Raw genomic sequence first — 57,671 nt, 5'->3', positions numbered from 1 at the left:
CAAAAAATGAGGATTTAATTGGGAACGAATGGAGTTAAGCTGTAGCTTTATCATGCTTCCTTCCTGCTCCTTTTCTGCCAGCTTTTTTTTGTTACTTTTTTTGGTGAGATAGAGGATAACAAGAAACACGAATCCAATGGAAAATGTTACAATTGCCGCATAAGTAAAAAGCTCTAATTTGGTATAACTTTCTTCATCTATCGTTATAGAAAGCGTATGCCGGGTCACATATTTTTCTATTTCTTCTGATGAAATATCAAAATCCGAGTATCTATCCCATTTGATCAATGGCTGAATGATAATTTCATAATCTCCCGATTTTTTGAAAATGCTTTTATCAATCTTTATATAAGGTGAAAGTTTATAGGCTTCATCAAGGTAGCCCCCATATTGCCAAGCTGTTGATTCGAAGATGATCTTATTTGTTTGTTTATCTTTTATGGAGGTATAGTAGAGATAATCAATATCCGACCTGTCTTTTACGATCGTTAATTCATCGTCCTTGCGGGTAAAAATAATGCTTGTTCTTTCTTTCGGATCTGTGATATAGCTGTAATCAACACCTTCTTTAGTAGCGAAGCGTTTTGCAAAAGTTTTAATTCTCGCTTTCGGAATAGGTTTACCGTAAAACACATTTTTGTAAATATCTTGCGGTCTTTGGATGTCATAGGTGAGTATTGTAATGATTTTATCTTTTATAGAGAAGGTACCCAGCGTAGCAGAGCGTCGTATTTCCTCGTCCCCTCGATCAATATTTTTCAGCCGTGCAGTGTCGATCAACTTATTTACCGCTATAGGTTTGTTATCCGCTAAGATTGTATACCGATAATCCTGTACACGTTCTGTCTTTCTAAAATAGATTTGGACACTTACATTGTTGACTTCCGGTAAATAATTAAAGAAGGTCTGAGGTTGATTTGGAAATATATTTTCATAATAAACATTTTTGGCTGCACTATCAACACACATGGCTAATCTTCCGCCAGCAGCGTATGAGTGATACAAGTTAATACCATTTTGTGCATCTGCAGCGGATAGCATAATAACGACGTTTAGCAATGCAAGGATTATCTTTTTCATTTTGTCTGGTTTAATTTTCATCAAACTTGCCACAATGATAGCAAAACTAAAACCATCAAATAGCAAAGGCAGTGTTTGAATTAGTAAATGTATAATTTTGCACAGTATTTGAATGTTGTCAAAAAAGTTGCTTTTAATCATTAAATCACACACAGCATTAGTCCATAGTGAGTAAAAAATTTATATGGTTTTTTTTAAAGATTCGAATTTCGTTCCGGTCAACACAAGAACAGCCAATCTTTCGATTAGCTGTTCTTGTTATTAAACCTAGATAGATTTAAACAAAGGATCGACAGATGCTTACCGATCTCAATACAAATTATTCGGGCAGCAATATGACTTCCAAAAACTTCACCATTTCTGCCCCCGCTATAGTATGGGCACTTAATTCAATCACTTGCTTGCCTTTTGGCAATACCACCGTACCCAATTCAAGTTGATTGTCATGCAAACTGACAGCAGACGACGGATCTATTGTAAAATCAATCTTCTTCCCCCCTAAATTTAAGCCGAGTTTCCCTCCCGTACCTGCAACATCTTTCACATACCGTATAGCCACCTTGAAGCGTCCGCCATTTAACACATTCGTTTCCCATCTCAAACCCTGACTTAAACTAGTCCAACCCGTCACATAGTAGCGATTCCTTTTACCATCCCCAAACTTCATCGGACTACCTATCTGTTTTGCATAAAAGGTCAGTAGCCGGTTTTTATTGATATTATGATCCACATACATTAAATCAGGATTTATTGGCTGAGTTATCGTATCCTTCAATTGCACCACCACAACCAGGTCATCATCCTGAGACGTAATTTGATCTATAGGAATATGTAGTCCATCTTTTTCGGATCTATATTTTCTGATCGTTTCTCCCGACAATAACGAAACAGAATTAACCTTAGCAATCAGTCCGCCGACAATAAGATCATTCCGTAGAGGGCGTTCGAAAACGTGTAAATACAGGGTATTTTTACGCTGTGTAATGACGCCCCAGGGCTGACGAGGTAAACGAGATGGTCCAACAGCAATGACACTTTCACTATTCCCCCGCATCCAGTGACCTAAGCCCTTTAAAATAGCGACATCAGCGCTGTCGATACTTCCGTCACCCTTGGGGCCAATATTCATTAGAATATTCCCACCCATGGCCCTAGCCTTCGCTAAGAGTTTGATAAAATGAGCGGTCGGTTTATGGCTCTTATCGGTCGACGAATAGCCATAGGATTCATTTGTAGTTGGTATGGCCTCCCAATAAGCGCCAGAAGCAACTGGATAATACTCCTCTGGTCGATCTGCCGTATTCAGATAATCGCCATAATTCTTTTCCTCGGTACGCGCCAATCGACCATTGACTATGATATTCGGATCTGCTGTTCGAATAGCTTTTAAAATTCTCAGGTTTTCAGATAGCGGCAACTTATGAGGTGTATCAAACCACAACAAATCCGGATGATAGCGCTGAATAAGCTCCTCAATCTGTGGAATCGCCTTTTGATCTACATAATGCCTGGCCTTTGTCAACCATTCGGGATGTTTGTCAAACCAATTTGTACCACCCAACAATTTATCCCCACCTGGATTACTGTAATCCCAGTCATTGCCCGGAGCATCCGGATGCTCCCAATCAAAAGCATGCGAGTAATAGAATCCAAACAAAAGCCCATGTTTATGGCAGGCTGCAGCTAACTCCGCCAAGGGGTCCCTTTTAAATGCGGTGCTTGACAATGAATAGTCACTTGAAAATGCAGAAGGGTACATCGCAAAGCCATCATGATGCTTAGCCGTGATGATAAAATATCTCATCCCTGCATTTTTTGCCAACAATACCCATTCCTCTGCATCAAACTTTAAAGGATTAAATCTACGTGCAGAATCAAGATACTCAGTACGTGGGATTTTCATCACACGCATCAGATGCTCCGCATAGCCCCCTCCCGGCCTCCCCTTCCAAATATTTCCATATTGAGAATAAACACCCCAATGAACAAACATACCAAATGAGGCTACCTTCCATTTTTCTAGGCGTTGTTCACGAGTTAATGTAGCTTGTTTCCACCAACCAGTTTCTGCTTCAACAATCGCATTTTTATCACGTGCTGTCGCATCATTAAACATATTTGAAGCCTCATTGCCCTCATTTACATTTTTAATCTGTGCGCTCGAAAACAATATTCCCGAAGAAAGCATAAGAAGAAAAAAACACTTGATTTTAAGCATAACTTTGGTTTTACGAAGACAGCAAATCGAACCTGAAAGATTTCAGGCAGACACCCTTTCTAAATTTATTGAATTATCGTTCCTGGCGACCTAATGGAAGGAATACAGGATCGATTTTAACTATAATCAAAAATAATCTAAAACTACACTTTATAAGTGTACAATTCGTTCGTTTTAGGGGAAATATTGATCCGAGTCCCAAAAAAGAAAACCTATTCTTTAATAGGATGTTTATATCGTATATACATCTTAAAATAAATAAACAGTGATCTAAGCAATAGATTGCTCCATGGTCACCAAAAGATCTTTTAAATATTTTTAACATAATCAGATACAAGCTATCTGTATTTATTGAATATTTGTCTAAAACTTTAAATTAATATGGAAAAACTAACCGCCAAAGCCAGCATCCAAATTCAGAGACCAATCAACGAAGTTTTTGAGGCTATTGTAGATCCTAATAGAATGAATCACTATTTTATAAAATCTTCAACTGGACGTCTAGAGACAGATAAAACGGTAGAATGGACATTTCCAGAATTTCCCGACAGTTTTCCCGTGACAGGAAAAACCATCAGCCCCAATTCTTATATCTCTTTTGACTGGAGCGGGGGACTTCCCAATCAACTGGTAGAAATCACACTATCCACATTCGGAGAAAGCGCGACGGTCATAAAGATTACAGAACACGAAATGAACAACGATGCAGATGGAATTCTGATTATGATGCGACAAACAGAAGGTTGGGCCAACTTTTTAGCGTGTATGAAAGCCTATCTAGAATACGATATCAATCTGAGAACTGGAGCTTTCGATTTTATGTTCCAAAAATAGTGCTATCTAAAAATAGCTGCTCATCAAATTACTTCAAACACAATATATTCAATTAAAGATATTCAATTAAAGTTATCCGAATATCCGGCAAAAGACTTCAACTAATACATGGCAAAAAATAAAACGGCATATACCGAAGCATCTGTCCAAGACTTTATAAAAACAGTTGACGACCCACAAAAACAAATCGATAGTGCAACACTGATACAACTTATGGAAACCACAACGGGTGAGCCGGCTAAAATGTACGGACCAACTATCATCGGATTTGGAAACTATCATTATACCTATGCAAGTGGGCATGAAGGCTATGCTCCTTTGATCGGATTTAGTCCCCGAAAATCAGCAATCTCCCTTTATGTATTTACCGGTGCCGATGAGCACCGACATTTGGTCGATCAGCTAGGGAAATTCAAAATAGGCAAAGCTTGCATATACATCAAGAAATTAAGCGACATCAATATAGAGATACTCCATCAGCTTATGTCCGAAACGATACAGTTTATTGAGAATAAGTATACGAGAATCAAAGAATAGCACAAATTATGGCAACGAGCATCGCAACAATAGACGAATATATCAATCAATTTGAAGAGGAGAAAAAAGAATATCTGATCAAGGTGAGACAGCTTATTGCTGGCCTAGTCCCTCCTTCTGCAGATGAAACGATCTCCTATCAAATGCCGACCTTCAGATACAAGGGTAATATCATCCATTTTGCGATGAACAAAAACCATTTGGGCCTCTATCCAGGACCAGCTGCTATTGCGCACTTCGCTACAGAACTCAAAAATTTTAAAACCACAAAAGGTGCGATACAAATCCCTTTGGATCAACCGATTCCAATACCAATAATTACCGATATTGTCAATTTTAATATTGATAAGCTTAAAGACAAACAAGGCCCTAATTGGTACCAAAGCCGAGGGAACTGGCAGGAGGCCGAAGAACTCATGCAGCAAATCATTCTGCAAACTTCCTTAAAAAAGGAATTCAAATGGGGGAGTTATATCTATACTCATAAAGGAAAAAATGTCATCGGTTGGGGCGGCTTTAAAAATTTCTTTTCCCTCTGGTTTTATAATGGTGTATTCTTAGCCGATCCGGATAAACATCTCATCAGTGCCTCCGAAGGAAAAACGAAAGCATTACGACAATGGCGCTTTGAAGACGTTATGGATATGGATGTCGAAAAAATAGCCGCCTATATCCAAGAATCCATCCAAACCATTGACGAGGGAAAAGAGCTCAAACCAACGAAATCTCCAGCGAAGCCCCCCACTGGCCTATTATTAGAAGCGCTACAGGCAGATCCGACCTTCGGGGAAAGTTTTCGGGCTTTAACACCAGGAAAACAGAAAGAATACATCGAGTACATCGATGAGGCCAAGCAAGAAAAAACGAAAGAATCCCGTCTTGAAAAAATTAAGCCGTTGGTCCTCGCTAAAAAGGGCTTGAACGACAAATACAAATAGATGAACGCTAAAACAAAAAGAAAATGATGAATAATTCAATTATCCCATCCATTTGGTTTGATCAAAACGCGCAGGAAGCCTTTGATCTTTACTGTCGCATCTTCCCAGAAAGCCATATTGGCAATAGCTCTCCCATCGTTGTTGAAGCTGTCCTAAACGGTGTAAAATTTATTGGAATAAATGGAGGCCCCATATTCAAACCCAACCCCTCCATATCATTTATGGCCATTTGCGAAAGCAAAGAGGAAATTGATCGTATCTGGAATTCACTTTCTGTGGGCGGCAATACCTTAATGCCACTAAACTCCTACCCTTGGAGCCCTTACTACGGCTGGCTGGCCGACAAGTTTGGTGTCAATTGGCAATTATACCTCGGTAAACTAAGCGACACCAACCAACAGGCAATTGTACCAACCTTAATGTATTGCGGAGAGCAACAGGGAAATTGCGAACAAGCTTTAGCATTTTATGCAGAATTATTTCATGATTTTCGAAGCAATGGTATCATGAAATACACAGCAGGTGAATATATCGGATCAATCCAACATACCCAATTTTTAGTCCGGGATTTTACGCTCATGGCAATGGATAGCGGAGTTCCTCAAACTTTCACGTTTAACGAAGGTATTTCACTCACTATCCTCTGTAAAGATCAGCAGGAAATTGATTATTTCTGGAATAATATCACGAAAAAAGGTAAAGAGAGCATGTGTGGCTGGTGTAAAGACGAATTCGGCGTAAGCTGGCAGATCGTACCCGAACAAATTGCAACATTACTACAGCGACCGGGGGCGAATGAAGCGCTCATGAAAATGAAAAAAATCATTATTCAGGAGCTCATAGGATAATTTCAAGAGGAACCTCAAGCTGAGGATAAGAGCTATGTAAAATAGTATTAAGAAAAGGGGATAAATAATCCCCCTTTAAGCTTTCACTTGCAATGCCAATGCGTACAATTTCATCTGTTTAATCATGGATAGCAAGCCATTTGCCCTTGTCGGTGACAAATGTTCTTTTAACCCAATTTTATCTACAAAATATAAATCGGCATCAACGATCTCCTTGGCGCTGTGTCCAGATAGCACTTTGACCATTAAGCTCACCAAGCCTTTTGTGATAATCGCATCGCTATCTGCCGTAAAATACACTTTTCCATCTTTTATTTCCGGGAAAAGCCATACTTTGGACTGACATCCTTTGATGATATATTCATCTGTTTTGTATTGTTCATCAATTAGAGGCACTTCTTTTCCCAGCTGGATGATGTACTCATATTTTTCCATCCAATCCGTAAAGAAAGCAAAATCCTCAATTAATTCATCCTGTATTTCATTAATGGTCATACCTATTTTTTATTAAACCAACATATTGACCGCGCGTTGGATACCAGCGACCAAAATATCTATTTCCTCTTTTGTATTATATACGGCTAAAGAAGCACGAATAGTTCCCGGGATGCCAAACCTATCCATGACAGGTTGGGCACAATGGTGGCCTGTACGCACAGCGATTCCTAATTTATCCAAGATCACACCAACGTCATAAGGATGCGTGCCGTCGATTACAAATGAAATAACGGAACATTTCTTCTCGGCCGTTCCAATAAACCGCATACCTGGAATTTCAGCCAACTTCTCCGTAGCGTACTGCAACAAATCGTGCTCGTAGGCCTCGATATTTTCCAGACCTATTGAATTGATATAATCGATAGCCTCGTTCAGACAGATACCGGCCTCAATATTGGGCGTACCCGCCTCAAATTTAAAGGGCAGTTCGTTATAGGTCGTTTTTTCAAAAGTAACCTCTTTAATCATATCTCCACCACCTTGATAAGGCGGCATCGCGTTCAATAAGTCCTCTTTACCGTATAACACCCCAACTCCAGTAGGGCCGTACATTTTATGCCCGGAGAATACCAGAAAATCTACATCAAGCTTTTGAACATCAATCTGTATATGTTGAACCGCTTGTGCAGCATCAACTAATACAACTGCACCATGTCGGTGAGCAATTGAAATCATCTCGCTCACAGGATTGATTGTCCCGAGGGAGTTTGAAACATAGGTTACAGCAACTAATTTGGTTTTCTCATTAAACAAATTGCTATAGGCATCCATATCGAGCTCACCATTATCATTCATCGGAATAACCCGAATTTTACAGCCCTTTTCATCACAAAGCATCTGCCAAGGCACAATATTAGAATGGTGTTCCATCGCTGAGATAATAATCTCATCACCTTCGTGGATAAAAGCTCTGCCATAACAAGTTGCGATCAGATTAATTCCATCTGTTGTTCCTTTGGTGATAATGATTTCCTTATCTTCAGCAGCATTGATGAAAGCCTGAACTTTTTTTCGAGTCACCTCAAAAGCGTCCGTCGATATCTGACTAAGATAATGTACGCCCCGATGCACATTACTATTCATATCTGTATAATAATGTACAATCGAATTGATAACAGAACTCGGCTTCTGTGTTGTCGCGCCGTTATCCAAATAAACCAATGGTTTACCATTGACCTCTCTCTTCAGAATCGGAAAATCGGCACGTATTTTATCTATATTAAATTTTTCCAACGTCGTCTAAATAATTTATACAAAGTTAATAGTATTTTATCGAATACAGGCTGGCCAATCTGTTTTTTATGTCATTATCAATGTCGGTTTTACAAGGTGTCCTCAGCCAAAAAGGGATTTTCTGGCATTTTAAACAATTATAGTTCGCTTTTATAATTTATTGATGCTATTTAGTTACCTTTGTAATGATATGCAAGAATTACCTCTAAATTTACCAGAAGGCTCACGTAAAGAAGTGATGGCCTATTTGGAACCGTTCATGCTCAATGAGATGAGCGAATACCTGAAGCCTGTTGAAGACATGTGGCAACCTGCCGATTTTCTTCCAGATTCTTCTAGGGACACTTTTTTTGAGGAAGTAAAAGAGTTGCAGGAAAGTGCAAAAGAACTCTCTTATGATTTGGTCGCAGTATTAGTTGGAGACACCATCACCGAAGAGGCCCTTCCAACGTACGAATCATGGTTGACCATGGTAGAAGATGTTGACAAAAACGAACAAGGTGGTTGGATGAAATGGGTACGCGCTTGGACGGCTGAAGAAAACCGCCACGGTGACCTGTTGAACAAATACCTTTATTTGTCAGGTAGAATAGACATGCGTCAATTTGAAATGTCTACGCAATATCTTATTCAAGACGGTTTTGATATCGGTACTGGTGCAGACCCTTACCGGAATTTTATTTATACTTCATTCCAGGAATTGGCAACCAACGTTTCCCACCGTCGTGTATCTGGGCTTTCTAAAAAAAGCGGTGATAAACTTTTGGCAAAAATGTGTGGTGTCATCGCATCTGATGAAGCACGCCATGCCAAAGCCTATATGTCTTTTATTTCAAAAGCAATCACAGTAGACCCGAGTGAAGTCATGATTGCATTTGAGGATATGATGCGTAAAAAAATCGTTATGCCAGCCCAGTTCTTAAGAGAAGCAGGCGAGCCCCAAGGGGAAGCATTTGCACATTTCTCGGACGCGGCACAACGATTGGGAGTATATACTGCTTTGGACTACGTGGATATCTTGAAAGAGCTGAATAGTGAGTGGAAAATAGATCAAGTTACTGGCCTGAATGATAAAGGCGAGAAAGCGAGAGATTATCTACTAAAACTACCCGATCGTTTGGCTAGACTGGCTGATCGGATGAAGGTTCCAGAAAAAGATTATAAATTCAAATGGATTTATTGATATAAAAAAAGCTTGATTTAATAATCAAGCTTTTTTTATGTTGAACGAATAACTTTATTGTGTTAAAATTGTTAACACTTATTTCACGTTACCCATCAATTTACGCACAACAGGCGACAAGGCTATAAGCACCACACCAGCAATCAAAGAATATAAGCCTAATTGTTTATAACTCTCCGTATAAGTCACCAGTTTATCCGCCAATGAACTTCCTTCCTTAGCTTCGGCCATACTAGCACCGATCAAACCTGCTACATACTGACCGTAAGCACTCGCCAAGAACCACATTCCCATCATGATACCTTGCAATCTCGCCGGAGACAATTTCGTCATAATGGAAAGACCAATTGGTGATAGACAAAGCTCCCCAACGGTAATCACAAGCAGCGCAAGGGTAAAGACATCCAATGAAGTCATACCGTCGTGAGCGAATAAACGCGTAGCAAATAGAACATAATAACCTAATCCCAAGAAAACAAAACCAAGACCAAACTTAATAATGGTATTTGGCTCAAGTTTACGTTTGCCCAGCCAAATCCAAAAAAGGCCAAAAAGAGGTGCTAATGCAATAATAAATAATGCTCCGCCTGAATTGTTAACACCATTTGGATCGAGCGTCATAACGCCCAATAAAGAATCATTCAAATGCTTAGCAGCAAAGATGCTTAAGGAACCGCCACTTTGCTCATATATTCCCCAAAAGATAATCGAGAAAAGAATAAACACCAGGGCAGCAATTAATTTCTTCCGCTCTTCAGCAGTCACTTTAGACATTTCATAGAAAAGATACAACAGCGTCAATGGGCCAATTGTGTACATAAAATAGTCTGTATACTGCGTTTTTGACACCATGATCTGAATAATAGGAATAAAAATCAACGTGGCAATATATACAGCATATTCTACCCATTTCGGTAATGCCTTCGTCTTTACTATGGCCTCAGGATCCCCTGGTTGAAGTCCTATTGGTCCTAAATGCCTTTTGGTAAAGTGAAAATTCACTAAACTAACCAACATTCCTACCGCCGCCAAGCCAAAAGCAACATTCCAACGATGTCCCTCAGAAATAATTGACGTCAACATATATCCTTTACCAATCGCAACACAGATATATCCGCCTAAGAATGCACCTAAATTTATTCCCGCATAAAACAACGAAAAACCACCATCACGACGAACATCACCTTTTTTATACAGCTCGCCTACCATCGTCGATATGTTGGGTTTAAAAAAACCGGTACCTATAATGATAAATGATAAACCAAAAAAGAAATACTTATGCGGATCTGCTGCAAGAAATAAGCTCCCTACGATCATCAATAAGCCACCCCAGAATAAAGACTTTCTAAAACCAAGAATTTTGTCTGCAAACAGCCCACCTATGAATGTAAATGCATAAACAAATGCCTGTGTTGCTCCATACTGTAAATTGGCATCCTTTTCAGCAAAGTTTAGTTGTGTGATCATAAAGAACACCAACATACCGCGCATACCATAGAAACAGAATCTTTCCCACATCTCGGAAAAAAACAAACTCCAGATTTGCTTTGGGTACTTTCCGTCAAAATTTTGAATCTCTTCTAGCGATTCCCTTGTACTAACCTCCATACTAATTTATATTAATCAAAAAAGCTTCTTTCGTAAAAGAAGCTTATATATTTGTTATTTAATTCCGTGCATCAATCGTTTAATCAATGGATTAAACAGCATTACTAACAGGCCTGCTAAGGCAGGAATTGCTGTAAATAAGAAGAAGAAGTAACTCAAGGAGTGTTCCTCTTGAATGGTCTCCACTTGTCCCCCCAATACCGCTGCAACCTTCTGTGCTATAGCAATCGCTAAATACCAGATTCCAAACATAAATGCGAGCATGCGAGCCGGCACCAATTTCGATACGTAAGAGAGGCCTACCGGTGAAATAAATAATTCACCCAATGTATGGAACAAATAGGTCAGCACCAAAAATACCATAGAGATTTTAGCCCCCTGACTTATTCCTATTGATCCTAATCCAATAATGAAAAATCCTATCGCAACCAAGATCAGACCAAAGCCATATTTAAAGGCTGCTGATGGATTATACTTCGACTCCCAAATTTTGGATACCGAAGAGGCAAGTGCAATAATAAAAAATGAGTTTAAGATAGAGAACCAAGAAACTTTGATTTCTGATGCTTCTTTATTGAACTCATTGTACAACATCCAGATTACTGCTCCCCAAATCAACCCAAAACAGATAAACAATACGATATTTGAAATGGCAATTTTGTTCCAGGTTACTTTCGCCAATTTAATCAGAACCCAAGAGATAATCGAAAGCGGTACAATCGTCAATAAACCATTTACCACATTAAAAGTTGTCAATGCTGCACCAGTAAGTGATCTATCAATATTATCTCTAGCCACAAGAACTAATGAAGTTGCCCCCTGCTCAAAGCTCATAAAAAAGAAGACCAAGAAAAAAGCCAACAGCACAACTGCGAACATCCGATCCCTTACAACCTTATCATAACGCATAATCCGTGTAACAATAAGATATATGAAGAGAATTAACGCCACAATGACCATTATATACTGCCCTCTTAGAAACGGCGTATCCAAACGAGAAAACACATCAACAATACCATTCTTAGATAAAGGGTCATTAAAAGCGTATACAAAACCAATAATAGAAACTATCGCGATCAATACATAATCCCGTATGGTAAATGGATTTCTTGTATCCGTATCCTCAGCGATAACTTTATGCTCCCCAGAGGTGGACTTATTTAAAACACCAAGATTTCCCATGAGTGGTTTTGCGAAAACAAACTGCAGTGTTCCCAAAAGCATAAAGATACCAGCCAAACCGAATCCCCAATGCCAGCCGTAAGTTTCGGCAATATATCCACATAGCATCATACCAAAGAAAGCGCCGGCATTGACCCCCATATAAAATATGGTATAAGCGCCGTCCTTTTTTTCTGGCAAATCTTTATACATCTCACCTAAGATAGATGGCATATTAGGCTTGAAGAAACCCGTTCCGATAACTAGACACACTAAACCAAGGAAAAACATAATCGAAGTATCAAAGGCCATGGCAGCATGGCCTAGCGTCATAATCGCCGAACCGATGATCACAGCTTTACGTGATCCAATATATTTATCCGCTATAATCCCTCCTATAATAGGAGTTAAATAGAGCATCATGGCATAGGTCCCATAAAGTGCTCCAGCTTGTTGTGCAGTCCAGGACCATCCCGAGAAAGGACTACCTTGAATAACTGCAGCAGTTAAAAACTGCATTAAGAGTACACGCATCCCGTAGAACGAAAAACGTTCCCACATTTCCGTAAAGAAAAGGACAAAGAGCCCTGAACGCTGTCCCAATACATTTGACTTAAAAAAATCAGTCGACGGGCTAGTCGTAATATCCCCGTTTAATCTCCCCATAAATAATCAACCTTTATTTTTTTGATAAAATACTTACAAAGAAACAAAAACAAAATCACTTTTGACCAAAATAAAGTTGCATAAACAAAAAAAGGCAACCCTTTGGATTGCCTTTTCGGTAACAATTTTAATATGCCTTATCTTTTGTGCAATTGCTCATAAAGATCAATAACCTTTTTCTGCAATTCAATTACTTCGCTATCGCGTTGTTGTAATTTTTGCGTCAAAGCATTTACCTCATTTACATACTCTTTGTCTTCTTCAGAATCAGAAGTAGATAAAAGTTGAACAACTGTCAAATTGAATAATTTTGAGATTTGATTCAGGCGAGACAAATTCACATCTGTAATCCCTGTTTCAATTTTAGAAAATGCTGGGATTGAGATATCCAATCGTTTTGCAACATCCTCTTGACTCCACCCCTTTTGGTGTCTAAGTAATCTGATTTTTTTTCCTAATGCATTCATCTGGTAGATATTTTAAACAAAAATAATAAATTACAATTTAATTTACATTAAATTATAATTTTTTCTCTAAAAATCTCTAAAAAACCGATCAGCCAGCACGGACAAATTAACCCCATTATAATTATTTAAACTCATAAGAAGTAAATTGTAGCCCTTTGATTTGACACCATCTAAAAATGAATAGAGTCCGTCCAAACTTACAACAACCTCTAAATCAGGATTATTAAAATTATCCTTAATATTATTGGGGACACTTTCGATATCTTTATTAAGTTCTTTACAAGAATTTATATTCACGTAGACCACAGAGACATCCGACTCTTTCATCGAGTTTGCATATTGTAACAAAAAGGAAGAATCTAAACTATCATACGAGTTTAATTCGATAATTGTGACCAATTTCTGATTAGGAAATTGCTCTTTCACGGCGTGAATACTTGACTTCACTTTATCCGCATTACAGGCATAATCCTGATAAACCACCGATCCTTCCGAGCTTGCAACAAACTCCAAATAACGAATCGAAGTATTAAAACTTTTTATAGCCTCAAAGAACTCTTTCTTTTTGATCCCCAACCATTCGCAGATCGTATAGGCTCCAGCAATATTAGATAGGTTGTGCTTACCAAACACTTGCAAAGGAACATCTCCATCCGGAGTATTGATATAGGTTACCCCCTTATTAATTGTATAATCAGGAATCTTATAGCCATGTCTATTGATCTTACAATCTTTCGTATCTTGGAGAACCTTCTGTAACACAACATCTTCCTTATTATAAATTAAGGTACCTTTAGGCGGAATTGAGTCAATAAAATCTTCAAATTGTTTAATATATTCCTCTTGTGATATTTTCGAGTTAAACTCATTCCATACAATACCCGAAATTAAGGCTATATTCGGTTTATAATACAAAAACTTAGACTTCGGATCAATCTTGGATGAAACATATTCATCTCCTTCGATAATAATAATCTTATTATGCTTAGTAATATCGACCAACTTATCAAAGCCTCTTAATTGAGCCCCTACCAAATAGTCAAATTCTTTTCCTAGAAATCGCATAACGTGCATCACCATGCTCGTTATGGTTGTCTTACCGTAACTTCCAGCAATAACCACCCGGATTTTATCCTGTGAAAGCTCTTGTATAAATTCTGGAAAAGAATAAATTTTAAGACCTAATTCCTGCGCCCGCCTTAATTCAGGATTATCTACCTGGGCATGAGCACCCAAGATCACAGCATCAATATCCTCCGTCACTTTTTCCTCAAACCAGCCCAATTGATTAGGAAGCAAGCCTGCTTCAATCAAATGGGAACGAGAAGGCTCTACGATCTGATCGTCAGAACCTGTCACTTGATGCCCTTGTTTTGCCAATGAAATAGCAAGGTTATGCATCACACTACCACCTATTGCTATAAAATGAATCCGCATAGCTAAATTATCGCTTCACAAACTTGGCTGCACACCAATTATTTAAAACTTTATTGGAGATAAACTCAAAACCTAATGACGTCGCCGCATCGCTTAAGATTGCTAAATCTTCCTGCTCATAGAAACCACTTAGGTACAGCTCACCCCCTGTACGAATGCTCAATGCATACTGAGGTAATTGTTCTAAAAGAATGTTACGATTAATATTTGCCAAAATCACATCAAAGACCCGACCTGTTAATACTTCGTAAGATCCACAGAGCGCCTCAATATGCTCAACATGATTGAGTGCCCTATTTTCGATCACACTTTCGACACATATTTCATCATAATCCACAGCCAACACAGAATTAGCACCTTTTTTTGATGCCAAAATGGCTAGAATCCCTGTACCGCAGCCCATGTCTAAAACCTGCTTGCCATTAAAATCATTCTCCAAAATATACTGAAGCATCATCGAAGTTGTTTGATGATGGCCCGTGCCAAAAGACATCTTCGGATCTATAATGATTTCATAGGGAAACTCAGGTTTTGCCTCATGAAAAGTTGCACGCACATAGCATTGCCCCCCTACCTCAATTGGGTTGAAATTACTTTCCCACAATTTATTCCAATTCTGGTTTTCTATTTCCTGTATCTTATAATCGACCTCTAGGCCTTCATAAGGTTGAAGCATCAAAGTTTCTAATGCTTGCAAGTCAAGATTTGCAGCTGAAATATAAGCTGCAAATCCAGATTCGGTATCCTCAAAAGTATCAAAGCCAATATCAGCCAAATCAGATATCAACAAATCCTTCTGCCATTCTTCACCTGATCGCATTTGAAAGATAACCTCTACGTATTTCATTTCTAAAAATTAGCCGTTAAATACTTTAGCGATATCAATAAAATCTCTCGATTTTAAAGAAGCCCCTCCTATCAAACCACCATCGATGTCGGCTTGAGCAAACAAATCTTTTGCATTACCTGGATTACAAGACCCTCCATAGAGAATACTTGTATTATCAGCAATCTCCTGACCATATTGATCAGCTAGCACCTCGCGGATAAATTTATGAACCTCCTGTGCTTGCTCAGGGCTAGCTGTCAAGCCAGTACCAATTGCCCAAACTGGCTCATATGCCAATACCACAGATGCAAAAGCTTCTTTAGACAAGTGGAACAATCCATCTGTCAATTGTGTTTTGATCACATCAAAGAAAGCTCCAGATTCGCGTTCTTCTCTTGTTTCTCCAATACAGAATATTGGTGTTAAATCATGTTTTAATGCAATATCCACTTTAGATGCCAACAATGCATCAGTCTCCCCAAAATAAGCACGTCTTTCAGAGTGCCCCAAAATAACATGTGAAGCGCCTACTGATTTTACCTGTGAAGCCGAAATCTCACCTGTATAGGCTCCGGACTCAGCTTGGTGAATATTCTGTGCACCGATATTTACATTTGCAACATTTTTCGACAATTGCCCAAGGCTTGACAAATGAATAAATGGGCTACAAACAACCAATTCTTGGTTTCCAATCACTTCATCTTTGGCCATATTGATAATTTCAGAAAACAAGCTCAATCCTGATTGATAGTCTAAATTCATTTTCCAATTACCAGCTACGATTTTTTTACGCATGATTTTACGATTTAATTATATTTTGTGTTAAGTTGATTCAATTTATCTCTAATCTGCTCCGTGAGCTCTTCCCCTTTTGATACATACAGCGTCTCCAAATATGCCATAAACTTATCAAATTCATAAGTTTGCGCACCTCCGTCAAACACCCAAGCAAATGACGGTACAAATTTAGCATAAAAACTTGTATCTGCTAGCATGCTTGCAATTCCAATTACCGTCCCTGTATTTAAAGCCGAATTGATACCAAGGCGCGTATAGTCCCCAATAAAGGCTCCGCATTTTAACAGACCTGTATCCCGAACACCATCCAATGCATAATCGTAAATTGAAACGGTCTTTAAGTTATTCTTCAAATTGGAGTTAGAGGTACCAGCCCCTAAGTTACACCAATCCCCTATCACTGAACACCCTAGATAACCATGATGCCCCTTGGCCGAAAAATCACCAATGACCGAATTTCCGATCTCTCCCCCAATGACACTCTGCTTGCCTATCGAAACATTGCCATAAATCGTGGCGCCCATTTTCACAACGGCACCCTTACCAAGGTATAATGGACCACGCAAATGCGCTCCCTCCATAATTGTAACATCTTCATCGATATATATGGGGCCTTGTAGAGTATTGAGCGTAGCACATTCCACGCTAACACGAGCGCCTACATAAAGGTCATTTCCTAACAATTGATTCGTCACAGATATACTGGACGACTGAACATCTTGTACCAGAAGATTGAAATCACGTGTTATTTCAGCTCCTGTAAGCAAAAACAGATCTTCTACCCCCTTTAGTAGATCCACTGACGTATCAATCTCTTGTACACGATAAGAGCCCATACGCGCATAACAACAAGCGATAACATATCCGCCCTGTACAAGGACCTCTCCTACACCCAAGCGCTGTATAGCCTGCAATAATACTACTGACGGGATAACGTTCTCAGACAACCAAATAATCCCCTCCTCGTTCGAATGAGCGGCAATATAGTGTACATCAAATGCTAAAGCTAATTTTTGCCATTTCTCCCGTAAAGTCAGTATACCAACCCGAAGGTCCAAGCAAGATTTCACGAAAGTAAATGGATAAAGACTCTTTCTATCAAAAGTAGTTAATGGGGAGCTAAGCTTATCCAACAATTGGATCGAATCAAAGCAATCTGTAAAGAAGATTTTCACAAATTAAAAATAACAAAAAAAACTCGACAAATTATATTTATCGAGTTCTTAATATTGTAATATACAGATCTGCTACAATTATTTTTTGTTGTAACGGTTACGGAATTTGTCGATACGACCAGCAGTATCAACCAATTTCATTTTACCTGTATAGAAAGGGTGTGATGTATGAGAGATCTCTAGTTTTACAACTGGATACTCATTACCATCTTCCCATGTGATAGTTTCTTTAGTATCAACACAAGATTTTGTAATAAAAGCATAGTCATTTGACATATCTTTAAATACAACTAATCTGTAATTTGAAGGATGCAAATCTTTTTTCATTATTATTATGATTACGTATATTCAATTATTGAGGTGCAAAGATAACTTATAAAAATGTAACTTACAACAATTACGAAGAATAATTAGTTGAAATTTTCCACATTTTAGTTAACAGCACTTATCAAGGGTACAAATGTAACAATCTTTATCCTAACCCAAAGAATAATTTTGTTTATCGACTTTTTTACCTAACTTAACTAACTACAATTAAATCACTTACATAATTATGAGCAAATTAGATGAAAAAATTGCTGCATATGTTGCAGAATCAAAAAAGCTAGGCTTATCATTAGATGAAGCATTTATTGCAAAAGTAACAAAAGGAATAGGACCTTCCATTTACAATGCAGACTCCGAAACCGTCGCTGCATCAGATCCCGAAGAATTGAACCGTGTCAAACAAAATTTTTTGATCAAAAAATTAGGCCTAAAAGATGGGCCCGATTTAGACAAGGCACTAGAGGAAGTGATTACCGCTATTGGCAAATCCAATAAAAATAAATACCGTGTATTAGTATATGCTTTATTGGCAAAGAAATTCAAAAAAGAATCTGTTTACCAATAAGCATCAACTTTTTTACTCAACTCCTAACCAAAGACCATTTCTCCAAAAAACTCGGGGAGATGGAAGTTAGGAGTTGGGTTTTCTATTTTATTCCAAGATATAAAATGTGGTTGTTTGAGATGATCACCGCATTTATAAAAATTCCCATGTATCAGTTTACCCTTCAGCTCTATAAGATCGTCAAACTGAAATACAGCAAATGGAATTACCTCAATCATACTCCATCGCTTATCTGAACCATTACGCTCAATTAAAGAGTAAGTACGCACCTGTTCTATCGTTGTACTATCCAACCGATTTCGACTCGCCTTTTCGGCAGGGCCATAACCGATCAAGCCTGTTCCAATTAGATTAAATTCAAGGTTATAATAATGTTTGCGTCCATCAAATGAAATAAAGAACTCCACACAACTATCTTCCCATACATTTTGATTTGTATCGGAATAATTACCCCGAAGTTGTTCTTCGACGACATCGTACTGCAACACTAGATACTCCCGGGTGTAGCCAATCTTAAATTGTACCTCAGGTTTATACGGGAAAGATTCGCTCCAATTATTAAACTCCAAAGAATGCGATTCAAGATTACTCAAGAGCTTCGACAAAGTATGATAATCTAGTGTATTGGTCAGCTCCGCTGCGATAGGCAAAATGGTTAGTTTTTTCATTCGAATATTTTTTTTACAGAAAAAAGAAGCTTCATCTACGCGATGGAAGCTTCTCAATATGATTAAAGGTATAAAATTGTTAAATGCAATCAAAAACTACCTTCCGCATAAATGCTTCATTCTTTTCCATCTCTTCAACCAATTTCAGTTGCGTATTTGTACGCACCAGATTATGGTCCTCATATTTAGTCTTGTAGTAATGATCTCCTTCCAAATAGTCCGTTAAGAAACGTACTCCTTGCATATAGGGCAATAAGAAGGCCCCATCTACTAATGTTTCTTTCTCCAAAGTTGTCAAGAAGTCATTAGCTTCCTCCAAATAACCTTCGGCATATGCCTTATATAAAGCAAGATTTAGCAGAATTTTCGAAACATCCTTCTCATCCTCAGCAACGGGGTTAATAATCGTCCGAATAGCATCCCCAAAGTCATATGCCACATAGCCCGGCATGACAGTATCTAAATCGATGACACATTGCATCTTATCGTGGCGATCTAAGAGCACATTATTAAACTTTGTATCATTATGTGTAATACGCAGCGGAAGCTCACCCTTACTACCAAGTTCAAGAATGGTTTTCATTCGATCTTCACGACTAAAGATAAAATCCAATTTGTCTTTCACCGACGCTACGCGTTGACAGATATCTTTAGCGATCGCTTTTCGAAGATTTTCGAGTCTAAACTCTATATTATGAAAGTTAGGAAGTACCTCAACGATCGATGAAGCATCTAAATCTGAGAGCTGCTTTTGAAACAAACCAAAAGCACGACCACCCTCAGCTGCCTGTACCTCAGTCTCTACAATATCATAGCTTTTGGTATCCTCTATGAGGATAAACATGCGCCAATAATTATCCTGACTATCTTTTATATATAATTTCCCATCTTTTGTGGGAACAATTGTCAATACATGATCGCTGATTCTTTTTCCTTCAGCGACTTTAACTTTCTTACTAAGATGCTTGGTGACAATCTCAATATTATGCATTAATCCATCCACGTTCGGAAAAACATGGTGGTTAATACGTTGTAATAAATGCGATATACCGCTATCTACAGTAGTAACTACACGATAAGTATCATTGATATGACCAGAACCAAACGGTTGCACTGAAATGATATCTCCTTCTAATGTGAATTGTTTTGCTGCGCTCTCTACTACTAATTGGTTAAAATCAGACATTAAACTATGTTTTTTAAATCATCAATGTGCTTGCAATATCACAAATTGAATTAATAAATGATAATTTTTATTTCAATCAAACGTTTGCATGAAATTTAATAAAATTAAGCAAACGTTTGCACTTTCATTTATCCCAAATGAAATAATATATTTGTTAATAGTAGCCAGTCTTAAGGACTGTTTTCAAACAAGTAAATAACTAATATACAAACTCCTTATATCTCAAAACAATGGATAGAAGAAATTTCATAAAATCGACTGCCATCACTACAGCTGGAATCGGTGTCCTTTCAAGTACAGAATTATTTGCTCAAACAAATGGGAAAATAAAAATCGGTTTTATTGGCGTAGGCCTTAGAGGACGTAATCACGTTCAAATTGCCCTAAACAGAGATGATCTAGAAATTGTGGCTGTCTGTGACACCCAGGAAGAATCTCTAGCACAATGCCGTAAACAATTCAATGCAAAAGGCACCAAACTTCCAAAAGAGTATACTGGTGGAGTTGATGCTTACAAAAAGATGTTAAGCAATGAAAAATTAGATGCTGTCATTATTGCAACGCCTTGGCAATTCCACAAAAACCAAGCTATTGATGCAATGAAAGCTGGTCTATACGTGGGTTGCGAGGTTATTGCAGGTTTAACGCTACAAGATCACTGGGACATTGTGAAAGCATCCGAAGAAACTGGAAAACCTTACATGACCCTAGAAAATGTTGCATTCCGTCGTGATGTACTTGCTGTATTGAATATGCACAGACAAGGATTATTTGGTGAATTGTTGCACCTGGAAGGCGGTTATCAACACGATTTACGCGAAGTATTATTCAATGACGGAAAAGCCTATTATGGCCATGGCGTTGAATATGGTCCGAAAGCGATTTCTGAGGCACAGTGGCGTACACAATTCAATATCGACCAAGATGGTGATTTATACCCTACACACGGTTTAGGTCCAATTATGCAATTCGCAGATATCAACAAGGGGAACAGATTCACTCATATCACTTCGTACTCAAGTAAAGCCCGTGGATTGGCAGCCTATGTCAATAAAGTTTCCCCGGGACATCCTAACGGTAAGATCAATTACAAAAATGGTGATATTACACAAACGATGTTACAATGTGCGAATGGAGAAACCATGTTATTAACGCATGATACACACTTACCAAGACCTTACTCTATCGGTTTCCGCGTACAGGGAACAGACGGTATTTGGATGGATGTTGCCAAAGGTATTCACATCGAGGGTAAATCCAAACCACACACCTGGGATTCTGCAGACGAATGGGTAAAGAAATACGATCACCCAATCTGGCAAAAATATGAAGAGGTAGCAAACGGTTCTGGTCATGGCGGCATGGACTGGTTTGTATTCAATGCGTTCATTCAGGCTGTAAAACAAAAGGTACAGACTCCAATTGACGTGTATGATTCGGTAACCATGAGTGCCGTATTCCCATTATCTACCGAGTCTATTGCAAAAGGAAATAAAACGTTGGAATTCCCTGATTTCACAAAAGGAAAATGGAAAACCAAGAAAAATACCTTTATGTTAGATGATAGTGGAATGTAATTGAAAAAACATGCTTATTATCATAAAAGCCGTATTGAAAGATATACGGCTTTTTTATGGATGCCTGACATAATCATAATAATCCTACTATTTGGCCGGTCTTTTCCGTAAATTAGCCTAGCAAACAACTTTTTCAACTCATTATGCTTACCGAAGCAATTATTATTTTAGTCCTGATTATTCTAAACGGAATACTGTCGGCATCAGAAATATCCATCGTGTCCAGCAGAAAGGCAAGGCTACAGGCTGAAAGCGATAAAAACAATGCCGCTGCAAAAATAGCGCTAAACCTAAAAGAATCGCCCAACAGCTTTCTATCCACTGTACAAATAGGCATTACCCTTATTGGCATCCTAACCGGATTCTTTTCTGGCGGCAGTATTTCATCTTACCTGGTAGAGATCTTTAATAAATCTAGTATCATAGCCCCCTATAGCGAACAGCTCGCCGTCATCATTGTCGTCTTTATCATCACCTACTTTTCGTTGGTGCTTGGTGAACTGGTCCCCAAACGTATCGGTATGGCTATTCCGGAGAAGTACGCCATGCTGATTGCTTACCCGATGAACCTGCTTAGCAAAATCGTTCGGCCATTTGTATGGCTACTCAGTATGTCGACGGAGTTTATTGTCAAAATACTCAATATCAAGAGCAGCGGCAATAGTGTCACAGAAGAAGAAATTAAGGCATTAGTAGACGAAGGTGTTGACAGTGGCGTCATCGAAGGTATTGAGCACGATATCGTCGACCGTTTGTTGAGTTTAGGGGACAAAAAAGCGGTCAACCTAATGACTCACCGCAAAAACATTGTTTTTTTGGATCTGGAAGATTCCTTTGAAGAAAACAGAAAGATCATTTTGGACAACGATCATTCCATCTACCCAGTTTGTGAAGGTGGTCTCGACAATATCAAAGGTGTTGTTCATGTAAAATCATTACTCCGTCAATGCCTCCAGAACGAAGCATTTGATCTCAGAACACTTATGTTACCGATCAAATTTGTTAATGAATTCAGTTCATCGTATAGCATTATGAATACCTTGCGTACCTCCAGTATACATCAGGCGGTTGTCATTGATGAGTATGGCTCACCACAGGGAATTATTACGTTACGGGATATCGTTGGCGATTTGGTCGGCAACATCACAGAAAGCGACCTAAGTGCCCGTCCGACAATACGTCAATTGGAAAACGGCGATTATGTTGTCGACGGACAATATCAGATCGAGGACCTTTTGGATGAATTTGAAATCGGTCTTTCTGAAGAAGACGAAGATGAGATCAATAACGTAACCACCGTAGGAGGCCTCGTGTTCCTAAGATTAGATCACGTGCCCGAAGAAGGTGAACGCGTGCGATTTAAAAACCTAATTTTTGAGGTGCTCGATATGGATGGACACCGCATCGATAAATTGCTTTTAAAAGTGGAAGAATAAACATAAATAAGCATCAACAGAAAAGTAAAAAGAGATAAAAAAGGGCCAATCAGTGTATTGATTAGCCCTTTTTTTATGATGCTATCGATCCTGATTAGTTGATCCCATGCATCATTTTTTTCAATATTGGATTGAAGACAATTAATAGCAATGCCGTAACCCCAGGAACTATTGCAAATATCATAAAGAAATAGGACATCGAATGTTCTTCTGTAATGCGATCAATGTATGAGCCTAAAAATCCACCGATAAAATTGGCAATTGCCGAAGCACAGAACCAGCAACCGAAAAGAAGTCCTAAAAATTTCTTTGGGGAAAGCTTACTAACATAAGACAAGCCAACAGGTGAAAGACAAAGCTCCCCTGCTGAATGAAAGAAATAGGCGATCACCAACCAAATCATACTCACAGACGCTGTCTTTGCTCCTTGAGGAATCTCACTCGCTCCATAAGCTAATGCTGCAAATCCAATTCCCACCAATATTAAACCTAGCGCAAACTTAACTGGTCCCGAAGGATTCCAGACCTTCTCCCAGAATTTGCTAAATGACGATGCAAGTGAAATAATAAAAAATGCATTCAATATTTGAAACCATGAGGCTCCAACTTCCGATCCGGTTATTCCAATTTCTCGAAATACTTTCCATAAGCCCAAGCACCAAATGATACCAAATGAGACAGCGGTAAATAAAATAGTCAATGGATACTGTTTATATATTTTTCTAGCCAATGCTGTTAAAACGATCGTCACAATAACGATAGGCACAATAGTCAAAATAGTATCAATCCATTTAAATGTCACTGCTGAACTTCCAGACAGGACCCTTTGTGTATAATCCTTTGCAAAGATAGACATGGATCCGCCCGCCTGTTCAAAAGACAGAAAGAAAACCACACTAGCCAACATAAATATGGTGACAACGATTAACCTATCACGGACAACATGTGCAGGAATGACCTCTTCCTCCTCTTCGTGATTTTTGATCTTTTTTTCATGGTAAGCCTGAAGTGCTTTGGGTGAATCTCCGATAATTCCAAAAATCTTTTGTCCAAAATAGAATTGCAACATACCAAAGAACATAAATACTCCGGCAAGCCCGAAACCATAATGCCAACCAATTTTTTCGCCGATATACCCACATAGAAGCATTCCCAAAAATGACCCGGCATTGATGCCCATGTAGAATATGGTATACCCTGCATCTTTTTTAGGACTTTGATCTGGATAAAGATTTCCCACCATAGAAGAAATATTAGGCTTAAACATCCCGTTACCCAAAATCATTAACACAAGACCCAGATAAAAGAAATTGGAATTCACACCCTCAAATGCCATAGACAGGTGCCCCAATGTCATTACCAAAGCGCCTATCAAAATCGCCTTCTTAAAACCGGTTAGCTTATCCGCAATCATTCCACCGATCAATGGTGTTAAATAGACAAAACCAGTATACAAACCGTAAAGTTTCATAGCACGTTCGTTACTCCATTCCCATCCCCCATCAGCAAGGGAACTTATTAAAAATAAGGTCAACAATGCCCGCATACCGTAGTAACTAAACCGCTCCCACATCTCTGTAAAGAATAGCACAAATAATCCGGCAGGATGCCCATTTACCATCTTGTCATCGATCCCCTGCTTAGCAAGATGTGCTACAAGAACTTGATCTTTTTCTTGATTCATATAATTTCAATAATTGTTTTATAACTCAGGTTTTGTTTTTATTTTGATAAAAATCGCTTGAAGATACACTATTTTTCTATGAATTAATCAATTCCATGCATCATCTTTTTTATTTTTTTGTTGGCCAGAATAAGAAATACTGCAGCCACCATAGGAATTACTGTAAATACAGCAAAGAAATATGACATGGAATGAGATTCTGTAATCTTATCAATATATGACCCAATAAAGCCCCCTATAAAATTAGCTATGGCATTGGCACAAAACCAAAAACCAAACAATAACCCCAGGAATTTTTTTGGCGATAGTTTACTGACATAAGAAAGTCCGACTGGACCAATACATAATTCGCCCACTGTATGAAAAAAGTACGCCAATACCAGCCAGATCATACTAACAGAGGCCGTCTTTGCACCGGTAGGAATCTCAGAGCTTCCAATAGATAAAGCTGCAAAACCAACTCCAACCAATGTCAGTCCCATTGCAAACTTAATCGGACCAGAAGGATTCCATATTTTTTCCCATATCTTACTGAATGATGTGGCCAGCGTAATGATAAAGAAAGAATTTAACATCGGAAACCAGGATACAGTAACTTCGGAATTCATACCATAATATTCCCGATAAACTTTCCAAAGACACAAAGACCAAATGATCACAAAAGAAATACTCGAAAAAAGTATGATCATAGGGTATTTACGTACGATTTTCTTTGCTAAAACAAACAGTACTCCGGTAATTACCACAATCGGCAAAACCGTCAATGCAGCATCCAACCATTTAAATAAAACCGCCACTTCACCACTCAATACCCGTTGTGTATAATTTTTCGCAAAGATCGTCATCGAACCACCTGCTTGCTCAAAAGCTAAATGGAAAACAATACTTGACAACATAAAAATGGCTATTACCAGCAAACGATCACGAACAATATGCTTTGGATTTTCTTCTTGACCACCCGCAATATCGGTTAACTCGTCTTGTTTCTCGGGTGTATTTCCAATTTTTCCGAAAATGGGTTGTGCAAAATAGAACTGCAACATTCCCAAAAACATAAATACTCCGGCTAGCCCAAAGCCATAATGCCAGCCGATCTTCTCACCAATATAACCGCATAGCATCATTCCTAAAAACGCTCCCCCGTTGATGCCCATATAAAAGATGGTATAACCCGCATCTTTTTTACCTCCTTTATCCGGATATAATTTCCCTACCATCGAAGAAATATTGGGTTTGAACAATCCATTTCCCAAAACAATCAGCACCAAACCCGCCAAAAAGAAGCTTTTATTAAATCCCTCTAAAGCCATAGCGATATGTCCCAGCGTCATAATTATAGCTCCGACCATAATGGATTTTTTATATCCTGTCAGGCGATCGGCTATAATCCCACCGAACAGTGGCGTTAAAAACACCATCCCGGTGTACAAACCATAAAGCTTCATGGCCTCGGAGTTGGTCCAACCCCATCCTTGTTGGGCAATGGTAGAAACCAGAAAATTTACCAACAGCGCCCGCATACCATAATAGCTAAAACGCTCCCACATCTCTGTGAAGAATAATACAAACAAGCCGGCAGGATGCCCTTGTACCAATACATGTTCAGCCCCTACTTTTTGCAAATGGGTTTCAAGAACAGCATTTTTTTCAAAATTCATGTTTTTTTTTAGTCGTTATTTTTCAAAATAAGGTAGTGCGATTTCCATTTATAAAATATACCATCGGTAAACGGAAAAATCCGATGATCCTCTACACAAAGAAAGAGGTTGTTCACCCGTCTTCATATACTCAAGCAAGATAGTGAAGATTTTAATAGGTTTCTAACGAATGGACTGCAGTTTTTTTCGTTGTTGCATCCGAGCAATACTTCAATTAAAACCTATTTAACTAGTCGAGTTCCTTCCATTTCCTGAAAAGAACTCGACTAGTTAAATATTAGATCAAAGGGCGCAAACGTTCCAGTAATTTTTTAGTAGCAAAAATACCCTCTTCTTCGCTCAACTTACTTCCCTCATATTCAATCCCCACATAACCTTTGAATTTTGCTTTCTTAACAATCTTCAACATACGCTCATAGTCAATTTGCGTTTCATTTCCATTAGCATCAAAATCATGTGTTTTGGCACTCACACCATGTGCATAAGGCATTAGATCCGTCACACCTTGATAACGATCATACTCATAGAAATTACCAAGATCAGGTAAACTTCCACAATATTTACTACCCACTGCTTTTAATGTATTAGCCAACCAGTCACCATGTGAAGAGATACCACCATGGTTTTCTACAATAATGCTAATCCCCGCTTTTTTACCAATATCAGATAGCGTTGTTAAACTTTCAACAACACGTTTACTCACTTCCTCAGGAGTCCCTTTTCCAGCCGCATTGACACGGATTGCATGACAACCTAAGAAATTAGCTGCAGAAATCCACTTATAATGGTTTTGCACGGCTTGTTTTCTCTTTGTTTCATCTTCATCACCGAGATTTCCCTCACCATCAATCATAATGAGTACATTACGTACACCATTATCTTTTGCACGCATATTTAGCTCAGTAAGGTAGTTATTATCATTAGCCTTATCCTTAAAAAACTGATTCACATATTCCACCCCATAGATACCGTATTTTTTGGCAGCTAATACCGGAAAATCCAAATTGTTCAAATCTCCCTTGAACAAGGATTTATGCAATGACCATTCAGCCAAGGAAATGTCAAACCAATCTTTCTTTGCTGCCGCAAAACTCTCCAAAGAGGGAGCTAATGCTATACCAGCAGACGCTAGTGCAAGGTTTTTAAGAAAATCTCTTCTTGAATTCATGTGTTTAGATTTAATGTGTTATTTAAATATTTCCCCAGCCAGTAGTCAACACATCAACGAGGTGCATCGTCTGAATGGGTAATTTATGTTTATCGATATAAGATTGAAGCTGTAGCAAACAAGATGAATCCGTGGAAATAATATAATCCGCATTCAGATCAAGTGCATTGCGCACTTTTTGCTCAGCCATTGCCGCGGATATTCCTTCGAATTTAACGGCAAAACTACCCCCAAACCCACAACATGTCTCGCTATCTTTCACCTCCACCATCTCCAAACCTAAGACCTTACTCAATAATTTCCGGGGTTCCTCTTTTATCTTGCACTCCCGCAAAGCCGAACAAGAATCGTGGTACACCGCAACACCCTCCAGCTCAGCTCCAAAATACTCTTTTTTTAGCACGTTTACTAAAAAATCAGAGATTTCCATAACCTGTTGCTGTATTTTATGGCATTGATGGGAATCTGCCGAATTTGCGAATAAATCATTATAAGCATGTCGTACCATACCAGTACAAGACGCAGAAGGAGAAATAATCACATGATCTCCCGAGAAATCACCTAAAAACTTCCGTCCGACCTGTTTTGCATCATCCCAAAATCCAGCATTATAGGCAGGCTGGCCACAGCATGTCTGCTCAGGATTATAGACAACCTCGCAGCCGACCTTTTCTAATAAACGAACCGTATTAAAAGCGGTCTCAGGGTAAAGCTGATCTATAAAACAAGGAACAAAAAGTTCTACTTTCATATGCAATTCAATCAATAAAATTAAGATTTATTGGATACTAATATCCGGATCAAAAGTAACAATCCAATTACAAAAAATAAAGAAAGAACCAATGCCGAATATCGAATATTATGTGTAACCTGTTCTATAAACCCGAATGAGAATAATCCAATGACAATGGCAACTTTTTCTGTGACGTCATAAAAAGAGAAGAAAGCAGTCGTATCTTTGATATCCGTCGGAATTAATTTAGAATAGGTTGAACGCGATAAGGACTGAATCCCGCCCATAACTAAACCGACCAATGCAGCAATGATATAAAACTGAAGAGGGGTAGATAAATAAAAGGCCGAAATACAGATGCCGATCCAGATCATCACCACAACGATCAACACCTTGATATTCCCAAAAAGCGTAGATAAATAAGACATTAAAAATGCACCTAAGATAGCTACAAGTTGAATGAGAAGAATGGTAGCTATCAACCTTTCTGCGCCTAAATGCAAAATTTTCTCCCCAAAAGAAGAGGCGACAATCATCAAAGTCTGAACACCAATTGCATAAAAGAAAAAAGCCGGCAAAAACTGTTTTATTTCAGGAATACCTTTGATCTTTTGGATAACATGGCCGAATTCATCCCGTACATTCTGAACAAAACTCTTACCTGTGTTATTCTCGGTTGCATCGATTTTAGGCAGGTATTTAAAAGGAATCATTGAAAACCCAAGCCACCACAATCCGACCATTAGAAACGATATACGGGCCGGTAGTGAAGCATCTGTAATACCAAACCATTCAGGTTTAAGCACCACTATAAAACAAAGAATCTGTAAAGTAACACAGCCAATATAACCATAAGCAAAACCTTGCGCACTCACCTTATCTTGCTGATCGACTGTCGCCAAAAGCGGCAAATAGGAATTATTAAACAAAACACCGCCAATATACCCCATCGCTGCAAGCACAAAACAGATGATACCAATTTCCAAAGTTTCAAGCTTGAAGAAAAATAAGCACATACATGCAACTGCTCCAACATAAGTGAAGAATTTCATAATCTGTTTCTTTTTTCCTTTTGCATCAGCGTACGAAGAAATAAAGGGCAAAGAAAAAGACATCAACAGATAGGCAAAGGCCAAAGAAAAATTGGAAAGTGCGGTATTGACAACTTCAATCCCAAAGAAACGAACAACATCACCATGCTCTTTTGTTGTAGTAATTGCGGTATAGTAAACAGGGAATATCGTGGAAGTAATAACAAGGTTGTAAGCAGAATTGGCCCAATCGAACATGGCCCAAGAACGAATCAATTTTTTATTGTTTTTTACAATTGCTTCCATTTAAATTGGCTTAATAAGTTTGACGAATATAAGTAATTATTTTAGCCATTTCTTTACGAATTGCACTTGCTCGATCATCTATATAATTATTGTTCATAAAAGAAAATGCCAAGCGCCTTCCTGTCCGTGTGATCAAATAACCACTTTGATTATAGACAGATGTAATCGTTCCTGTTTTAGCAAAAACAAACGGTTCTCCGAGATCTTTGCTATAGGTACGTTTCAGGGTACCATCTACACCTCCGGCTGGAAAAAGACGAAAACGTTCCTTCTCATCCGGCAACTTATTTTTCAAGACGACCAATAGATCGACATTATTTTGCGGAGTCACCTTGTTATAGGACGACAAGCCCGATCCATCAAAAATGGCAACCTCAGCTGAAAAGTATTTATAAACGTTATTCTTCATCCAGTCCCGCACCAAGTAAGTATCAAATTGACCGAATTGTTTCCACGAACACATCATTAAAAACTGTTCAGCAATAAAATTATCACTTGGCAACATCATTTCACGGATTAAATTTTTGGTACCACCGGAATAGAGTATCTTGGTATTGCTTGGTTTTTGGTAAGACAATAAGGTCACGGATTTACCTAGACTATCCGACAATAATTTAATAAATAAACTATCAGAATAGATAAATGGAACTTCATTGACATAGCCACTCGGAACGGGGCGTTTGGACATCCAAAAGGAATTTGTACGAAATGAACGGGAAAGTTCAAAATCACCTAACTTAGGTTCGGGCAAAAAATCCAGTGAATTTTGAAAACCGGCTGGAGAGGTCGATAGATAATTATAACCTTTTTGTCGAAAAGTGACCACGTTGCCATAAATAGGAAATGTACTAATTTCAGGCTGATAGTAAGCTTCAAAATCTTCCATAGCCCAACCATATGCAAAGAACTTATTCTTCATTGTCCCTGGCACAACAAAAATGCGTTTATTCGTATTTTTCAAAAAGTTATACACAACCCGCGTATCTAACCGATTATGCAAAAACGTCGGATCACCTGTCCCCCAGATAAGCAGCGAGTCTCCACGTTCCACATACTCCAAACCTGGTATTGAATCCCCCAACAGTGCTAGAGCAGCATAGGTAGTATACATTTTTGTATTGGAAGCCGGTGTAAAATGCTTATTGCCGTTTATGTCCATCACATATTTATTGGCATTTAGGTCATACAAAGAAAAACCAACAAAATGATCATTTAATATTTTAGACTCTTGAAATAGCTGATAAACATCCTCAAAGCTCTGAGCCTTCGCTACAAAAGTAGCCGCCGGCACAAACCAAAGCAGCAACAATGCACTTAAAATTTTTTTCATCAGTTCAAACATACAAAAAACTGCAAGAACTCCCTTTCGTCTATTGCCAAAATTCAGATACAAATCCTTTAAAAAGGAAAGGGGAAGACATTGCCTCCCCCTTTCCTTTTTAAACTATCAAAAATTAATATCCTTGATTTTGTGTCAGAGCTCCACCACTTCTGTCAATCTGCGATTGTGGAATTGGGAAGTAATCATTTTGAGGTTTATAGTTTAAGCCTTTATAGCGAGCCATAAAACCGCCTTCAAACGTTGCGTAGCTTTCCAATACAGTTTTCGCCTCCCCCCAACGCACAAGGTCATAGAAACGATGTCCTTCCATCGCTAATTCTAAACGACGTTCAAAACGAACAGCTTTGCGCGCATAATTTTGGTCTGGGAAAGAAGTATAAGGTTTAACAACATATACCGCCGCTGCTACATTATCGCCAGTCGTTTTAGGAGGTAATTTTGCCGCACGCTCACGAACTGCATTTACCAGATTCATTGCTGCACCTAAATCGCCTAATTCAACCTGACATTCAGCTGCCATTAAAACAACATCAGCTAAACGAATAATATTAACATCCAAGTCAGTAATATATGCCGCTCCTGACGCAGTATGTGTTGCATGCAAACTCTTCGGAATCATTGTTTTTATACCAACAAATGGTCCACCCGAGCTCACCTCACGAATCCATGCATCACCTGGCATGACACCATAATCATAGAAATTCACACCTCTACGGCCAACCGTATAATCTAAACGTGGGTCAAAACGAAGCGTAACATCAAGTTTATATGTTTTCTTTGCGTCATCGGACAAACCGAAATCTGATTTATATGGATTATTTCGATAAGAACCATCTAACAATGGTAATCCATTTGCATCGACTTTATAGGCATTAACCAAATCAATGGTCGGCTGATAGAAACCACAACAACCTACAGGATTACTTCCATTTAATCCAGACAACATATCACCAACATTGGCATTATCACCAGATCCATCTGGATTAATCACATGCTTCGACACCAATAATGCCTCTGGGCCGTCTTTTGTAAGTACATCAAAGTTATTTTGGTACGGCATCGTACGTAGATCCTTTGCACCTATAACTTCCTTAAACAAAACTAACGCATCCGCATATTTTTTCTGGTAGAGGTAAACTTTACCCAGATAAGCTTTCGCGATATTCTGATCCATACGTCCGGCCTGGCTATTGATTTTTGTCGCTGGCAAATTCGCTATTCCTGCTTTTAAATCGTCAATAATCTTCGGAAGTACATCATCCTTATTCGGTTTCGTTTTAGCCTCATCATCTGTTGTGTTCTCATCAACATACGCTAGATTTTTGAAAACACGCCATAAATAAAAATAATAATGCGCTCGCAATACTCGGGCCTCACCTTCTATTTCCTTCGCACGTGCAGCCGTTACCGTTTTTTCACCTGCTTGGTCAGCCTTCAGAATACGCAACGTATTATTTGCCCTTAATACGCCCTCATAATAAACTTCCCACATTTGACTCAGGTTGTCGTTCGAACTATTTGGCGTATGAAATTCGATCATATTCATGTTCGGTTGATCGGTTGCCTCAGATCCTTTATGTGCATTATCTCCAGCAACTTCACCAAACAACCATTGGCTAGGCGCCGAAGAGTAATTCCCCCAGGTACCGTTGACATTGCCGTTTAATATTCCATACGCCCCGATAAGAGAGGCCTCTATACCTTTTGAATTTACAATCTGAGACTCAGGCAATTCAGCTTGCGGATCACGCTCCAAAAAAGATTTCCCACAAGAGGCTAATAAAGTCAATGATATACCTAAAACTGTAATTATATTTCTTTTTTTCATTTCAATCAAATTTTAACTTAAATCACTAAACCCTTAAAATCCTAGACTAACACCCAACATATATTGACGAGCCTGTGGATACACACCAAAATCTACACCCAAGGCTGGGTAAGTCGACGGAGTAGCCGTAACTTCTGGATCAAGCCCCTCATATTTAGTAATCGTAAACAGATTTGTTACCCCCACATAAGCACGGAGTTTCTTGATACCGGTATTATTACCAAAAACACGATTGGTATCGAAGTTATAGCCAACTTGAAGATTTTTCAATTTCAAGAAACTTGCATCCTGTACATAATAGCTCGAAGAAGCATACTCATAGGGTGAAGCATTTCTCACTTGAGAAGGGATCATGCTACCGCTATTCGTTGGACTCCATTCTTCCAATACGCGTGTACTTTTTTGACCTCTAAACACACCAAAATCTGTAAAGTATCTCGTAGCTTCATAGTTTTGATTACCCTTTGAACCATAGAAGTAGGCCATAAAATCAAAGTTTTTATAAGCCGCATTGATATTGAATGAATACACAAAGTCAGGATGTGGGCTACCTATAACGGTACGGTCACTTGCATCAATTTTGCCGTCACCATTGACATCCTCAAATTTAAGTCCACCAGCTCTCGACTTTCCATCCTCATATTTAGCGACACTCGCATTGTTCATATCCGCTTCCGAATAAATACCAATTACTTTATAGCCATAGAAAGCACCAAGAGGTTCTCCAGGTTTTAAGATGGAGGTTTCCATACTTCTAAAACTACCGTACACTTGTTGGGTTACTGATGGTGCCAAAGAAACGATCTTGTTCACGTTACGTGAAATAGTAGCGGACAGATCCAATTTAAATGCACTTTCTTGACGTCTACCGTAATGATAATTCAATGAAAACTCGATACCTTTATTTTGCATATCACCAATATTTACATAAGGCGATCCGGCCCGACCTGCGGCAACAGCAGGTAAAGGTAACAGGTACAACATATCTTTCGTCTTTTTATTGTACCAATCGAAAGATCCATCAAAATCACCTTGTGCCAGGGTAAAATCCACCCCAACGTTTAATGCAGATACTTGTTCCCATTTCACGTCCGGATTACTATAGGCATTGTGCCACATACCGGAAGTCAAGCTTCCGTCAATAGGATATGAAGATGAATTAATAGCGACCTGATAGCGATTCAGATATTGATTGGCTGGAATACGTTGGTTCCCCGTCACACCATAACCCGCTCTGATTTTTAGGTCCGAGATCCATGAAACACCTTTCATGAATTCTTCCTCCGACAAACGCCAGGCAGCACTCGCTCCAGGGAATGTTCCATATTTATTGTTCGGCCCAAAATTAGAAGAACCGTCACGACGCACTGTTGCACTTAAGATATACCGATCTTTGTAGGAATAATCAACCTTTCCAAACACCGAAAACAAGGAACCTACAGAACCGCTACCTTCACTGACGCGACCAGTTGAAGCGGCATCCAAGTAAAGGTAATCAAGCGATGACATTGTAAAAAAGCCATTTCCTTTTCCCCTTATCTGCCTATTTCTATTCTGAATAGCTTCCGTACCAGCGAGAATGCTCAACGTATGCGCCTCATTAAATGTTTTTTTATAATTTAAAGTATTTGTCCAAGTCCATTCTTTATTCAGTCCAAAAAATTCATTAATTCCGTTGTTAAAACTTCCTTCTGTAAACTCAGGGTTTGGATAGGTATAAGATACACCATTGTAGTTTTCATACTTCATACCAAAACTGCTACGGAAGGTTAATCCTGAGACAATATCAAATTCTCCAAAGACATTCCCGAAAAACATATTGCTCTTATTTTTATTATCCTTGGCACGATAGGCGATAGCAACAGGATTTTCTCCATTACCATACTGTCCGCCAACAGATCCTGCAAAATTTCCGCCCTCATCATATACAGGAATGATATTATGAATACGATACGCAAAACCTAAAGCACTACCTTCACCGATATAGTCCCCGGCAGTATTGGTATTTACTCCCATACCAAATCCTTCCGTAAAACTATATTGCATATTTTCGCCGAAACGTAGTTTATTATTAAAGGCAGAGAAGCGTGTGTTTGAACGAAGATTATATTTTTCAAAACCGGTATGAATAATCGTTCCTTTTTGTTTCAGATAACCACCCGAAATCGCATAGGAAGCATCTTCACCACCTCCTAAAACGCTAAGTTGGTGCGACTGAGTAGGGGCATTTTGGGATAAAGCATCAAACCAGTTGGTTCCGGCCTTATTTGCTTTGGTAATTTGATAAAAATCGCTTCGGCTACTCGCATCGTACTTATATTTTGACATATCCACGTCTGCAGCTGTAATCACATCTTTCCCGCCCACTTTAGGTCCAGCGATAAGGTAATCAGGCATCACATTGTTTGTGCCGTCCAATCTGTTTTCAATATCCAATGTTTGTTGCGGAGACAACATTTTTGGAAAACGCCCACTGTTTGGAACCTGCACACCATAATAAGAGTCAAGGCTAAATTGAGGTTTTCCGCTTTTACCTATTTTTGTGGTAATGATGACAACACCATTATTTGCACGTGAACCATAAATTGAAGCTGCTGATGCATCTTTTAAGACCTGCATCGTCTCAATATCATTTTGATTCAACCAGCTTAACTTTCCTTCATAAGGCACTCCATCAATGATGTAAAGCGGCTCGTTGTTGTTGATCGTACTGTAACCACGAATTTTGATCTGTGGTGTAGAACCAGGGGCACCATCTACTACGATCTGAACCCCTGTTGCCCGCCCTTGCAACGCCTCAACAGCACTCGCCGCCGGGGTAGTTTTCAATTCCTTCACATTGACAACGGCAACAGCACCAGTTAAATCTTTCTTACGTTGCGCCGAATAACCTGTGACAACAACCTCTTCCAAGGCATCTTCTGAACCGCTTAAGGAAATTGCAAGATCAGCTTTCGAAGAAACAGCAACTTCAGTACTTTTGTACCCAATATAACTGATAATCAACACATCACCGACTTTTCCCTGGATGGTAAATACACCATTTTCATCTGTCGATGTCCCGTTACTGCTCCCTTTGACTTTCACAGATACACCAGTAATACCTTGACCTGTAGCAGCATCCTTCACTACCCCCTTGATAGGTGTCTGTTGTACGCTCCTTGTTTTGATTAATGAAACGACTTCAACTTTGCCATGGCTAGTTAATCCACTGGCAAATCCATGAGTGGTCATTCCTCCCCCAATGAGAAGAGAACTCATAATCAGAAACCTCTTATTGAACTTTTGGCCCAATATGAGATCAAAACAGCAATTTTTGTCCGTTTTTTTCATCATAATTTTACTAAATAGGTGGTTTAAAAAAATTTATGTTTATGCTTTAGTTGTTTTAGTTGATATCGGTTATTATTTAAGTTTTTGGTCATTTTTTTAGGTCTGACGACAACAATGCTATATTATTGGCAGATTCAGGCCCCTTGGTTATTCATTTTTTTCTAATTTGGTTATTTTTCCAGAAATGTTAAAATCTGTTAAATAAATGTAAAGAATAATAAATGTAAAAAAAAAGGAAAAATCTTAATTAATTCACAAAGCGCTATAAATCAAGTTATTGTATTTTATACACTAAGTTACAATGCAATACTATTGTTACACAAGTACATCCTTTTGTTTTTTATATCAGGAACGTTTCCCAAAATTCAGTGTGCATTGTCAAATATTCCGCAAATAGGTCCAAATAAGCTAAAAGCTCCTTATATTTGTTGTTGATGAATGTAAGTAATTTATTAGAACGGGCGCTCCGATTTGAGTTCCTATCCAAGGAAGAGGGTGTTTTTTTATATCAAAATGCACCTACAGCTGATTTGACTTTCGTAGCCAATGAATTGCGTAAGATACAAGTGCCACATGGTAAAGTAACCTGGCAGATCGACAGAAATGTCAATACCACCAATGTGTGTATTGCAAATTGCAAATTTTGCAATTTTTTCCGTCGCCCTGGTCATGAAGATAGCTACATTACCGATATTGAAAGCTACAAACAAAAGATAGAGGAAACTTTTAAATACGGTGGCGATCAACTGCTGCTGCAAGGTGGCCATCACCCGGATTTAGGTATTGAGTTTTACAAAAACCTTTACAAGCAATTAAAGGAACTTTATCCTACGCTAAAACTACATTCTCTCGGCCCACCTGAAATTGCGCATATTTCCAAATTGGAGAACATGAGCCATATTGAAGTTTTGACGCAATTGAAAGAAGCAGGACTAGACTCGCTACCTGGAGCGGGAGCTGAAATTCTCAATGATCGTGTGAGACGTCTTATATCAAAAGGAAAATGCGGTGGTAAAGAATGGCTAGATGTTATGCGGGCAGCCCATAAAATTAATTTACCAACTTCTGCCACCATGATGTTTGGTCATATCGAAACGATAGAAGAACGTTTTGAACATTTGGTATGGATTCGCGAAGTACAGGATGAAAAACCTCAGGAATCCCATGGATTTATTGCGTTTATCCCTTGGCCTTTCCAAGATGATGGTACCTTATTGAAAAGACTGCGCGGTATTACCAATAATGTAACGAGCGAAGAATATATTCGCATGATTGCCTTAAGCCGCATTATGCTTCCTAATATTAAAAATATACAAGCTTCCTGGCTCACCGTCGGAAAGCGCACAGCGCAATTATGTCTGCACGCTGGAGCGAACGACTTCGGCTCAATTATGATTGAAGAAAATGTCGTTTCGGCAGCAGGTGCACCACATCGGTTTACGTCAAAATCTATACAGGAAGCTATTTTGGAAGCTGGATTCAGCCCACAACTGCGAACACAAAAGTATGAGTTCCGTGAGCTACCAGCCCATATGGTCGAACAGGTCATTAACTATTAATACGATACATTGAAAGACGTCATAAGAAATATTGAAGCAATTATATTTGCTTCTGCGGAAGGAATAGATCTTGCCGATATCAAACAGATTTTGCAGGAATCCTTAGCCATCGAAGTATCCAGGGAAGAGCTACGTGAGTTGATTAAAAAAATTGAAACGAAGTACCAGGATGAAGACTATGTACTCGAATTACGCTATATCAACAACGCCTATCAGTTTTTGACAAAAGCTGTTTATCATGAATCGATACAACAGCTCCAAAATCACAATAACAAGCGAAAACTAAGTCAATCAGCACTAGAAACACTCGCAATCATTGCCTACAGACAACCGATAACAAAATTAGAAGTAGAGCAGATTAGAGGTGTAAGCTGTGATTACTCTATTCAACGATTACTGGAAAAGAAGTTGATCAAAATTGCGGGAAAAGCAGATAGTATCGGAAAACCTTTACTTTATGCAACAAGCCAGCAGTTCATGGATCACTTCGGAATCAATGGTGTGAGAGATCTCCCTCAATTGAAAGACATCGTTACCGAGGACAATGCGATTGGCGAAACAAATGAATAAATAAAATAAAATAAATTTTTATTTTCAAAATACAATTCAACATACTGATTAACAGAAAAATAAAGCTTAATATTTTTTTTAAAAAAAGTTTTAAAAAATAGTTTTCTTCTCTAATTTTACAACATTGAATAAGAAACAATAAAGTATTATTTTATGAACACGGCAACTTTAGCTAACGAAGATCTTGAAGAAGTAAAATTCGCATCTTTCAACGGTCCTGATGACGATGATGATGATTTCGATGATGATTTCGATTTACCTGAAATCGACTCGATTGGAGGATTGGATGACTTCGATGATGACGATGAATTTTAATATTTTAGTGCGATATAACACTACCTATTAAAACACCAGAGTATCATTAAAAAATAAGGCGTTCAATTTGATTGAACGCCTTATTTTTTACTTTACTTGATCGATTAATTTATGTAATTCCATCTTGGGAATCATGCCGCTTTGTCGCCATACCTGTTGGCCATTTTTGAACAACACGAAAGTAGGCACGCCACTTACCTTATAAATCGAAGCAATTTTTGGATTCTTATCCACGTCAATCTTAATGATAGACAAATCATCTTGATAAAATTCCTTTACATCCTGTAAAATCGGCGCCATAGTCTGGCAGGGACCGCACCACGTCGCAAAAAAATCCACCAAAACCAGCGAATTTGATTGAATAATCTGGTCAAAAGTAGCCATTATTGATTCTCCTTTACTTCTTCTTGCAATGCCTTATACCCACCTTGGATATTGCATATATGTTTAAATCCTTTAGCACTCAAAATAGATACAGCCACTGCACTCCTATAACCTGATTGACAGTGTACATACAGCTGTTGATTGTCTTTTTTAAGCGTAGAACCAAAATTAACGAAATCTGTTAATGGAATATTCATTGCATTGTCAATATGTCCATTACCAAATTCTTTATCTGTTCTTACATCCACAATATGACCTTGATCTGATCTTTTCCTGAATTCTCCTGCACTGATATTACGCAACGAGACTACATCTTCGCTAGCTTTCCAAGTTTCAATGCCGCCTTCTAAAACCCCAATAATATGGGTATAACCCAACTTTAATAAATGATGATAAACCGTATCTTGACTATCTATATCTGTAATCAATAAAAGCTTTTGGGCTTTATTGGGAAACACTTGCGCCAAAAAGTGATCAAAAGGACCTTTAAAGCCTATATTTATAGATTTAGGTACAAATCCTTGTAGGAATATATCGCCAGGTCGCGTATCAAGAACTTGGATAGCTGTTTCACGACGCAATTTTTTAAATTCTTTGAACGTTAATCGTGGTAAATCTGAAGCGGGTTGCGACATCTCGACCCGATGACTCTTCGATTCTGCATGCAATTGCATTTGACCATTAAACAGTGCTAAACAAACCCCACATAATTTGATAAAAACTCTACGCATATATTTTACTATTTAAAAGGAATAAGCAGCTTTTCCAATTCCTCAATTTTACCATTGTATATATTTAAGTCCACATTGCCCTGAATCCCTCTGACAGTACCTTTTTCAGAAAATTGCCAAAAAGCCCAATGGTCTTTGGGGTTCTCAACCCAAAAGTTATAATTTGCAATCCACAACGTATAAGCTGCAAATTCCTTTTCCAAAAAGTCACTATAAAACTTATCTCCGGAGTAAAGAATGGGTTTTACTTTGTAGTGGGCTTCGACTTCTTCAAGCCAACGTTTTAGCCCGACTTTCAAGCTATCCATCGATTGTTGTTTTGGATGCTCCTCAATATCCAAGACCGGTGGAAGATCGCCAGACTGTAATTTAACCTTCCGAATAAAATTCTTCGCTTGCTTGACCGAGTTCTCATTGGGTCTAAAATAATGGTAGGCGCCTCTCAAAACTGCCCTATTTTCCGTTTTACTCCAATTTCGACTAAACTTATCATCAATTCCTTTTTCACCCATTGTCGCCCTGATAAACACAAAATCTATCGGAAAATGATCATTGATTGTGCTTACCTTTTGCCAATCTATTTCTTCCTGATAGGTAGACACGTCTATGCCAAACACCTTATCATCGTGCTTGCTCATAATCTCAATATTACGAATATCATATTTAGCTTCCTTCGTCAGAGACTTGTCTTTGGAGGTAGCCACGCGAAAATAGTATATAATTCCAGCCCGATAATGCCACACAACAAGACAGAGGAAAAGCACCAGCATTCCTGCTATCATCCAAATCCACTTTGTTCCACGAACCTGACTTCCTTTTGTACTTGTTTTCTTTCTTTTTGATCGCTGTTGTACCATAGCACGATGAAGTTACGGCAATAGCAATTAACTCGCAAAATTTTCGCAACAATTTATATTTTTGTGTATGATCGTATACAACCCCAAAGACTGGCTTTCGGCAACTTTCAAATTGCATAAATCAGATACCTTCAAAAAGTTACTGCCATTTCTTGTTTTGATAGCGTTTTATTCCTGGATGATTGCCTTTCTTGAATTGGAATACCTCAAACTAAATGAAAAGAGCTGGGTCAAAAACATTACCATTGTCCACAACCTACTCGGTTTTGTTATATCGCTTTTACTGGTATTCCGAACAAACACGGCCTATGACCGCTGGTGGGAAGCCCGAAAACAATGGGGTACATTGACCAATGTTAGTAGAGCATTTTCGTACAAACTAAATGCCATGCTGGATGTAGATGACAAAGTGAATCGTAGTTTTTTCAGAAAGGCAATCCCCCTATTCGCAGAGACACTATACGATTTTTTAAGATCGGATTACACCAAGTTTATGCTCGACGAAAACGAACACCCTAAGTTAAAGGCTTTGGACAGTAAAAAACATGGTCCGAACCAAGTTTCCACCATGATCTTCCACAAAATCAATGATCTATATAAAGAAGGAACTATAAGTGGTGATCAGCTTATTATCCTTAATGAGGAAATTATTACCATGACACATGTTTGTGGAGCTTGTGAGCGTATTAAAAACACCCCAATACCATTAGCATATAGTGCATTTATCAAGAAGTTCATTATATTCTATACCATGACCCTTCCAGTAGGTTACGTTTTTTCCATCGGTTACTTTGTTGTGATTGCTGTACCATTTATCTTATATGTTTTAGCATCTCTTGAATTAATTGGTGAGTCCATTGAAGAGCCATTTGGTATCGACCAGGACGATTTACCGATCGACAAAATTGCGGCCAACATCAGGAAACACTGCCATGAGATTATCCCTGCATAGACTTTTTTAAAAACAATCTAACTCATTTTCAAACGCTAAGACTAGCTATAGAAAATAAGTTTTGTAAATCTATTCGAAATTTCTACTTTTGTCGCGGAGAGTTGGCAGAGTGGTCGAATGCGGCGGTCTTGAAAACCGTTAACTGTCACAGGTTCGGGGGTTCGAATCCCTCACTCTCCGCAGAAAAAGCCTTTCAGAAATGAAAGGCTTTTTGCTTTTGCCCCTTTATTCTCCCCCATCAAAAGATCAATTTTCTTATAGTACCATTCCATTCGAATTATCAGAGCGTTACCTACAAGAAAACAACATTTCCCTCAAATCTTCCTGGTCACATGTACTCTTTTTCACTTTTTTCATTCTTTTATGTAATAATCTGTAATTCATAACATCTAATAGGCAGAATATTCTAGAAAACCATAATTACTAATTTTAAATTCAATTCTTATGAAAACGATTGTTCTTCGTATCAATAAAGATCTACCGAACTATTTATGCCATTCCACCAAAGTCGGTATTTCAATACTTTTACTTATGATGTACGGATCGGCATTTGCACAAAAAAAATATGATTTTCAGGTCAGTATCTATGGAAAAGGAACACCGATCATTCTTATTCCAGGATATAGTTGTAGTGGAACCGTATGGACAGAAACTGTAAATCACTTAAAAGACAAATACGAATGTCACGTGCTTACACTTCCTGGCTTCGCAGGACAAGCAGCTATTAAAGAAGCATTGCTTGAGACTATGCGCAATGAAATCATAGCATATACAGAGGCAAAAAAATTGCAAAATCCGATTCTTCTAGGCCATAGTTTAGGAGGCTTTTTGAGTCTCTGGATCGCAAGCACCGCACCTTCGCTATTTCAAAAAGTTATCGTTGTGGACGGAGTACCGTTCTACCCGGGCATGCAGAACCCAAATACAAGTGTAGAGGAAGTGAAAAAGTTTGTCGATAAAGATGCACTTATCACACAATTTACTTCGATGGGAGACCAACAACTTAGTGCGTATGCTAAAAATATAGCACGACAGCTGGTAACTGACTCTATAAAAGCCAAAACAATAGCCGAATGGCAAGTACAGAGCGATAGAGTTACATTAGCATCTGCTTTTTATGAAATGATGACGACGGATATCCGTCAGGATCTTGCTAAAATTACCATACCCGTTTTGGTACTGGGTAGTAAGTACGAAACGCTGGAAAAATCACAGCAGATTCTTTCCGAACAATATAAGTATGTAAAAAAGCTAACTTTACACAATACCAACAGTAAGCATTTTATTATGTATGATCAGCCAATATGGTTTTTTAAAGAACTAGACACATTTTTAAAATAACCCGATGACCAACAAAGAAAACTTTGAGATTATTTACAAAGAATATGCGCCGGCCATCCGCAAGTTATGCCTCAGTTATACCGGAGACCGAGATAATGCCGAAGATTTAATCCAAGAAACCTTCATTACTGTATGGAAAAAACTCGACAGTTTTCGCAACGATGCCAAATTAAGCACCTGGATCTACAGAATAGCGATCAATAATTGCTTGACGAGTATGCGAAAAAAACATCAACATTTAAAAAAAATGACCGACAAAAGCTGCATCGAAATACCAGAGGAATCATCGTCTGAAAAAGTACAGCAGATTGATCTATTGTACAAATGCATCAGCAAACTAAAAGAAGCTGATAGGGTACTGATCACATTGGTATTAGATGAAAAACCTTATGAGCAAATAGCAGAAATTACGGGAATTACAGAGAATAATCTCCGTGTAAAAATCCATAGAATTAAAAAGGAATTAACCGAAATTTTCCATAAATATGCAAGACTTTAACGATTTACAACATCTTTGGAAACAGGATAGCAAACAAAATATCTTGCCCCCAAAACACCTGAATAAGGCCAAAAACTTTCGTCAAGAATTAATAAGGAAAGAAATAGCCGGTGCTGTTTTATTGCTTGCAACAGGATTAATTATTCTTGCTCTGGCATATTTCCTTGATTTTAGGCATAAAACGCTCACATTGTACACAGCGATGTTTATCGTATCGTTCCTTTGTTTTATACAGGCATGCTTAATGTTGACCACTGCACGTAAAGTCAAACAGATCAACGAAGCAGCTTTACCTACCGAGCATTTACAACAGTGGCAAGAGTTTGACTCCTTTCGAAAGAAAAGAATTCATTGGAATATGCCGATTTATCATCTACTTCTCGGTATAGCGATCTCGATCTATCTTCGGGAAATCCTAGCGGGTGCTAGTTTCCACTATTATTTACTGACTTACCTTCCAACCTATAGCTGGATTCTATTTTCCTACTTTTATCTGGGTAAAAGACAACTCGCTAAAATTGACCGATCAATCAACGAAGTTATTTTTGAATTACAGGAGTTAGAACGACAGTTCGGGAATTGAAAAATCGGATCATGTTTGCTCCTTAAGAATACGTTCATGATTACATTTTTAATTGCAATAAATAACCTAAAACAAGATTATGATCCCATCTAAAGCGGACATATCGTCCAGGGCAGAGTCCGCTATCTCCAATATGACATCGGAAGGTGGTCAACCCCTAAAAATAACCAACTGGTATTCAGCTACATTTCTATTTAAGAGTGCTAAAACTGCTTTTAAACAAATAAAAATGTAAAATAAGTTTTGTAATTCTACACAAAATTTCTACTTTTGTCGCGGAGAGTTGGCAGAGTGGTCGAATGCGGCGGTCTTGAAAACCGTTAACTGTCACAGGTTCGGGGGTTCGAATCCCTCACTCTCCGCAGAAAAAGCCTTTCAGAAATGAAAGGCTTTTTGCATTTTAGCCCAATTTATCCCCTTACTCTTCTTAAGAACTTACCTCAAGTTTATATCCTTTGCCACGTATAACCGTAATTTTGATATTCGGATCAAACTCCAATTTTTTTCTAAGTTTTGATATAAACATATCTAAACTGCGTCCAACAATAATTCCCTCATCTTCCCAAATTTCTTTTTGCAGCCGTGTTCGCGCTATCGTTTGGTTAGGAGACAAGGCGAAAATATGTAACAAACGGGTTTCCGTTCCAGTGAGATCTATGGTGTTTTCATTAATGACCATTTCTCGCTCCTGCGGATTAAACAAAACGGCCCCAAAGGTTAAAATACTGTTATTTTGATCGTCTAACACAGTGCTTCGCCTCCGATCCGATTTCAAAAAAAAGAATCCAGCAAATGCTAAAAACAACAGGATACCAAGAAAATAGTTATTCGCTGCTGTATTTATCCCGCTAGGTTTAAATTTAATATTGATCATGTAACATCCTTTAGGTTGTACTCTACCTCTACAAGCAATAATATCATCTTTTTTATTATGGGAAATAGCATATCCATAAGCTACACTCGAATTGCCACAGTTGAGGACGTTAACGACATAATCACGGGCAAGAGGATCATTGACCAACAGGCGCTGAATAGCACTCACCAGTGAGTCTGGTTTAAAGGTGATTTCATTCTCAAACCTGATCTGATATTCATTTTCTTGAATCTTTTCTATCGGAAGTACCCTTGATCTACTGTCTCCAGACTGCGTAAGCAGTTCATCTCCTATCCTCCTAAGCAAAACTTCCCTCCTAGCGCTATCAAAATCGTCTGTTCCAGTCATATCAAAAGCAACAAAGGCCATCGCAATAAACAAGAGTATTATGCCGCCATACAAGTACTTGCGGTTCCCTGAGAAAATATTTCGGCTTTCAGACATACGATTTACAATTTATTTACAAAGATTACATCACTATTTACAATCTAAATCCCTCTATATAAGTATCATCAAAGTAATTTTGTTACATCACTCTAAAACAGATGCGCGAAAAAAAGTTTGAACGGATCTAATTTACTGGGATAAATCTAATGTTCATTAAACTTTTAAAAATATGAAAAAAATTATCTACGTATTGGTTTTACCGCTCGCTATAGGAAGCGGCTTGGCCTTTGCCAATCGCGAAATCAAAAATGAAACCTTAAACAAAACGGCGCCGAATTCACGCACTCCTACTGAAATGACCGCCGAAATAAATAAATGGGAAGCGAGCCCCAATGGTATAAAATTCAAAAAATGGAAAGAATCTCCCGAAGGTATAAAAGTACTTGACAATGCTGGGAAAATAAAGAATGAAATAAAGAATTCTACCGACATAGAGGCGGTTGTAACTTCTCTTTACCTTCCACTAGGTGCACAGTTAGGTTTCGGAGTAATGGTTAGGATTAATCGTGAAGACTATATTCTAAGTTTTGGTCTGGAAAATTCTAATGAATTTCAACAATTGAAAAGTCTGAAGGTAAACGACAAAATAACGATAAAAGGTCGTAGTGTCATGTACGCACCTAAGTATTCGTATCCAATAGTAGCGGGCGACTATGTACAAAGAGATAACAAAATAATTTATAAACGCATCCCTAGCCAAGGCGGTTGCTAAGTAACTTACCCACCACTCCGCAAGAAAAGCCTTTCAGCATTGAAGGGCTTTTTTGCACACCATTAGAAAAACTTCTACAGCCTAGCAAGCGCCCTAAATTGATTGAAAGGACAAAATGACCAGTGAATTGGTCAAATCGGATAAACAACGAACAAACTAAAACATAACATAAAAAAACTGATTATCAACAATTAAGAAAAAAACACAGAAAATACTTGAGAAAAACCGCAGTTTAAAAAAAAATACTGTGGAATCCATTCTTCTCTGACATCATAATAGTGAGTAACAACAACGTGTTAACCTAAAAATGACGATCATGGCAGAATTAAACCAAAAAACGCAAGAAACGGGAAAGAAAAAAATAAGAAGCAGAAAAATGGCTCCTAAAGTAGATTTAACAGCCATGGTAGACCTCGCATTTCTTCTCATTACATTCTTTATGTTGACCACAACATTAAATAAACCATCTGCAATGGATATCGCCATGCCGGACAAAAGTAAATCAGATGTAGAAAGTTCGGTTCTTATTGATGAAAACCGCACGGCGACGCTCATTCTTGGCGAAGGAAAATTCATGTGGTATCATGGGGATTTCAAAAAACCGATCAGCTCTTCAAAAGTACCGGTAGATATCGAGAAAGGGCTCTCAGGCGTTATTGCACAGTTAAAAGCTAAGATAAGCACTATGCCCAATACAAAGGACATGATTGTACTGATCAAGCCTAGCAAAGAAGCGCGCACAAAAGATATTATTCAGACGATAGATCAATTGAAGGGCCAGCATATCGCACGTTATGTGATCAGTAAAACGCAAATCGAAGAAGAAAAGCAATTGCTCGCTATAATCCAGTAACATTGATTTGAGCGATGTCCTATCCATACATTGTAACAACCTATTGAACGAGCTTTTCATAGGTAAAATCAATTATTGTCATCAAAAAACATGGGAATGATTTCTATCTGATGAAAATAGACAGTAACAAGTTTACCGAAAGGTCGTATGATCGATCTTTCGGTAGGTTCCAGCCCAGTACGGTAAATTATCTTTTATCCAGATTGTTCCAATAACGTTCCACATTTTCTTTTACCTCAACCGGTAGGGACGCATAATTATCGGAAAACGTTGTTTGACTATAACCATCTACTTCCTCCGCACGGAGACGGTAAAACTTATTCTTATAAAGAACTAGACCAATACAGCTAAGCTGCTTTTTTAGGTCATCCTTGGGATGCCTTGAATAGATAAATAATGCATCCAATTTACCATCCTTATCGGCATCAAAAAATGCCTTTCGAGATTCCCAAATCGACGTAACGATCCCTTCTTCGGATATCAATTCATCAGCCACAAGCTGCCACATTCCTTCGATCTGCTGAAATTGTTGTACATAAAGTTTGTCGGGATCGGCACCCCGTTCCTCTTTTGAAAACACTATATAATTATCTTCTTTTGGAGTTTGAATGCGTTCCACTTGTAACACACGCTTCCCCTTAAATGGAAAACCAGAAGATTGAAAATTTTCCTTATTGATCGAAATTGTTGTAACCTGCGCCTCAACAGCATAAAATCCCATCGATAATAGGATTAAAAGAACGTATTTTCCCATATGTTTTTCCCTTAGTATTGAGTCAATTTACTGACAATAAAAGAGAATTACAATATTTCAACGAGACATCTTTACATCCAAGTGATGCGATTCTCCATAAATGTCACTACATTTAATCTAGATAAACATCATGAAGAAGCTTTTGATTCAGCTATAGGTCTTTATTCATGAGCTTAGATCATACGCGATGAAACAAGATATTCAAACACTCGATGACATTAAAGTATTAGTAGATCAATTTTATACGACGATACGTAACGATACTTTGCTCGGACCTATTTTTAAAGAAAGAATCCAAGACAATTGGGCAATGCATCTTGAAAAGATGTATAGTTTCTGGCAGACTATCCTACTGGATGAACATCGTTATTTTGGCAGCCCCTTTCCACCTCATATTAATTTACCCATTGATGCGCAACATTTTGGTCAATGGCTCAAATTATTCGAAGCAACAGTAGATGGCTTATACAGTGGACAAAAGGCCGAAGAAGCCAAATGGCGTGCGCAGAAAATGGCCCAAATGTTTCAGTTCAAACTGGAATATCTGCACGCCAACCCCAACAAGAAACCATTGATCTAAAGTTAGCCTACAAAGCCTACTTGATGGTATTGTTAAATAAAAAGAAAAATTAATCCATAAAAAAAGCCCTTGGAAACTTCCAGGGCTTTTTTAGTTGATGTGATTCAATTTATGCTTTTTCTTCCTTTAAGGAAGTAGAATCTTTTTTGGATTCCTTTTCTTCGAAACCTGAGCGTAAAATTTCATCCCATAAGGAAGAACTCACTCCAAAACCCTTTTCTGGATCAGAATAATGGTGCAACATATGGTGCTGCTTGATCCGTTTGAAAATACCGCTTTTAAAATTAGCATGGTGCATCGCATAATGACATTCGTCATAGATCAAATACCCCACCATAAAACCTGAGAAAAAACAGGCTAAGATAAACTCATTCGAAAAAAACAATGTAAAACCAAGATAGACCAAAAGAGCTAGTGGAATACTCGCTGACAACGGCATCACCAAACGCATACGGTCTCTTGGGTAATCATGATGCACACCATGGAAAATAAAAGCGATTCGCTTTCCCCATTCCGATGTCGGATGAAAATGAAACACCCAACGATGTAACGCATATTCAAAAGCAGTCCAAAAAGCTAAACCAAAAATAAAATACCCAATGTAGGTTAAAAAGGAAATCTCTCCCCAAACTAGCGCTTTATACGAAAAGAAAACAACCACGGGTACATAGAAAATCAAAGGTACACTCCAATGCACTTTCGTCAAAGACTCTAAAAAGTCATTCTTGAACATGCGCGTAGATTCCGTAGAATTTGAAACATAATTACGCTTTGCCATAATACTATTTTTATTATTCCCTCACAAAAATAAGTATTTTAAGCACAAATGAAGAAGGTTTCTGATGAGAAAAACAAAATAACTGACCTTTTTAATAAAAAGGTTAAACAATAATCATTACCCCAATCAAGCTAAACCCTTTTTATTTCATCTATTACCTCAAATTTCCACTCTTTTCTATAAAATCAACTAAAATGAACTCGCACTAAAATTGACAAATCCAAGACAGTTTACTTATTTAAAGTTGACTGTTCCGCCGGCCATTTTCTTTTCTACACGTTGTTCTGGTTTTCCATAGACATCAATGACACCGCCACCACGTGTTTTGGTTTCGATGGAATCAGTAACATAAACATCTGCTTTACCGCCACCATTCACAGTGACCGTCGTGATACTCGTCTTAAAATCTTTTCCTTCATATTTGCCGCCAAAGTTTGAAATGATCTCCTGTTTATTTGCCTTTCCATACAAAGCGATTGTAGCCCCTGAGGTCACTTTAATTTCAGCTGTTTTTACCGCTGTATAGAGATCGACCAGACCACCTTCTGAAGCATAAACTTTTAAGTGGTCAGCAGCAACTGGATTATTTGTAGTTGCAAATACCTTGGCTCCTTTTTTTGCTTCTACATTGTTCAAACTCTTGTAATATACCTTCACAGAGATATTCCCCCCTTGCAGCATATTCAACGTATTCATTTTCAAAACCAACGATCCATTTGTGTTGACGACCTTAACATTCTCATGGTTCTGTCCTTCAAACGTCACCAAGGACTCGTCGGATTTAATCAGCTCCACCTGAATCTTGTCCGTCGCTACAACCGAAGAAAAATCGCCAACATTTTGCTTCACCTGCCCAAACCCCATTTGGGCAATTAATAAAAGAATTACACTGACTCCTAAAAATTTCATATTTACTTGACTTTTTATTGTAGTTCGTCAAAAAATAAGCCAATTCCTATTAAGAACAATATTTTTAACCTATTTTGACATAAAAAAGGCGCCCTATCTAAGGGCGCCTTTATGATCTATTTTTTCAACCTATGCTTATAGTTTGCTATTAACGTCTACTGCATTCAAATCAGCGAATGCTTCTTTCAGACGAGCAACAAACGTTTCTTCACCTTTACGTAACCAAACGCGTGGATCGTAATATTTTTTATTTGGAGAATCAGCTCCTTCTGGATTACCGATCTGACCTTGCAAATAATCATGGTTTTTCGCTTCATAAGCTCTTACACCATCCCAGAAAGCCCATTGCATATCCGTATCAATGTTCATTTTGATCGCACCGTATGAAATCGCTTCTGCAATTTCTTCAGGAGAAGAACCAGAACCACCGTGGAATACGAAGTTTACGGGCTTCTCAGCAGTAAGATTATATTTCTCACGAATATATTCTTGAGAATTATGTAATATAACTGGTTGCAATTTCACATTACCTGGTTTGTAAACACCATGAACATTACCAAATGCAGCTGCCACTGTAAATTTGTCAGATACTTTAGACAATTCTTCAAAAGCGTAGGCAACCTCTTCTGGTTGGGTATACAGTTTTGAGCTATCCACATCCGAGTTGTCAACACCGTCTTCTTCACCACCTGTAACACCCAGCTCGATCTCCACTGTCATACCAAGTGGTTTCATACGCGCTAAGTATTTAGCGGAAATCTCAATATTTTCTTCAATTGGCTCTTCCGATAAATCCAACATGTGAGAAGAGAACAATGGTTTTCCATGTTGCGCAAAGAATTTCTCGCCAGCGTCCAACAAACCGTCGATCCAAGGTAAAAGTTTCTTAGCTGCGTGATCTGTATGCAGAATAACTGCTACACCATAATGCTCAGCTAATAAATGAACATGTTGTGCTGCAGATACCGCTCCCAATACGCAAGCTTGTAAATTATCGTTGTTCAAGGTTTTACCAGCGTAGAATTGCGCTCCACCATTTGACAATTGAATAATTACAGGAGAATTTACTGCTTTCGCAGTTTCCATAACCGCATTGATAGAGTTTGTTCCGATAATGTTTACCGCAGGCAAAGCAAACTTATGTTTCTTCGCAACCTCAAACAACTCTTGTACTTGATCTCCTGTCAATACACCTTTAAAATCTTTTAGGCTCATATTTCTGTTATTGATTTATTTTAATCTTTCATTAAACTTGAAGCTACTAAATTATTAAAAATTATTATTACTTCCTAATTTTTATAGTGTACTAAATACACTATCATTTCACATGGGATATAGAATGTTAACAAATCATAAAACCCTGATTGTTCAATTGAATAGGAATTTTCCGGCTGCTCCTTTTTTCAATGGCATTGACAACAAAATATCCACAATTATCCTTAAATCACAGATAAGACACCATAGAAATATGAATTATTTTAAAAATTGTATCGGGATTGATTAAATTTGGATTCACCAAATTGTCACTATTATGCTACAGGTATACGGTATCAAAAATTGTAACACAGTAAAAAAAGCACTTACATGGTTGGAAGACAATAATGTTCCCTTTCAATTTCATGACTTCAAAAAAGAAGGCGTCAGTGTGGATAAATTAAAAGAATGGGAAAAACAAGTAGACTGGCAGGCTCTAGTGAATAAAAAGGGAACTACATGGAAAAAGTTATCTCCGGAAACTCAAGAGCAAGTCATTGACAGTGATAGTGCCAATAAAGTACTTCAGGAAAATACAAGTATGATTAAACGTCCTGTTATTGAATACAACAAAGGTATATTACTCGGTTTTAATGAAGCAGAGTACGTAACAAATTTAAAATAGTTCCACAATGCTTCCCGGAATGGAGGTTCTAAAAAGCCTCCAATTATCCAAAATAAACCTTTAAGGTCACTTTCTATCCCTTTTATTATAAAACGTCGTTTGCGTTTTTTTTGGCTCAATGTACTTTTCATTGTATATTGGAGCAAATAAACATAATTTAAGTAGACGTATGATGAAAAGAATTGCACTGGCTTCTTTAAGCCTTGTTGCGTTGAGCTATGCTTACCCAGCCTTTGCACAGGAGAAAACATCCAATTACAGCTATACAGAGGCCTTTGCACCCTTGTTTTTTAAAAATAATGGCAATGAATATCGTTCCGCAGCCGGAAAACCGGGCCCTGCCTACTGGCAAAATGCAGCCGACTATAAAATTCAGGCTTCCCTGAACGATCAAAATGATCAAATTACAGGATCTGTCGAGATTACCTATAGCAACAATAGTCCAGACAATATGAACTATCTGTGGTTACAATTAGATCAAAATATGTTTTCACAACATGGCCGCGGTCAATTGATCTCCCCCTTGACCAACAGCCGTTACGGTGATGGCAACTCAACTTTTGATGGTGGATATCAGATACAATCTGTTACGGATGTAAACGGAAATACGATCGAACATATTATTAACGATACCCGCATGCAGCTTCGACTTCCTGCTGCGTTAAAGAGCAAGGGCGGAAAAATAACTTTTAAGATTAAATACCAATACACAGTTCCTAAATACGGTGCGGACCGTACAGGTATACTTGACACAAAAAACGGAAAAATCTATGCCATTGCACAATGGTTCCCAAGACTGTGTGTCTATGACGACATTAGAGGTTGGAATACCCTTCCTTATACAGGACCGGGAGAATTCTATCGTGAATTCGGAAATTACCAGGTTGAGATCACTACTCCGGCAAACCACATGGTTGTATTGGGTGGTGAATTGTTAAACCCACAGGAAGTATTTACAGCTGAACAACTCAAGCGATATCAACAGGCACAACGCAGCGACGAAACCGTGATCATCCGCTCCGCCGAAGAAGTTAACGCAAAAAACTCCAGGCCTGACAAGAAAACCTTAACCTGGAAATATCAACTTAATAATGCGCAAGACATTGCTTGGGCATCCTCTACGGCATTTATATTAGATGGCGCGAAGATCAATCTACCGAGTGGAAAAAAATCCCTCGCTTTGTCTGCCTATCCAATTGAAAGTAACAGTAACAATGCCTGGGAACGCTCGACAGAATACACCAAAGCCGCAATTGAAATCTATTCAAAAAGCTGGTTTGAGTATCCTTACCCTGTAGCGGTCAATGTAGCCTCCAATGTCGGTGGAATGGAATATCCAGCTTTGTCGTTCTGTGGCAATCAGGCCAAAGCAGGATCTCTTTGGGGTGTTACCAACCACGAGTTTGGTCACAATTGGTTCCCAATGATTGTCGCATCCAACGAACGTGAACATGGCTGGATGGATGAAGGGTTCAATACATTTATTAACGAACTCGCAACAAAAGAATTCAACAATGGCGAATATTACCGTAATCAGGCGAGCAGATCGTACATCTTTACTGCCCGTAATCTTGAACCGATCATGAGTACCCCGCAAAACATGAAAGAACGTAATATTGGTGCTTTGGTCTACTATAAGCCAGCTTATGGACTGAAATTATTGCGAAACGAAATCATCGGTCCTGAACGTTTCGATTACGCCTTTAAAAAGTATATCCAAGAATGGGCTTACAAACACCCTACTCCGGAGGATTTCTTCAAAGCCATTGAAAATGGTGCTGGTGAAAACCTAAACTGGTTCTGGCGCGGGTGGTTTGTCAACAACTGGCAAATGGACCAAGGTATAAAATCAGTATCCTATGTCAACAACGAGCCAAAATTTGGCGCACTTGTCACCGTGGAAAATCTCGAAAAATTACCGATGCCAGTTATTGTTGAAGCTACAACCGTATCGGGCAAGAAGATTCGAAAAAAACTACCCGTGGAAATCTGGGAAAGAAACGACGTATGGCAATTTAAAATTCCGACCACAGAGCCACTGCAATCTGTACAGTTAGATCCTGACATGGTCATGCCGGACAAGAACCCAGACAATAATTCGTGGAAAGCAAATTAGCAGATTTTCAAAATCTATTCGTTATTTTTGGCTAGAGAACGATCATGAACGTACGGCGTAAACAAAACGGCAAATACCCTGTTCATTCATAGATTGAAAATACATAACTATATTTATTCACATGAAAATCTTACAAACGATTCTAAGCTGCTTACTTATTACACTAATGAGTGGACATCTTGTTGCACAGGAAAAAACCAAGGGGATTATTATGGAACTTGTCAGCGGTGAGAAAATTGAGGCTGCACAAATTCAAAATTTAAGAACCAAGGCTGAAGTACAGACCAATAGAGATGGCTCCTTTGCAATTGACGCCAATGTTAACGACCTTTTGTTAATCAAGGCTGTGGGATATGAACAAGATACTGTTTTCATTTATGACACGAGCTTACGCAGAATCTATTTGAACAGAATGAATAATGTTATCGAACTCAGTGAAGTTGTCGTAGAAAGGATGACAGACAGTAGACTTGCTGCTGAAATCCAGCGCGAGAAGACTTTAGGAAAGTATTCCGACGCAAGTCAAAACCGCGGCGGAGTACGAATTTCTCCAAGCCGTATATTTAGCAAAGAGGGAAAACAAGCACGTTCAAATTATAAACTCTTAGTCGATGAACGTGAGAAAAGAGCAGTTGATCGCAAATTCACCGAAAATCTGATCAAAGAATTGACTCCGCTCAATGGTTCGGATCTAGCCCTGTTTAAAGAAAGATTTAGACCTTCCTATAAATTTATTCAAAACAGCAGCCAAGAGACTCTGAAAGTCTATATCATGGATAGCTATAAAAAATTTAACGAGAAAAAATAAAAAACAAACACTTTTATCACGTGATTGTCAGAAGGTTTTAAACTGTAATAATTTTTATTTCAGTTTAAAACCTTTTCTGTTACTTTGTGTTATAATTTAGAAAAATCAGCAGAGGATGTTACACAACTTGAGGTTCGCAACAGCATTACACATTATGGTTCTGGCACAGTTAGAAGAGTCAAATCAATGGCTTTCTTCTGAATATATTGCGTCAAGCATCCAAGTCAATGCAAGTGTGGTTCGCAAAGAAATTGCATCTCTTAAAACAGCATCTTTACTAACGAGTAAAGAAGGTAAGGGCGGCGGTATTCGTATAAATCCCGAGAATCCAACGATTACCTTGGCTGATATTTATATCAGCACCAAGCAAACCGATTTCGGCGGGAAATTTAACAGTCCCAATCCTGCCTGTGTTGTTGGCAAAAATATCAACTCCAAACTCCAGGATCTGTATCAGGAAGTCGACACTGATATTGTACAGCGTTTGGAAAAGATAACCCTGGCTGATTTTAGCAAAACATTTAATTAAAGGAAGCATGAAAGTAGCAGTAATTGGATCCACAGGATACGTAGGATCTCATCTCGTAAAAGAATTGGTAGACCGTAACTATGACGTAGTCGCCATCGCCCGCCACATCGAAAATATTCCATCGAGTGAAAAAGTAACCAAACTCCAAGTAGATATCAATGATAATAATCAATTGGTTTCTGCCCTAAAAGGTGTTGATGTTGTTGTTTCAGCTTTTAATGCCGGATGGACCAACCCTAATCTTTATGAGGATTTTACAAAAGGTGCATTGGCCATCCAACAGGCTGTTAAAGATGCCGGTATCAATCGTTTCATTGTTATTGGTGGTGCAGGAAGTTTATTGATTGATGGAAATAGACTGGTCGGTTCACCGGATTTTCCCAAAGAAATTAAACCTGGGGCATTAGCTGCAGCAGATTATCTGAATACCATCCAGAAAGAAGATCAACTTACCTGGACCATGTTTAGTCCCGCTATAGAAATGAATTCCCATGCTGGTGGAACACGTACCGGAAAATACCGCACAGGCCTTGATGCTCCCGTATTTGATCAGGAAGGTCGTTCTAGATTATCAGTAGAGGATCTTGCTGTAGCAATAGCAGACGAAATTGAGAACAAACAATTCCTCAATAAACGCTTTACAGCAGCGTATTAGTACCCAAACAAGCATTTGATTCAGATTTTATTACAAAAGGGAGGAGCAATCTTCCCTTTTTTCATTGAGATCATTTATATTTGACATTAATTAAACAATTGAAAAGCTAAATAATCGTAAAGAATTAATCCTATGCTATTTAAAAAATCGATTCCTCAACTCATTGCTGAAGCAAATGAAAATGGAGAACACACGCTAAAGAGGACACTGTCCAGCTCGGGCCTTATCGCCCTCGGGGTCGGGGCCATCATTGGGGCAGGACTTTTCTCCCTAACAGGGATTGCTGCTGCTGAAAATGCAGGGCCAGCTGTTATCCTATCTTTCATTATCGCAGCAGTAGGCTGTGGGTTCGCAGGTCTTTGTTATGCCGAATTTGCCTCTATGATTCCTGTTGCCGGAAGTGCTTACACATATTCCTACGCCACAATGGGTGAATTTGTCGCCTGGATTATCGGCTGGGATCTCGTCCTAGAATACGCACTGGCAGGAGCTACAGTAGCCGTCAGCTGGTCCCAATATTTCAACCAGCTCCTGATGATATTCCATATCCAGCTCCCCGATACCCTACTCAAAGGCCCTTGGGAAGGTGGAGTGGTCAACTTACCTGCTATCATTATTGTTTGTTTACTGTCGCTATTGCTCATGCGTGGTACACAGGAATCATCCCGTGTAAACAATATATTGGTTATCCTAAAAGTCGGTGTTGTATTGATTTTTATCGCCTTGGGATGGAGCTTTATCAATCCTGCAAACCACGATCCATTTATCCCTGTAAATGCAGGTGAAGAGCTTGTAAAAAGTGGACAACAAAGCTTCTGGTCATTTTTAAAGAGTGATGACTTCGGTCACTTTGGTATCAGTGGTGTATTGCGCGCTGCTGGGGTTGTCTTTTTTGCATTCATCGGCTTTGACGCAGTGAGTACAGCTGCCCAGGAAGCGAAAGATCCAAAAAAAGGTATGCCAATCGGTATCATCGGCTCGTTAATAATCTGTACACTTTTGTACGTTTTATTCTCTTACGTAATGACAGGCATCGAAAACTATACGATGTTCAAAGGTGACGCAAAACCTGTTGCGACAGCTTTTGCAAAAACTGGATATCATTTCTTAAATACAGCGTTGATTATTACGATTATTGCAGGATACACTTCAGTTATTCTCGTGATGTTACTTGGTCAGAGCCGCGTATTTTATTCGATGAGTAAAGATGGTTTGCTTCCAAAGATATTTTCAGACTTATCCAAAAGACAGACTCCTTGGAAAACAAATGCTATTTTCATGGTATTTGTAAGTATATTCGCAGGTTTCGTTCCAGTTTCTGACCTTGGCCATATGGTAAGTATTGGTACCCTATTTGCCTTCACTCTCGTATGTGTAGGTATTCTAGTACTGCGTAAAACAGATCCTAATTTGGAACGCCCATTTAAAACACCATTGGTTCCTTTCGTTCCAATCATGGGTATCTTGGTCTGTATTTTAATGATGGCTTCATTGCCAATTGAAAGCTGGGAGCGTTTAGCCGTCTGGCTTGCTATAGGCTTATTGATTTACTTTGTATACGGCAAAAAACATAGTGTCATTAGAAAACAACATCAGAACCAACAAAAGGTTGGTTAAACATAAAAAAGGCTTCT

The 57,671-nt window shown here is 38.5% G+C and carries 54 protein-coding genes and 2 tRNA genes (1 of these 56 cut by a window edge); 26 read left to right on the top strand and 30 right to left on the bottom strand.

Annotated elements, in window-relative coordinates; genetic code table 11:
* Nucleotides 1–1,080, bottom strand: partial view of a sensor histidine kinase gene (locus B4N43_RS03295; protein WP_120333411.1) — the 5' portion only. Its footprint begins 537 nt before the window's first position; only the first 1,080 of its 1,617 coding nucleotides appear in the window; it begins with the start codon at nucleotides 1,078–1,080; its stop codon lies beyond the left edge, outside the window.
* 319 nt (nucleotides 1,081–1,399) lie between these two features.
* On the bottom strand, nucleotides 1,400–3,298 hold the full coding sequence (locus B4N43_RS03290) for an alpha-L-fucosidase (protein ID WP_286732748.1): 1,899 nt from the start codon (nucleotides 3,296–3,298) through the stop codon (nucleotides 1,400–1,402).
* 381 nt (nucleotides 3,299–3,679) lie between these two features.
* Here B4N43_RS03290 and B4N43_RS03285 point away from each other — a divergent pair, with 381 nt between their 5' ends.
* The 4 genes from B4N43_RS03285 (at nucleotide 3,680) to B4N43_RS03270 (ending at nucleotide 6,455) form a co-directional block, all read left to right on the top strand.
* A complete protein-coding gene (locus B4N43_RS03285; protein WP_115046812.1) occupies nucleotides 3,680–4,132 on the top strand; it encodes an SRPBCC domain-containing protein in 453 nt (150 codons plus the stop codon).
* 108 nt (nucleotides 4,133–4,240) lie between these two features.
* Nucleotides 4,241–4,669: a DUF1801 domain-containing protein gene (locus B4N43_RS03280; protein ID WP_088162799.1), complete on the top strand. Its 429-nt coding sequence runs from the start codon at nucleotides 4,241–4,243 to the stop codon at nucleotides 4,667–4,669.
* 8 nt (nucleotides 4,670–4,677) lie between these two features.
* Entirely contained in the window at nucleotides 4,678–5,607 is a 930-nt protein-coding gene (locus B4N43_RS03275) for a DUF1801 domain-containing protein (protein ID WP_286732746.1), read from the top strand.
* Between the two features lie 23 nt (nucleotides 5,608–5,630).
* The gene (locus tag B4N43_RS03270; RefSeq protein WP_286732744.1) at nucleotides 5,631–6,455 is read left to right on the top strand and encodes a VOC family protein; all 825 of its coding nucleotides are present in this window, start codon (nucleotides 5,631–5,633) and stop codon (nucleotides 6,453–6,455) included.
* Between the two features lie 75 nt (nucleotides 6,456–6,530).
* On the opposite strand, the gene B4N43_RS03265 is transcribed toward B4N43_RS03270, so the two are convergent.
* Together B4N43_RS03265 and B4N43_RS03260 are read right to left on the bottom strand one after the other, a co-directional pair.
* Nucleotides 6,531–6,950, bottom strand: a complete 420-nt coding sequence (locus tag B4N43_RS03265; protein ID WP_075994020.1) for a SufE family protein — start codon at nucleotides 6,948–6,950, stop codon at nucleotides 6,531–6,533.
* A 12-nt stretch (nucleotides 6,951–6,962) separates the two neighbouring features.
* Nucleotides 6,963–8,186: a cysteine desulfurase gene (locus B4N43_RS03260; RefSeq protein ID WP_286732741.1), complete on the bottom strand. Its 1,224-nt coding sequence runs from the start codon at nucleotides 8,184–8,186 to the stop codon at nucleotides 6,963–6,965.
* 190 nt (nucleotides 8,187–8,376) lie between these two features.
* Here B4N43_RS03260 and B4N43_RS03255 point away from each other — a divergent pair, with 190 nt between their 5' ends.
* The gene (locus B4N43_RS03255; RefSeq protein WP_075994021.1) at nucleotides 8,377–9,369 is read left to right on the top strand and encodes an acyl-ACP desaturase; all 993 of its coding nucleotides are present in this window, start codon (nucleotides 8,377–8,379) and stop codon (nucleotides 9,367–9,369) included.
* Nucleotides 9,370–9,447: 78 nt separating this feature from the next.
* Here the strand turns inward: B4N43_RS03255 and B4N43_RS03250 are convergent, their stop codons facing one another.
* From B4N43_RS03250 to B4N43_RS03215, 8 genes are all read right to left on the bottom strand, one after another.
* Nucleotides 9,448–10,977, bottom strand: a complete 1,530-nt coding sequence (locus B4N43_RS03250; protein WP_115046804.1) for a peptide MFS transporter — start codon at nucleotides 10,975–10,977, stop codon at nucleotides 9,448–9,450.
* A 54-nt stretch (nucleotides 10,978–11,031) separates the two neighbouring features.
* Nucleotides 11,032–12,804 carry a peptide MFS transporter gene (locus B4N43_RS03245; RefSeq protein ID WP_088162803.1) on the bottom strand — a complete coding sequence of 591 codons (1,773 nt, stop codon included), beginning with the start codon at nucleotides 12,802–12,804 and terminating at the stop codon, nucleotides 11,032–11,034.
* 137 nt (nucleotides 12,805–12,941) lie between these two features.
* Nucleotides 12,942–13,271, bottom strand: a complete 330-nt coding sequence (locus B4N43_RS03240) for a helix-turn-helix domain-containing protein (RefSeq protein ID WP_046671770.1) — start codon at nucleotides 13,269–13,271, stop codon at nucleotides 12,942–12,944.
* A gap of 66 nt (nucleotides 13,272–13,337) precedes the next feature.
* Complete coding sequence (locus B4N43_RS03235; protein ID WP_088162804.1) at nucleotides 13,338–14,708, bottom strand: Mur ligase domain-containing protein; 1,371 nt, start codon at nucleotides 14,706–14,708, stop codon at nucleotides 13,338–13,340.
* A gap of 7 nt (nucleotides 14,709–14,715) precedes the next feature.
* Nucleotides 14,716–15,555, bottom strand: a complete 840-nt coding sequence (gene prmA / locus B4N43_RS03230; RefSeq protein WP_120333341.1) for a 50S ribosomal protein L11 methyltransferase — start codon at nucleotides 15,553–15,555, stop codon at nucleotides 14,716–14,718.
* 9 nt (nucleotides 15,556–15,564) lie between these two features.
* Nucleotides 15,565–16,332, bottom strand: a complete 768-nt coding sequence (gene tpiA / locus B4N43_RS03225; RefSeq protein ID WP_120333340.1) for a triose-phosphate isomerase — start codon at nucleotides 16,330–16,332, stop codon at nucleotides 15,565–15,567.
* An 11-nt stretch (nucleotides 16,333–16,343) separates the two neighbouring features.
* A complete protein-coding gene (locus B4N43_RS03220) occupies nucleotides 16,344–17,510 on the bottom strand; it encodes a putative sugar nucleotidyl transferase (protein ID WP_286732734.1) in 1,167 nt (388 codons plus the stop codon).
* A gap of 78 nt (nucleotides 17,511–17,588) precedes the next feature.
* The gene (locus B4N43_RS03215; RefSeq protein ID WP_046671774.1) at nucleotides 17,589–17,837 is read right to left on the bottom strand and encodes a type B 50S ribosomal protein L31; all 249 of its coding nucleotides are present in this window, start codon (nucleotides 17,835–17,837) and stop codon (nucleotides 17,589–17,591) included.
* A 226-nt stretch (nucleotides 17,838–18,063) separates the two neighbouring features.
* Here B4N43_RS03215 and B4N43_RS03210 point away from each other — a divergent pair, with 226 nt between their 5' ends.
* Nucleotides 18,064–18,402 carry a DUF2853 family protein gene (locus tag B4N43_RS03210; RefSeq protein ID WP_088162808.1) on the top strand — a complete coding sequence of 113 codons (339 nt, stop codon included), beginning with the start codon at nucleotides 18,064–18,066 and terminating at the stop codon, nucleotides 18,400–18,402.
* 23 nt (nucleotides 18,403–18,425) lie between these two features.
* On the opposite strand, the gene B4N43_RS03205 is transcribed toward B4N43_RS03210, so the two are convergent.
* Both B4N43_RS03205 and B4N43_RS03200 read right to left on the bottom strand, forming a co-directional pair.
* Nucleotides 18,426–19,070, bottom strand: coding sequence for a carbohydrate-binding family 9-like protein (locus B4N43_RS03205; protein WP_286732731.1), 645 nt, complete (start codon nucleotides 19,068–19,070; stop codon nucleotides 18,426–18,428).
* Between the two features lie 79 nt (nucleotides 19,071–19,149).
* On the bottom strand, nucleotides 19,150–20,256 hold the full coding sequence (locus B4N43_RS03200; protein ID WP_286732729.1) for a phosphotransferase enzyme family protein: 1,107 nt from the start codon (nucleotides 20,254–20,256) through the stop codon (nucleotides 19,150–19,152).
* 230 nt (nucleotides 20,257–20,486) lie between these two features.
* Here B4N43_RS03200 and B4N43_RS03195 point away from each other — a divergent pair, with 230 nt between their 5' ends.
* Together B4N43_RS03195 and B4N43_RS03190 are read left to right on the top strand one after the other, a co-directional pair.
* Nucleotides 20,487–21,833, top strand: coding sequence for a Gfo/Idh/MocA family protein (locus B4N43_RS03195; protein ID WP_075994028.1), 1,347 nt, complete (start codon nucleotides 20,487–20,489; stop codon nucleotides 21,831–21,833).
* A 143-nt stretch (nucleotides 21,834–21,976) separates the two neighbouring features.
* The gene (locus B4N43_RS03190) at nucleotides 21,977–23,269 is read left to right on the top strand and encodes a hemolysin family protein (protein WP_075994029.1); all 1,293 of its coding nucleotides are present in this window, start codon (nucleotides 21,977–21,979) and stop codon (nucleotides 23,267–23,269) included.
* Nucleotides 23,270–23,363: 94 nt separating this feature from the next.
* On the opposite strand, the gene B4N43_RS03185 is transcribed toward B4N43_RS03190, so the two are convergent.
* From B4N43_RS03185 to B4N43_RS03150, 8 genes are all read right to left on the bottom strand, one after another.
* Nucleotides 23,364–24,953, bottom strand: a complete 1,590-nt coding sequence (locus tag B4N43_RS03185) for a peptide MFS transporter (protein ID WP_075994030.1) — start codon at nucleotides 24,951–24,953, stop codon at nucleotides 23,364–23,366.
* A gap of 83 nt (nucleotides 24,954–25,036) precedes the next feature.
* On the bottom strand, nucleotides 25,037–26,611 hold the full coding sequence (locus tag B4N43_RS03180; RefSeq protein WP_286732726.1) for a peptide MFS transporter: 1,575 nt from the start codon (nucleotides 26,609–26,611) through the stop codon (nucleotides 25,037–25,039).
* Nucleotides 26,612–26,888: 277 nt separating this feature from the next.
* Nucleotides 26,889–27,779 carry a TIM barrel protein gene (locus B4N43_RS03175; protein WP_046672364.1) on the bottom strand — a complete coding sequence of 297 codons (891 nt, stop codon included), beginning with the start codon at nucleotides 27,777–27,779 and terminating at the stop codon, nucleotides 26,889–26,891.
* Between the two features lie 22 nt (nucleotides 27,780–27,801).
* A complete protein-coding gene (locus B4N43_RS03170) occupies nucleotides 27,802–28,530 on the bottom strand; it encodes a (Fe-S)-binding protein (RefSeq protein ID WP_070566110.1) in 729 nt (242 codons plus the stop codon).
* Nucleotides 28,531–28,550: 20 nt separating this feature from the next.
* The gene (locus tag B4N43_RS03165; protein ID WP_286732722.1) at nucleotides 28,551–29,849 is read right to left on the bottom strand and encodes an MFS transporter; all 1,299 of its coding nucleotides are present in this window, start codon (nucleotides 29,847–29,849) and stop codon (nucleotides 28,551–28,553) included.
* A 10-nt stretch (nucleotides 29,850–29,859) separates the two neighbouring features.
* Nucleotides 29,860–31,179 (bottom strand): D-alanyl-D-alanine carboxypeptidase, encoded by a 1,320-nt coding sequence (locus B4N43_RS03160; RefSeq protein WP_286732720.1) that lies wholly within the window; start codon nucleotides 31,177–31,179, stop codon nucleotides 29,860–29,862.
* A gap of 124 nt (nucleotides 31,180–31,303) precedes the next feature.
* Nucleotides 31,304–33,019 (bottom strand): RagB/SusD family nutrient uptake outer membrane protein, encoded by a 1,716-nt coding sequence (locus B4N43_RS03155; RefSeq protein WP_075994033.1) that lies wholly within the window; start codon nucleotides 33,017–33,019, stop codon nucleotides 31,304–31,306.
* Nucleotides 33,020–33,052: 33 nt separating this feature from the next.
* Nucleotides 33,053–36,355 (bottom strand): SusC/RagA family TonB-linked outer membrane protein, encoded by a 3,303-nt coding sequence (locus tag B4N43_RS03150; RefSeq protein WP_286732718.1) that lies wholly within the window; start codon nucleotides 36,353–36,355, stop codon nucleotides 33,053–33,055.
* 431 nt (nucleotides 36,356–36,786) lie between these two features.
* Here B4N43_RS03150 and mqnC point away from each other — a divergent pair, with 431 nt between their 5' ends.
* From mqnC to B4N43_RS03135, 3 genes are all read left to right on the top strand, one after another.
* Nucleotides 36,787–37,911, top strand: a complete 1,125-nt coding sequence (gene mqnC / locus B4N43_RS03145) for a cyclic dehypoxanthinyl futalosine synthase (RefSeq protein WP_075994034.1) — start codon at nucleotides 36,787–36,789, stop codon at nucleotides 37,909–37,911.
* A 9-nt stretch (nucleotides 37,912–37,920) separates the two neighbouring features.
* Nucleotides 37,921–38,481 carry an SMC-Scp complex subunit ScpB gene (scpB, locus tag B4N43_RS03140; RefSeq protein ID WP_075994035.1) on the top strand — a complete coding sequence of 187 codons (561 nt, stop codon included), beginning with the start codon at nucleotides 37,921–37,923 and terminating at the stop codon, nucleotides 38,479–38,481.
* Nucleotides 38,482–38,634: 153 nt separating this feature from the next.
* Nucleotides 38,635–38,796, top strand: coding sequence for a hypothetical protein (locus B4N43_RS03135; RefSeq protein ID WP_167450446.1), 162 nt, complete (start codon nucleotides 38,635–38,637; stop codon nucleotides 38,794–38,796).
* An 87-nt stretch (nucleotides 38,797–38,883) separates the two neighbouring features.
* Here the strand turns inward: B4N43_RS03135 and trxA are convergent, their stop codons facing one another.
* Genes trxA through B4N43_RS03120 form a run of 3 tightly spaced genes read right to left on the bottom strand, consistent with a single transcriptional unit; the run spans nucleotide 38,884 to nucleotide 40,768 of the window.
* On the bottom strand, nucleotides 38,884–39,180 hold the full coding sequence (gene trxA / locus B4N43_RS03130; RefSeq protein ID WP_075994036.1) for a thioredoxin: 297 nt from the start codon (nucleotides 39,178–39,180) through the stop codon (nucleotides 38,884–38,886).
* Complete coding sequence (locus B4N43_RS03125; protein WP_286732716.1) at nucleotides 39,180–39,911, bottom strand: rhodanese-like domain-containing protein; 732 nt, start codon at nucleotides 39,909–39,911, stop codon at nucleotides 39,180–39,182. The genes trxA and B4N43_RS03125 overlap by 1 nt, the downstream gene beginning before the upstream one ends.
* 8 nt (nucleotides 39,912–39,919) lie before the next feature.
* Entirely contained in the window at nucleotides 39,920–40,768 is an 849-nt protein-coding gene (locus B4N43_RS03120; protein WP_286732714.1) for a glycoside hydrolase family 25 protein, read from the bottom strand.
* A gap of 67 nt (nucleotides 40,769–40,835) precedes the next feature.
* On the opposite strand from B4N43_RS03120, the gene B4N43_RS03115 reads away from it, so the two are divergent.
* From B4N43_RS03115 to B4N43_RS03090, 6 genes are all read left to right on the top strand, one after another.
* Entirely contained in the window at nucleotides 40,836–41,720 is an 885-nt protein-coding gene (locus B4N43_RS03115) for a bestrophin family protein (protein WP_286732711.1), read from the top strand.
* Between the two features lie 95 nt (nucleotides 41,721–41,815).
* Nucleotides 41,816–41,900: transfer RNA gene (locus B4N43_RS03110), tRNA-Ser, on the top strand.
* Nucleotides 41,901–42,164: 264 nt separating this feature from the next.
* A complete protein-coding gene (locus B4N43_RS03105) occupies nucleotides 42,165–43,061 on the top strand; it encodes an alpha/beta fold hydrolase (RefSeq protein ID WP_286732709.1) in 897 nt (298 codons plus the stop codon).
* Between the two features lie 4 nt (nucleotides 43,062–43,065).
* Nucleotides 43,066–43,560, top strand: a complete 495-nt coding sequence (locus tag B4N43_RS03100) for an RNA polymerase sigma factor (RefSeq protein ID WP_286732706.1) — start codon at nucleotides 43,066–43,068, stop codon at nucleotides 43,558–43,560.
* Nucleotides 43,547–44,143, top strand: a complete 597-nt coding sequence (locus tag B4N43_RS03095) for a hypothetical protein (RefSeq protein WP_286732705.1) — start codon at nucleotides 43,547–43,549, stop codon at nucleotides 44,141–44,143. The genes B4N43_RS03100 and B4N43_RS03095 overlap by 14 nt, the downstream gene beginning before the upstream one ends.
* Nucleotides 44,144–44,420: 277 nt before the next feature.
* Nucleotides 44,421–44,505, top strand: a tRNA-Ser gene (locus tag B4N43_RS03090).
* Between the two features lie 65 nt (nucleotides 44,506–44,570).
* Here B4N43_RS03090 and B4N43_RS03085 read toward each other — a convergent pair.
* Complete coding sequence (locus B4N43_RS03085; RefSeq protein WP_115046782.1) at nucleotides 44,571–45,461, bottom strand: winged helix-turn-helix domain-containing protein; 891 nt, start codon at nucleotides 45,459–45,461, stop codon at nucleotides 44,571–44,573.
* A gap of 172 nt (nucleotides 45,462–45,633) precedes the next feature.
* Here B4N43_RS03085 and B4N43_RS03080 point away from each other — a divergent pair, with 172 nt between their 5' ends.
* Both B4N43_RS03080 and B4N43_RS03075 read left to right on the top strand, forming a co-directional pair.
* Nucleotides 45,634–46,176 carry a hypothetical protein gene (locus B4N43_RS03080; protein WP_286732704.1) on the top strand — a complete coding sequence of 181 codons (543 nt, stop codon included), beginning with the start codon at nucleotides 45,634–45,636 and terminating at the stop codon, nucleotides 46,174–46,176.
* A gap of 316 nt (nucleotides 46,177–46,492) precedes the next feature.
* The gene (locus tag B4N43_RS03075) at nucleotides 46,493–47,029 is read left to right on the top strand and encodes an ExbD/TolR family protein (protein ID WP_286732703.1); all 537 of its coding nucleotides are present in this window, start codon (nucleotides 46,493–46,495) and stop codon (nucleotides 47,027–47,029) included.
* 187 nt (nucleotides 47,030–47,216) lie between these two features.
* Here the strand turns inward: B4N43_RS03075 and B4N43_RS03070 are convergent, their stop codons facing one another.
* Nucleotides 47,217–47,783, bottom strand: a complete 567-nt coding sequence (locus tag B4N43_RS03070; protein ID WP_088162826.1) for a hypothetical protein — start codon at nucleotides 47,781–47,783, stop codon at nucleotides 47,217–47,219.
* Nucleotides 47,784–47,970: 187 nt separating this feature from the next.
* Between B4N43_RS03070 and B4N43_RS03065 the strand changes: the two genes are divergently transcribed.
* The gene (locus B4N43_RS03065; RefSeq protein WP_088162827.1) at nucleotides 47,971–48,363 is read left to right on the top strand and encodes a group III truncated hemoglobin; all 393 of its coding nucleotides are present in this window, start codon (nucleotides 47,971–47,973) and stop codon (nucleotides 48,361–48,363) included.
* Nucleotides 48,364–48,472: 109 nt separating this feature from the next.
* Here the strand turns inward: B4N43_RS03065 and B4N43_RS03060 are convergent, their stop codons facing one another.
* The 3 genes from B4N43_RS03060 to fbaA form a co-directional block, all read right to left on the bottom strand.
* Nucleotides 48,473–49,141 carry a sterol desaturase family protein gene (locus B4N43_RS03060; protein ID WP_286732700.1) on the bottom strand — a complete coding sequence of 223 codons (669 nt, stop codon included), beginning with the start codon at nucleotides 49,139–49,141 and terminating at the stop codon, nucleotides 48,473–48,475.
* A 234-nt stretch (nucleotides 49,142–49,375) separates the two neighbouring features.
* Nucleotides 49,376–50,050: a head GIN domain-containing protein gene (locus B4N43_RS03055; protein ID WP_088162828.1), complete on the bottom strand. Its 675-nt coding sequence runs from the start codon at nucleotides 50,048–50,050 to the stop codon at nucleotides 49,376–49,378.
* Nucleotides 50,051–50,185: 135 nt separating this feature from the next.
* The gene (gene fbaA / locus B4N43_RS03050) at nucleotides 50,186–51,265 is read right to left on the bottom strand and encodes a class II fructose-bisphosphate aldolase (protein WP_046672381.1); all 1,080 of its coding nucleotides are present in this window, start codon (nucleotides 51,263–51,265) and stop codon (nucleotides 50,186–50,188) included.
* Between the two features lie 316 nt (nucleotides 51,266–51,581).
* On the opposite strand from fbaA, the gene B4N43_RS03045 reads away from it, so the two are divergent.
* The 6 genes from B4N43_RS03045 (at nucleotide 51,582) to B4N43_RS03020 (ending at nucleotide 57,654) form a co-directional block, all read left to right on the top strand.
* The gene (locus tag B4N43_RS03045) at nucleotides 51,582–51,929 is read left to right on the top strand and encodes an ArsC family reductase (protein WP_088162829.1); all 348 of its coding nucleotides are present in this window, start codon (nucleotides 51,582–51,584) and stop codon (nucleotides 51,927–51,929) included.
* 169 nt (nucleotides 51,930–52,098) lie between these two features.
* On the top strand, nucleotides 52,099–54,045 hold the full coding sequence (locus tag B4N43_RS03040; RefSeq protein ID WP_237241809.1) for a M1 family metallopeptidase: 1,947 nt from the start codon (nucleotides 52,099–52,101) through the stop codon (nucleotides 54,043–54,045).
* Between the two features lie 121 nt (nucleotides 54,046–54,166).
* The gene (locus B4N43_RS03035; RefSeq protein WP_075994047.1) at nucleotides 54,167–54,853 is read left to right on the top strand and encodes a carboxypeptidase-like regulatory domain-containing protein; all 687 of its coding nucleotides are present in this window, start codon (nucleotides 54,167–54,169) and stop codon (nucleotides 54,851–54,853) included.
* A gap of 115 nt (nucleotides 54,854–54,968) precedes the next feature.
* On the top strand, nucleotides 54,969–55,382 hold the full coding sequence (locus tag B4N43_RS03030; protein ID WP_088162831.1) for an Rrf2 family transcriptional regulator: 414 nt from the start codon (nucleotides 54,969–54,971) through the stop codon (nucleotides 55,380–55,382).
* Between the two features lie 7 nt (nucleotides 55,383–55,389).
* Nucleotides 55,390–56,037 (top strand): NAD(P)-dependent oxidoreductase, encoded by a 648-nt coding sequence (locus B4N43_RS03025; RefSeq protein ID WP_286732695.1) that lies wholly within the window; start codon nucleotides 55,390–55,392, stop codon nucleotides 56,035–56,037.
* Nucleotides 56,038–56,169: 132 nt separating this feature from the next.
* Nucleotides 56,170–57,654 (top strand): amino acid permease, encoded by a 1,485-nt coding sequence (locus tag B4N43_RS03020; RefSeq protein ID WP_075994050.1) that lies wholly within the window; start codon nucleotides 56,170–56,172, stop codon nucleotides 57,652–57,654.
* Nucleotides 57,655–57,671 lie beyond the last annotated feature (17 nt).

Origin of the sequence: Sphingobacterium sp. UBA1897 (assembly GCF_002337775.1) — a bacterium.
Classification (GTDB): Bacteria; Bacteroidota; Bacteroidia; order Sphingobacteriales; family Sphingobacteriaceae; genus Sphingobacterium; species Sphingobacterium siyangense.
Note: the sequence above shows the minus strand (reverse complement) of the source record. Positions and strands in the feature narration are given on the sequence as shown.

Bases quoted from the DNA above. Each gene is read 5' to 3' on its own strand.
- B4N43_RS03290 (WP_286732748.1), bottom strand. From the start codon at position 3,298: ATGCTTAAAATCAAGTGTTTTTTTCTTCTTATGCTTTCTTCGGGAATA.
- B4N43_RS03285 (WP_115046812.1), top strand. From the start codon at position 3,680: ATGGAAAAACTAACCGCCAAAGCCAGCATCCAAATTCAGAGACCAATC.
- B4N43_RS03280 (WP_088162799.1), top strand. From the start codon at position 4,241: ATGGCAAAAAATAAAACGGCATATACCGAAGCATCTGTCCAAGACTTT.
- B4N43_RS03275 (WP_286732746.1), top strand. From the start codon at position 4,678: ATGGCAACGAGCATCGCAACAATAGACGAATATATCAATCAATTTGAA.
- B4N43_RS03270 (WP_286732744.1), top strand. From the start codon at position 5,631: ATGATGAATAATTCAATTATCCCATCCATTTGGTTTGATCAAAACGCG.
- B4N43_RS03265 (WP_075994020.1), bottom strand. From the start codon at position 6,950: ATGACCATTAATGAAATACAGGATGAATTAATTGAGGATTTTGCTTTC.
- B4N43_RS03255 (WP_075994021.1), top strand. From the start codon at position 8,377: ATGCAAGAATTACCTCTAAATTTACCAGAAGGCTCACGTAAAGAAGTG.
- B4N43_RS03250 (WP_115046804.1), bottom strand. From the start codon at position 10,977: ATGGAGGTTAGTACAAGGGAATCGCTAGAAGAGATTCAAAATTTTGAC.
- B4N43_RS03245 (WP_088162803.1), bottom strand. From the start codon at position 12,804: ATGGGGAGATTAAACGGGGATATTACGACTAGCCCGTCGACTGATTTT.
- B4N43_RS03240 (WP_046671770.1), bottom strand. From the start codon at position 13,271: ATGAATGCATTAGGAAAAAAAATCAGATTACTTAGACACCAAAAGGGG.
- B4N43_RS03235 (WP_088162804.1), bottom strand. From the start codon at position 14,708: ATGCGGATTCATTTTATAGCAATAGGTGGTAGTGTGATGCATAACCTT.
- prmA (WP_120333341.1), bottom strand. From the start codon at position 15,555: ATGAAATACGTAGAGGTTATCTTTCAAATGCGATCAGGTGAAGAATGG.
- tpiA (WP_120333340.1), bottom strand. From the start codon at position 16,332: ATGCGTAAAAAAATCGTAGCTGGTAATTGGAAAATGAATTTAGACTAT.
- B4N43_RS03215 (WP_046671774.1), bottom strand. From the start codon at position 17,837: ATGAAAAAAGATTTGCATCCTTCAAATTACAGATTAGTTGTATTTAAA.
- B4N43_RS03210 (WP_088162808.1), top strand. From the start codon at position 18,064: ATGAGCAAATTAGATGAAAAAATTGCTGCATATGTTGCAGAATCAAAA.
- B4N43_RS03205 (WP_286732731.1), bottom strand. From the start codon at position 19,070: ATGAAAAAACTAACCATTTTGCCTATCGCAGCGGAGCTGACCAATACA.
- B4N43_RS03200 (WP_286732729.1), bottom strand. From the start codon at position 20,256: ATGTCTGATTTTAACCAATTAGTAGTAGAGAGCGCAGCAAAACAATTC.
- B4N43_RS03195 (WP_075994028.1), top strand. From the start codon at position 20,487: ATGGATAGAAGAAATTTCATAAAATCGACTGCCATCACTACAGCTGGA.
- B4N43_RS03190 (WP_075994029.1), top strand. From the start codon at position 21,977: ATGCTTACCGAAGCAATTATTATTTTAGTCCTGATTATTCTAAACGGA.
- B4N43_RS03185 (WP_075994030.1), bottom strand. From the start codon at position 24,953: ATGAATCAAGAAAAAGATCAAGTTCTTGTAGCACATCTTGCTAAGCAG.
- B4N43_RS03180 (WP_286732726.1), bottom strand. From the start codon at position 26,611: ATGAATTTTGAAAAAAATGCTGTTCTTGAAACCCATTTGCAAAAAGTA.
- B4N43_RS03175 (WP_046672364.1), bottom strand. From the start codon at position 27,779: ATGAATTCAAGAAGAGATTTTCTTAAAAACCTTGCACTAGCGTCTGCT.
- B4N43_RS03170 (WP_070566110.1), bottom strand. From the start codon at position 28,530: ATGAAAGTAGAACTTTTTGTTCCTTGTTTTATAGATCAGCTTTACCCT.
- B4N43_RS03165 (WP_286732722.1), bottom strand. From the start codon at position 29,849: ATGGAAGCAATTGTAAAAAACAATAAAAAATTGATTCGTTCTTGGGCC.
- B4N43_RS03160 (WP_286732720.1), bottom strand. From the start codon at position 31,179: ATGAAAAAAATTTTAAGTGCATTGTTGCTGCTTTGGTTTGTGCCGGCG.
- B4N43_RS03155 (WP_075994033.1), bottom strand. From the start codon at position 33,019: ATGAAAAAAAGAAATATAATTACAGTTTTAGGTATATCATTGACTTTA.
- B4N43_RS03150 (WP_286732718.1), bottom strand. From the start codon at position 36,355: ATGATGAAAAAAACGGACAAAAATTGCTGTTTTGATCTCATATTGGGC.
- mqnC (WP_075994034.1), top strand. From the start codon at position 36,787: ATGAATGTAAGTAATTTATTAGAACGGGCGCTCCGATTTGAGTTCCTA.
- B4N43_RS03135 (WP_167450446.1), top strand. From the start codon at position 38,635: ATGAACACGGCAACTTTAGCTAACGAAGATCTTGAAGAAGTAAAATTC.
- trxA (WP_075994036.1), bottom strand. From the start codon at position 39,180: ATGGCTACTTTTGACCAGATTATTCAATCAAATTCGCTGGTTTTGGTG.
- B4N43_RS03125 (WP_286732716.1), bottom strand. From the start codon at position 39,911: ATGCGTAGAGTTTTTATCAAATTATGTGGGGTTTGTTTAGCACTGTTT.
- B4N43_RS03120 (WP_286732714.1), bottom strand. From the start codon at position 40,768: ATGGTACAACAGCGATCAAAAAGAAAGAAAACAAGTACAAAAGGAAGT.
- B4N43_RS03115 (WP_286732711.1), top strand. From the start codon at position 40,836: ATGATCGTATACAACCCCAAAGACTGGCTTTCGGCAACTTTCAAATTG.
- B4N43_RS03105 (WP_286732709.1), top strand. From the start codon at position 42,165: ATGAAAACGATTGTTCTTCGTATCAATAAAGATCTACCGAACTATTTA.
- B4N43_RS03100 (WP_286732706.1), top strand. From the start codon at position 43,066: ATGACCAACAAAGAAAACTTTGAGATTATTTACAAAGAATATGCGCCG.
- B4N43_RS03095 (WP_286732705.1), top strand. From the start codon at position 43,547: ATGCAAGACTTTAACGATTTACAACATCTTTGGAAACAGGATAGCAAA.
- B4N43_RS03085 (WP_115046782.1), bottom strand. From the start codon at position 45,461: ATGTCTGAAAGCCGAAATATTTTCTCAGGGAACCGCAAGTACTTGTAT.
- B4N43_RS03080 (WP_286732704.1), top strand. From the start codon at position 45,634: ATGAAAAAAATTATCTACGTATTGGTTTTACCGCTCGCTATAGGAAGC.
- B4N43_RS03075 (WP_286732703.1), top strand. From the start codon at position 46,493: ATGGCAGAATTAAACCAAAAAACGCAAGAAACGGGAAAGAAAAAAATA.
- B4N43_RS03070 (WP_088162826.1), bottom strand. From the start codon at position 47,783: ATGGGAAAATACGTTCTTTTAATCCTATTATCGATGGGATTTTATGCT.
- B4N43_RS03065 (WP_088162827.1), top strand. From the start codon at position 47,971: ATGAAACAAGATATTCAAACACTCGATGACATTAAAGTATTAGTAGAT.
- B4N43_RS03060 (WP_286732700.1), bottom strand. From the start codon at position 49,141: ATGGCAAAGCGTAATTATGTTTCAAATTCTACGGAATCTACGCGCATG.
- B4N43_RS03055 (WP_088162828.1), bottom strand. From the start codon at position 50,050: ATGAAATTTTTAGGAGTCAGTGTAATTCTTTTATTAATTGCCCAAATG.
- fbaA (WP_046672381.1), bottom strand. From the start codon at position 51,265: ATGAGCCTAAAAGATTTTAAAGGTGTATTGACAGGAGATCAAGTACAA.
- B4N43_RS03045 (WP_088162829.1), top strand. From the start codon at position 51,582: ATGCTACAGGTATACGGTATCAAAAATTGTAACACAGTAAAAAAAGCA.
- B4N43_RS03040 (WP_237241809.1), top strand. From the start codon at position 52,099: ATGATGAAAAGAATTGCACTGGCTTCTTTAAGCCTTGTTGCGTTGAGC.
- B4N43_RS03035 (WP_075994047.1), top strand. From the start codon at position 54,167: ATGAAAATCTTACAAACGATTCTAAGCTGCTTACTTATTACACTAATG.
- B4N43_RS03030 (WP_088162831.1), top strand. From the start codon at position 54,969: ATGTTACACAACTTGAGGTTCGCAACAGCATTACACATTATGGTTCTG.
- B4N43_RS03025 (WP_286732695.1), top strand. From the start codon at position 55,390: ATGAAAGTAGCAGTAATTGGATCCACAGGATACGTAGGATCTCATCTC.
- B4N43_RS03020 (WP_075994050.1), top strand. From the start codon at position 56,170: ATGCTATTTAAAAAATCGATTCCTCAACTCATTGCTGAAGCAAATGAA.